This window comes from Actinomadura sp. NPDC000929, from assembly GCF_040492065.1.
GTDB lineage: Bacteria > Actinomycetota > Actinomycetes > Streptosporangiales > Streptosporangiaceae > Spirillospora > Spirillospora verrucosospora.
On record NZ_JBEUPA010000041.1, the window covers coordinates 1 to 53956 of the forward strand.

A 53956-nucleotide genomic window follows, 5' to 3' on the forward strand; every position below is an offset into this window, starting at 1 on the left:
GTCGTGGTGTCGGCGCGCTGCGAGGTGTCCGCGCCGCCCGCGACGCTCCGCGTGCGCGGGCGCCCCGCCGCCGTGACCGGCTGGACGGGCCCGTGGCCCGCCGACGAGCGCTGGTGGGACCCGGCCGCCGCCCGCCGCCGCGCCCGGTTCCAGGTCACCACCGACGACGGCGCCGCCTACCTGCTCGCCGTCGAGGGCGGGCGCTGGCACGTCGAGGCCGTCTATGACTGAGCCGCCGTTGACGACCGAGCCGCCGTTCATGACAGAGCCGCCGTTCATGACAGAGCCGCCGTTCATGACAGAGCCGCCGTTCATGACAGAGGGGCTCTCCGGCTGATGGGATGGCACAATCCGCCGATCCCGTGGCGGGAGTTCGAGGAGCGGCTGTCGTGGCGGCCCGGCGGGCGGGCCCCCGAGCCGCCGCCGGAGCCGCCCGGCGTCCCCCGCCGCGCCGAGGCCCGCGTGCCGTGGGCGGAGCTGCACGTCCACTCCTCGTTCAGCTTCCTGGACGGGGCGAGCGACCCCGCCTCGCTGGTCGCCGAGGCGGCGCGGCTCGGCGTGCAGGCGATGGCCGTCACCGACCACGACGGCATGTACGGGGCGGTGCAGTTCGCGCAGGCCGCGGGCGAGGCCGGGATCGGCACGGTGTTCGGCGCGGAGCTGGGCCTCGGCATGCCCGGGCCGCGGACCGGCGAGCCCGACCCGGCCGGCCGGCACCTGCTGGTCCTCGCCCGGGGCGCCCCCGGGTACGCGCGGCTCTGCTCGGCGATCACGTCCGCGCAGCTCGCGGGAGGACGGAAGGGCAGGCCCGTCTACGACGCGGGCGCGCTGGCCGAGGCGCACGGCGGCCACTGGGCCGTCCTCACCGGCTGCCGGAAGGGCCCGGTCCCGGCGGCGCTGGAGGCGGGCGGCCCGGACGCGGCGGAGCGGGAGCTGCGCGAGCTGGTCGGCGCCTACGGCCGCGACAACGTGTTCGTCGAGCTGGTCGACCACGACCAGCCCGACGACGACCTGCGCAACGACGCCCTGTTCGCGCTGGCGCGCCGGGTCGGGGTGGACGCGGTGGCGTCCAACAACGTGCACTTCGCCGCGCCCGGCGCCGACGCGCGGCTCGCGCAGGCCATGGCCGCCGTCCGGGCACGGCGCGGCCTGGACGACATGGCCGGCTGGCTTCCGGCGGGCGGCACCGCCCACGTCCGCAGCGGCGCGGAGATGGCGGGGCGGCTCGCGCGGTTCCCCGGCGTCCGCGAGCGGACGGTCGCGCTGGCGGAGGAGTGCCGGTTCGACTTCGACGTGGTCGCGCCCCGGCTGCCCGACTGGCCCGTCCCGGACGGGCACGACGAGGCGAGCTGGCTGCGGCGCCTGGTGAAGGAGGGCGCGCTCCGGCGGTACGGGCCGCCCGAGAGGGAGCGGGTCTCCGGCGCCTACGAGCAGATCGCCCGGGAGCTGGACGTCATCGAGCAGCTCCGCTTCCCCGGCTACTTCCTGATCGTGCACGACATCGTGGAGTTCTGCCGAAGCAGGGGGATCCTGTGCCAGGGCCGGGGATCGGCGGCCAACTCGGCGGTCTGCTACGCGCTCGGCATCACCGGGGTCGACGCCGTCCGCCACGGCCTGCTGTTCGAGCGGTTCCTGTCGCCGGGGCGGGACGGCCCGCCCGACATCGACCTGGACATCGAGCACCGGCGCCGGGAGGAGGCCATCCAGTACGTCTACGGGAAGTACGGGCGGGAGCGCACGGCGCAGGTGGCGAACGTCATCAGCTACCGCCCGCGCATGGCCGTCCGGGACGCGGCGCGCGCCCTCGGCTTCTCCCCCGGCCAGCAGGACGCGTGGTCGAAGAGCATCGACCCGCGCGACCCCGTCGGGACGGAGGCCGGCATCCCGGCGCCGGTGAAGGAGCTGGCGGACCGGATGCTGGCGCTCCCCCGCCACCTCGGCATCCACTCCGGCGGCATGGTGATCGCGGACCGGCCCGTCGGGGAGATCTGCCCGATCGAGTGGGCGACGATGCCGGGCCGCACCGTCCTGCAGTGGGACAAGGACGACTGCGCGGCGGCCGGGCTCGTCAAGTTCGACCTGCTCGGGCTCGGGATGCTCGCGGCGCTGCACGACTGCTTCGACCTGGTGGCCGAGCACCACGGGGTCCGGCACGACCTCCAGTCGATCCCGCCGGACGACCCGGAGGTCTACGACATGCTGTGCGACGCCGACACGGTCGGGGTGTTCCAGGTCGAGTCGCGGGCGCAGATGGCGACGCTGCCCCGGCTGAGGCCCCGCGAGTTCTACGACCTGGTGGTGGAGGTGGCGCTGATCAGGCCGGGGCCGATCCAGGGCGGATCCGTGCACCCCTACCTGCGGCGGCGCAAGGGCCTGGAGCCCGCCGACTGCCCGCACCCGCTGATGGAGCCGGCCCTGTCCCGCACGCTCGGCGTCCCGCTGTTCCAGGAGCAGATGATGCAGCTCGCCGTCGACTGCGCGGGATTCACCCCCGCCGAGGCCGACCAGCTCCGGCAGGCGATGGGCGCCAAGCGCGCCCCCGAGCGCGTCGAGCGGCTGAGGCGGCGGCTGCTCGACGGGATGGCCGAGCGCGGCATCCCGGCCCCCGTCGCGGAGAGCGTGTACGAGAAGATCCTCGGCTTCACCGGGTTCGGGTTCCCCGAGTCGCACGCGCAGAGCTTCGCGCATCTGGTGTACGCGAGCGCCTGGCTGAAGCGCCACCACCCCGCCGCGTTCACCGCGGCTCTGGTGCGCAACCAGCCGATGGGGTTCTACAGCCCGCAGAGCCTTCTCGCCGACGCCCGGCGGCACGGTGTCGTGGTCCGGGGCGTGGACATCAACGCCAGCGACGTCCATCCCACGCTGGAGGAGCCCGTCGAGGCCGACTCCGGCCATCCCCACGCGCCCGCGACGCCGCAGCCCGCGATCCGGCTGGGGTTGTCGGGCGTCCGCAACCTGGGGGACGACACCGCCGAGGCCGTCGCGGCGGGACGCCCCTACACGAGCATGGAGGACCTCGCCCGCCGCGTGCCGCTGTCGGCCGGCGCCCTGGAGGCGCTCGCCACCGCGGGCGCGTTCGACCGGTTCGGCCTGTCGCGGCGCGAGGCCCTCTGGGCGGCGGGCGCGCTGGCGGGCTCCGGCCCGGGGCGGATCGAGGGCGTCACGCCGGGCGCGTCCGCGCCCGCCCTGCCGGCCATGACACCGATCGAGGAGACCCTCGCCGACCTGTGGGCCACCGGCGTCTCCCACACCCATCCCGTCGCGCACGTCCGGGAGGCGCTGGACGAGCTGGGCGCGCTGCCGTCCGCGCGGCTCGCGGAGACGCCGGGCGAGACCAACGTCGTCGTCGCCGGGCTCGTCACCCACCGGCAGCGCCCGCCGACGGCCGGCGGCATCGTGTTCATGACCCTGGAGGACGAGACCGGCATCATCAACGTGGTGTGCCCGCCGCAGGTGTTCCAGCGGTTCCGCGGCCTGGCCGTCGACTCCCAGGCGCTGCTGGTCGGCGGCCGTCTGGAACGCGTGGACGGGGTCACCAACGTCCGGGCCACCCGGCTGCGCCGCCTGCCGGTCCCCGGCCGCGTCCGGGCCCGGAACTTCCACTGAGACGAGATCGGGCGGCCCGCGCTAGAACCTCACCGCCTCCTCTGTCATCGTATGGAGGCGTTGGGGCCGCGTGCCGCCGTGGAGGCGGTCGCCAAGACGTGGCTCCGTGGGGCGGAAGGTGAGACTCCATGGACGCGACCTCCCTGGGTGAGCTGCGCCCGGACGATCCCTCCCGAATCGGCCGGTACCGCATCGAGGCCAAGATCGGTGAGGGCGGGATGGGCGCCGTCTACCTCGGCCGCGACACCGACGGGCGGGCCGTGGCCGTGAAGGTGGTCCGGGCGGAGCTGGCGGGCGACAGGACGTTCCTCGCGCGGTTCCACGACGAGGCCGCCAACGCCCAGCGCGTGGCGTCGTTCTGCACGGCGCAGGTCCTGGAGCACGGCGAGGACCTCGGCCTGGCCTACATGGTGACCGAGTACATCGACGGGCCGTCGCTGCTCCAGCACGTCAGCGCGAACGGGGCCCTTTCGCCGGGGATGCTGCACGGCGTCGCGGTCGGCGTGGCCGCCGCGCTCGTCGCCATCCACAGCGCGGGCCTGGTGCACCGCGACCTGAAGCCGAGCAACGTGCTGCTGTCCATCTCCGGACCGCGCGTGATCGACTTCGGGATCGCCCGCGCGCTGGACATGGCCTCCTCCCACACCCGGACCGGGCAGGTCGTCGGCACGCCCGGCTGGATCGCGCCCGAGCAGATCACCACGCAGCAGGTCACCCCGGCCGTGGACGTGTTCGCCTGGGGCTGCCTGGTGGCGTTCGCCGCCAGCGGGCGCAACCCGTTCGGGCAGGGCTCGTTCCAGATCATGGCGGCCCGCGCCGTGCACGCCGATCCCGAGATCGGCGACCTGCCGCCGTCGCTGACCGGGCTCGTCCAGGCGTCGCTGCGCAAGGACCCCGCGCAGCGGCCGAGCGCCCGGGAGCTGCTCCTGGCGCTGGTCGGCGGATCCGGCGAGGCGGCCGTGACGACCGAGCTGGGCGAGATGTGGACGGCCCCGCCCGGGGCCCCCGCGGCGGCCCCGGAAGCGACGCGCGCCGCCGACCCGTCGGCCACCTCCCAGGACGTCCCGGCCCCGGTCCCGGCCCCGCGACCCCAGCCGCAGCCCCAGCCCCAGCCCCAGCCGGAGCCGCGGACCGAACCCGCCTACGAGCGCCGCACCGACCCGCCCACCGCGCGGGAGTTCCCGGCGCCCGCCGTCCGGGGGCGGTCGCGGCGCGGCGTATTCGCCGCGTCGGGCGCGGCGGTGCTGCTGGTCGCGGGGGTCGTGGCGGGCGCCGTCTACCTCAACGGCCGCGATTCCCACGGCGCGCGGAACGCCGCGGCGGGTGCGGCGGCGTTCCCGACCGCGCCGATGTTCGTCCGGGTCGACACCGCGCCCGGGTGGCCGACGACGTGCAACGCCGACATCGGCGTCTACAGGCCCGGCGAGGCGTCTCCGAGGACGCTGGTGGGCGGGCCGGGCTGCGACGTCCTCCCCGAGCGGTCGCCGGACGGCAGGCGCGTCGCGTTCACCCGGATGGGCCAGCGGAGCGGCGAGGCCTGGGTGGTGAACGCCGACGGGTCAGGCGCGCGGAAGGTGACCGGCATCGTGCGCGGCACCCGCGTGGCGTGGTCGCCCGACGGCGCCCGCCTGGCCTACGTGGGCGAGAAGGACGGCGTCCGGCAGATCTTCGCCATGGCCGTCGGGGGCGGCCAGGTCACCCAGCTGACCACCGACGACTCCCTCAAGGACGACCCGATGTGGTCGTCCAAGGGCAAGCTCGTGTTCTGGAGCAAGCGCGACGCCGACGTGGAGCAGATCTACACCATGGACGCGGACCGGCCGGGCGGCGCCTGGACGCGGATCAGCAGGGACGGCGTGCGCGCGGTCGACCCGGAGTGGTCGCCCGACGGCTCCAAGATCGCCTACGTCCGGGGACCGGCCACCGCGAGCGACATCTGGATCATGAACGCCGACGGGTCCGGCGCGCACGCGCTGACGTCCGGGGCGGCGCGCGACATGGACCCGGCGTGGTCGGGCGACGGCCGCTGGCTCGCCTACGTGCGCGGCGAGGTCACCGACCCGGTGATCCGCGCCGTCCGCGCGGACGGCACCGGCGACCGCGCCGTCACGCCCGAGGGCCGGGTCCTCGGCCACCCGAACTGGTCGTGAGGGCCGGACCGCTCCCCGCGCTCAGCCGGTGATCATGTCGAGGCGACGCAGGATGACGCCCTCGCGCAGCGCCCACGGGCAGACCTCCAGTTCCGGCAGCTCGAACAGGTCCATCGCCGCGTCGGCGACGATCGCGCCCGCGAGCAGCTGCGGGGCGCGCCGCTCGGACACCCCGGGCAGCTCGGCGCGCTCGGCGGAGGGCATCGCGGCGAGCTTGTCGGTCCACTCGGTGAGGGCCTCGCCCGCCAGGACGCGCCGCTGGTAGGGGCCGTCGGCCGTCGGGGCGGCGCCGCCGATCCGGGCGAGCTGCTTGAACGTCTTGGACGTGGCGACCGCGTGGTCGGCCGCCCCGTACCGGGCGACGTCCCCGACCCGCCGCGCGATCTCCGCGCGGACGTGCCGGCGCAGTTTGCGGACCTCCTCGGCGGGCGGCGGGTCGGCGGTGAACCAGTCGCGGGTGAGGCGCCCGGCGCCGAGCGGCAGGGAGAACGCCGCGTCCGGCTCCTCGTCGATGCCGGAGGCGACCTCCAGCGAGCCGCCGCCGATGTCCACCACGAGCAGGCGCCCCGAGGACCAGCCGAACCAGCGCCGGACGGCGAGGAAGGTCAGCCGCGCCTCCTCCTCGCCGGACAGCGCCCGGATGTCGATCCGCTTGTCCGCGCGGATGCGCGCCAGGACGTCGTCGCCGTTGGAGGCGTCGCGGACGGCGGAGGTGGCGAACGCGACCAGGTCCTCCACGCCCTTGTCCTCGGCGACCTGGAGCGCCTCGTCGACGAAGTCGCGCAGCAGCGTCTCGCCCTCTTCGGAGAGCCGCTCGCCGTCCGCCAGATGGTCGGCGAGTCTCAGGTCCGCCTTGTGGGAGTACGCGGGGAGGGGCCGCGCGCCCTGGTGGGCGTCCACCACCAGGAGATGCACCGTGTTCGAGCCCACGTCCAGCACACCGAGTCGCATGGCCCCGACGCTATCGGACCGATCCATGGCGCGGGCAGGGCCCGGCGGGGGCTATGGTCGGCGGCATGGAGGCGGCTCACGAGCGGCGGTGGCGCGTACCGCCAGGTCATGTGGTGGTCAAGTGCGCGGCGGCGGCGGCCGTCACGGCGCTGCTCGTGCTGTACTCCCACGACCCCCAGTTCCGGTTCCTGGCGGGCGCGGCGGCGATCGGCCTGAACGTGCTCGCGCTGCGCGACCTGATCGCCCCGGTCCGGCTCGCCGCAGACCGCGAGGGCCTCACCGTCGTGACCGGCTACGCCCGGCGCCGCCGGCTGCGCTGGGACGAGGTGGTCTCCATCCGGGTGGACGAGCGGCGCCGGCTGCTGCTGCACACGCGGATCCTGGAGATCGAGACCGCCGACGACCTGTACCTGCTCAGCGCGTTCGACCTGGGCTCGGACGTCCACGACGCCGCCGACGAGCTGTACCGGCTGCGCCCGCACCGGCCCGTGAACTAGAGGGCGGGCACCTCGTCCGGCGTGGGGAACGAGCTCTGCGCGCCGGGGCGGCGGACAGCCGCGGCGCCGACCCGGGCGGCGTAGCGGGCCGCCTCCCGCAGGGAGTCGCCGCGCGCGAGCCGCAGGCACAGCGCAGCGGTGAAGGCGTCCCCGGCGCCCGTGGTGTCGACGGCCTCCGACCGCGGGGACGGGACGGCGGAGGTGCCCTGGCCGTCGGCGACGACAACGCCGTCGGCGCCGACCGTGACCGCGACCGAGCGGGGTCCGGACCCGGCGAGCGCCGCCGCCATCCGGCCGGGGTCGCCGGCCCCGCCGAGCAGGAAGGCGGCCTCGTGCTCGTTGACGACGAGGGGGTCGCAGAGGGCGAGCAGCCCGTCCGGGACGGGCGCGGACGGCGAGAGGTTCAGCACGACCCGGCGGCCCGCGCGGGCGGCGAGCCCGGCGGCGGCCTCCACCGCGGGCAGCGGCACCTCCATCTGCAGCGACACGACCGGGGCGCTCTCGATCAGCGCGCGGGCCGCCTCGACGTCGGCGGGGCCGAGCCTGGCGTTGGCGCCGGGCGAGACGATGATGCTGTTGTCGCCGTCCGGCCCGACCGTGATCAGCGCGACGCCCGTCGGGACGCCCGGCGTGGCCGCCAGGTGCGCGAGGTCCACGCCGGCCGCGGCCAGGGCGTCGCGCAGCAGGGCGCCGTGCCCGTCGTCGCCGACCCGGCCGACGATCGCGGCCCGGCCGCCGAGCCGCGCCGCCGCGACCGCCTGGTTGGCCCCCTTGCCGCCCGGATGCGTGGCCAGGTCGGACCCGAGCACGGTCTCCCCCGGCGCGGGCCGCCGCTCCACCCCCACCACCAGGTCGGCGTTGAGCGATCCGACCACGGCGACGTCACACCTGCGCTGTCCCACCAGTAACCGACTACACGCGCGGGGGGCGTCCGCGCAACCGCTATCCCGAGCGCAGCTCCGCCAGGTCGACGATCTCGGCGAGATCATCGACCGTCGGGTAGTAGCCGCGGCCGACGGGCACCCCGTCCCGCGTCACCAGCAGCGCCGTGGCCCCCCGCACTCCGGCGAAGTCCGCCCACACCCCGTGCGCGCCGGTCAGCCGCACCGCCGTCACCCGTAACCCGCCGGGCCCCGTCCAGCTCCCCCGCTCCTCCCCCATGCACGGAACGTTACGCTCGACCACCCAAGGTCACGATCTTGGGGTCTCCCGGCGGCGACCGAGCGCGTGGTGACGGTCCCCGAGGGGCGCGTCGTGCCGGGGGGCTAGTCCGTCTCGAACGTCGCCGGGTCGGGCCCGAAGCGCAGGCCCTTGTCCATCTCGCCGAGCGTCTTCATGTCGTCCGGCGTCAGCTCGAAGCCGAACACGTCGATGTTCTCCGCGATCCGGGACGGCGTCGCCGACTTCGGGATGACCACGTTCCCGATCTGCAGGTGCCAGCGCAGCGCGACCTGGGCGGGGGTGCGGCCGTGGGCCCGGGCGATGCGGTCGAGCGCGGGGTCGTCCAGGAGCCCGTGCCCCTGGCCGAGCGGCGCCCACGCCTCGGTGCGGATGCCGTGGTCGCGGTGGAAGGCGCGCATCCCGTCCTGCTGGAAGTACGGGTGCAGCTCGATCTGGTTGACGGCGGGGACCACGTCGGCCTCGTCGATGACGCGCCGCAGCGTCTCCACGGTGAAGTTGGAGACGCCGATCGAGCGGACCCGCCCGTCGTGCTTCAGCCGTTCCAGCGCCCGCCAGGTCTCCAGGTACAGGTCGCGGCCCGGCATCGGCCAGTGGATCAGGTAGAGGTCCAGGTATTCCAGGCCGAGGCGGCGCAGGCTCGCCTCGTAGGCGCGCATCGTGGCGTCGTAGCCCTGGTCGCTGTTCCACACCTTGCTGGTGACGAACAGCTCGTCGCGCGGCAGCTCCGACGCGCGCAGGGCGCGCCCCACGCCTTCCTCGTTGCCGTAGGCGCTGGCGGTGTCGATGCTGCGGTAGCCGTTCCGCAGGGCGATCGTCACGGCGCTCTCGGCCTCGTCGTTCCCCACCTGGAAGACCCCGAAGCCGAGCTGCGGCATCGCGGTCCCGTCGATGAGGTCCACGTTCGGTACGGTCACGGTGTCCCTCCTCCCTCGACTGTGTACCGTGCGCTCTCCTGCCCTGAGACGTGCCGTCAAACATGGCGGGCCCGCCGTTCGCCCGGCCCGCGGGCGGTCTAGGCGCCCCGGTCTCGGTCGCGCTGGGAGCGGGCGATCTCGGCGAGCGCGTCCCTGAAGACGGTGAAGCGCTCGTCGCCGAGGGCCCGCCGGTGGCGGTCCTCGATGGAGGCGAGGATCGCGCGGGCCTTGGCGATCTCGTCGAGGCCGCGCCCGGTGGGCACGACGCGCTTGGCGCGGCGGTCGCCCGGATCGGGTTCGCGGCGGACGTACCCGAGCTCCACCAGCTCGTCCACGATCGTGCCGACGATCTGCTTGTGCTGCCCGGACCGGGCCGACAGCTCGGTCGCGCGCAGGCCCTCCGGTTCGAGGAAGGCCAGGACGGTGCCGTGCCGCGGCCGGACGTCGGGGTGCCCCTGCTCGGCGAGCCGGCGGAACAGCTCCTCCTGGAGCGCCCGCGCCAACCGGCCCGCCAGCACGCCCAGGTCGGGCCCCCGTCGTTCCGCGTCCACGCGATCCCCGCCCTCTGAAGCCCTGCCATCACGGATCCTGACTGTCAACAACCGTGACTTTAGCGCCCCGGAGGGCGGGGACCCGACCGCTCATCCGGCCGTCACGCCACCCCCTGGAAGGTCCAGTCGCCGGAGCCGACCTCGAAGACGGCGCGGCCGTTCTGGACGCCGATCCACCCGGCCCCCTCCGGCGCCTTCGGCCGCGCGGACCCGCCGAGGAGCGGGTACTCCACGCGGGCCCGCGTGCCCGGCGGGACGGTGACGTCCAGCCGGAGCCTCTTCCCGGCGCGGCGCCACGAGGACGCGGCGCGCCCGCGCGGCGTCTCGTAGGTCGCGGCCGCGTAGGTGACGTCCCCGACGACCGCCGGCCGGACGAGGAGGGTCGCGTACCCGATCGAGTCGTCGGCCTGGCCGAGGCCCGCGAGGCCGGCGTGGAACCACTCGTCGATCGCGCCGAGCATGAAGTGGTTCTGCGAGTTCCCCGAGGTGGGCCCGTCCCAGTTCTCGGTCAGCGAGGTCGCGCCGTGCACGACCTGGTAGCCGTAGCTGGGGTTGCCGGTCTGCGTGGCGACGGCGTGGATGACGTCGTCGCGCCCGGCGGCGGACAGCACGTGGAACACCGACGGCAGCGCGATCTCGCCGACCGTCAGGTGGTAGCCCTTGGCCTCGATGCTCTTCACCAGGTGGGCCAGGACGGCTTCTCTCCTGTCCGCCGGCACGACCCCCATGTCGAGAGCGAGGGCGTCGCACGCCTGGCTCCCGGACCCGTAGGTGTCGCCGGTGGCGTACTTCGCGTTGAACGCCGAGCCGATCTCGCCCGCGAGCGCCCCGTACCGCGCGGCGTCGGCGTCCTTCCCGACGACCTCGGCGATCCGCGCGAGGGCGGTGACGGCCCGGTGGTAGCCGAAGGTCGCGGTCACCCCCTTCGGGGTGCTGTCGTCGAAGGTGATCCAGTCGCCGAGGCCGTAGTCGAGCAGATGCCCCTTCGCCTTCGCGGACAGGTAGTCCACGTAGCGGACCATGTTCGGGTAGTAGGCCCGCAGCGTCGCCTCGTCGCCGTACGCGCGGTACATCTGCCAGGGCGCGAACACGATGACGTTGCCCCAGTTGGGGTCGTCCCTGAACCCGCCGGAGAACACCGTGAACTCGGGCGCGATGTCCGGGACGAGGCCGTCCTCGGTCTGGGCCTCGGCGATGTCGCGGACGAGCTCGCCGTAGTAGGCCGTGACGTCGTAGTTGCGGGCGACGGCGGGGAACACGAGGTTGGCCTGCTCCAGCCAGCCGAGCTTCTCGCGGTGCGGGCAGTCGGTGAGGACGGAGTACATGTTGCTCTGCACGGCCCGGTCGATGATCTTGTGAATGTCGTTGAGGAGGCCGTGCGAGCTGGTGAACGAGCCCGCCCTGGCGTTGCCCGCGCGCAGGACGATCCCGGTGACGGTGCCGTCGTCCGGCTCCCCCGGCAGCCCTTCGAGCTGGAGGTAGCGGAAGCCGTGGTAGCAGAACCGGGGATGCCACGTCTCGGTGCCGTCGCCGGAGAGGGTGTAGGTGTCCCAGATGGGCGAGCCGGTGGTGTGCTGGCTGACGGTCCCGTCGGCGTTGAGCAGCTCGCCGGGGCGCATCGTCACCTTCGTCCCGGCCGGGCCGCTGACGCTCAGCAGCGGCCAGCCCGCGAAGTTGACGCCGAGGTCGACGACGTGGACGCCGGCCTTCGGGCTGGTGATCTTCTTGGCGCGGAGGGTCTCGACGGGGACGATCGGCGGCGCCATGCGGGCCGCGAGCCGGGCGGTGGGCGCGGCGACGCGCACCGCGGCCGTCCAGTCCCGCCGGGTGCGGCGCGCGTCGTGGTCCTCGCCGCCGTACCAGTTGGTGAACGTGGTCGCGCCGAGCGCCGTGCGCCAGGACGCGTCGGACGCCACGACCTCGCGCGACCCGTCGGTGTAGGTGATCTCCAGCTGGCCGATGAACGCGGGCTTGCCGTCCGAGCGGGTGAGCTTCTCGTAGCGGCCGGGCGTCGGAGGCACGTGAGCCATGCCGGTGCCCAGCTCCACCTCGACGGTGTTGCCGCCGCGGTGGAGCAGCCTGGTCACGTCGTAGGTGGAGTAGACGATCCGCTCCTTGTACTTGCTGTAGGGCGGTTCGAGGACGGCGTCGCTGACGGGACGGCCGTTCACGGTGACGTCGAGGACGCCGAGGGCGGTGGCGTACAGGCGGGCCGTGCGGACGCGCCTGTCGATCGTGAACTCGCGCCTGAAGACGGGAAGGGCCTCGGGCTGGCGGCGCAGCGGCGGCGGCGCCTCCTGGCCCCTGACCGTGGCGGCCGTGTCGAACGCCGTGCCGTCGCCGGAGGTCTGGACGGTGAAGTCCTCCGGGAAGTTGGGGGTCCTGCCGTCGTCGGTCGTCTCGTCCGTGCGCGGGTAGAGCAGGATCCGGTCGAACCGCTGTTCCCTGCCGAGGTCGATCTGCACCCAGATGGGCGCGGCGAGGTCCTGGTCCTTGCGCTCCAGGCTCGTGTAGCCGAAGGGCGCGGCGTCGCTGGTGAGGTTGCCGTCCGTGACGGCCTTCGGCTCCCACTGGCCCCCGACGGTGTAGCTCTCCGACGCGGTGACCGGCGCCCTCGCCGCGAGGTTCGGGCCCGACGCCCCGTCCTGCACCTGGATCTCGGCGAGCTGGAGCCGCGACACCTTGTAGGGCCAGCCCTCCTTGATCGGCAGACCGAGCCGGGTCACGTTCACCCGGACGTACCGGGCGGTGCGGGCGGCGAACGCGACCGTCGCGGGCGCGGGCGCCGGGTCGGCCGACCACACCGGGTTCCCGATCCACGCGGCCGTCCAGTCGGCGGGGGCGAGCAGGCCCATCTCGAAGTGGGACGGCTCGCTCCACGCGGACGCGCGGCCCTGCCCGTCCCACACGCGGACCTGCCACGACGCGCGCTGCCGGGACTTCAGCGCACGTCCCGCGTACACGGCCGAGACGGCGCCTCCGGCGACCTTGCCGGAGTCCCACAGGTCGGGGTGGGCGAGGCGGGCGTCCGTGGTCGCCACGCGCACCTGGTAGGCGCTCTGCACGGCGTCGCGCGGCCCGGCGGCGAACCGCCAGCCGAGCGTCGGCGCCGTGTCGTCGATGCCGAGCGGGGCCGGCAGGTGGTCGACCCTCAGGCCGGTGGGGTGCAGCGTCCGGTGGGGGGCGGCCGCCGGCGCCGCCAGGGCGGGCGCCGCTACCGCGCCGCTCGCCGTGACCGCGGCGGCGGCGACCCCGCCTGCCTGGACGAACCTTCTCCGCGACAACTCGTTCATGCTGGGCTCCTCGGGGGGGTGGGTGGAGCGGTAGGGGGAAAGGCGGGGCGCCGGTCCGGTGGGTGCCGGTCCGCGCCCACCGGACGGTGCGTCAGGGGGCGGTGCCGTGGAAGGTGTGGGTGCCGGAGCCGACCACGGCGGGCTCGGCGGTACCGGGGACGTGCACCCGCGCGGTCGTGCCCGCCGGGACCGTGACCTGGAGGGTGACCTTGCCGTCCTCCAGCGTCCAGGAGGAGCGGACCTCGCCGAACGGCGTCCGCCGGGTGGCGGAGGCGCTGGTGAGGTCGCCCACCACGGCCGGGGCGATGACCAGGTCTCGGTACCCGGCGGAGCCGGGCGCCTGCCCGATGCCGGCGAGCCGGCCGGAGAACCAGGAGTCGATCGCGCCGAGCATGAAGTGGTTCTGCGACTGACCGGCGCCGCCGTCCCACGACTCGCCCAGGGCGGTGTTGCCGTGGGCGACCTGGTACCCGTAGCTCGGGCTGTCCGTCTGCGTCGCGACCTTGTAGATGACGTCGTCGGGCAGGACGCGGAACGCCGACGGCAGCGAGATCTCGCCGAGCAGCAGGTGGTATCCGGCGTTCCGGACACTGGCCACCAGGTGGTCCAGCAGCCGCCGGCGCTGGTCGGCGGGCACGGCGCCCATGTCCAGCGCGATGGCCTCGGCGCCCTGGCCGCCGCCCCCGAAGGTGCCGGTCGCGGGGTCGTAGAGCTTGTCCGACAGGGCCTTGGCGCTCCTGTCGGCCTTGGCCCGGTAGGCGGCGGCGCCGGCCTCGTCGCCGAGCGCGCCGGCGATCCGGGACATGGTGTCGGCGATCCGCCACCACCCGTACGTCCCCGAGACGACCTTCGGGAACGTGCGGTCGGGGGTGAACCAGTCGCCCAGGGTGTAGTCGGTCAGCCCGTCGGAGACGCGGCCCTCGATGTACGCGGCGTACCGCTTCATCGCGCCGTAGTACGTCCGCATGGTCTCGGTGTCGCCGTAGTTCAGGTAGAGCTGCCAGGGGACGGCGACGAACGCGCCGCCCCAGTTGGAGTCGTCCCTGTAGGTGCCCGGCAGGACCGTGTAGTCCGGGACCGTGGACGGGACGAGCCCGGCCTCGGTCTGCGCGTCCGCCATGTCCTGGACGATCTTGCGGAGCTGGGCGTGCACGTCGTAGTTGGCGGCGAGCGCGTCGCCGACGAGGTGGTCCTGCTCCAGCCAGCCGAGCTTCTCCCGGCTCGGGCAGTCGGTGAGGACGCTCATCATGTTCCCCTCGATGGCCCGGCGGATCAGCCCGTGGATGCCGTTGAGGAGGTCGTTGGACGAGCTGAACGAGCCCGCGGAGTCGTTGTCGGCGCGCAGCACCTGGCCCCGGACGGAGATCGTCGCGCCTTCCGGCAGGCCGCGCACCTCCAGGTAGCGGAAGCCGTGGTAGGAGAACCGCGGATGCCACGTCTCGGAATCCGCGGTGCGCGTCGTGTACTCGTCCCACAGCGGCGCCCCGACGTTGCTGGCCGACTGGAACGCGCGGCCGTCCTTGAGGCTCTCGGACGGCAGGATCCGCACGGACGTCCCTGCCGGGGCCTGGACGGTGATCTCCGGACGGCCCGCGATGTTGCGGCCGACGTCGAAGACCCGGTAGCCGTCGCCCGCCCCGATCTGCCGTCCCTCCAGCGTCTCGGCGACACGGACGGGTTCGGCGACCCGCCCGCTCAGCGCGCCGGGCGCCGTGACGGGCACGGCCGCCTCCCAGCCGGAGCGGGACGCGCCCGGCCTGTCCCAGCCGGGCCGCTCGCGGCGGGCGTCGTGGTCCTCGCCTCCGTACCAGTTGGAGAACGTGACGGGTCCGAGGACGGTCTTCCACGTGCCGTCGCTGGCCACCCGCACGACGCGGCCGTCGGCGAGGGTGACCTCCAGCTGGGCCATCAGCTTGGGGTCGCTGATCGTCCCGCTGAACTTGCGGTAGCGGTCGGGCGTGGAGATCACGTTGGCGATGCCGTTGCCCAGCTCGACGCCGAGCGTGTTTCCGCCGGAGCGCAGCATCCTCGTGACGTCGTACGTCGCGTACTGGACGCGCTCGGCGTACGCGGTGTTGGCCGGCTCCAGTTCGGCGTCGCCGACGCGGTGCCCGTTCAGCCGGGCCTCGTAGACGCCGAGGCCGGCCACGTAGAGGCGGGCCCGGCGGACGCCGCCGGGCAGCCCGAAGTCCTTCGCGAAGATCGGCAGCGCCTCGGGGACGAGGGACTCGGGCGGCTCCTGGCCGGTGACCGCCGCCTTCGCCGCGAAGGGCCCCTCGGCCGAGTCGGAGGCGGCGACCGAGAAGTCGACGGGGGCGTACGGGACCTTGCCGCCCTCGACGCCCTGGTCCGTGCGCGGGTAGAGGAGGACCTCGTCGAAGTCCTTGGCCGCCTGGAGGTCCACGGTGAGGGTGAGCGGCTTGTCGGAGACGTCCGCCTTGCCGTAGGCGGAGCTGGACCAGCCGGCGAACTCCTGGTTCGTGGTCTGCGTGCCGTCGGTGAGGTAGCGGGTCCCCCACTTGCGGTTGACGTTGCCGCCGTTGTCGGACGCGGTGACGGTCCTGCCCTTGGCGAGGTTGGTGTCCGGGTCGCCGGAACTGCGCACCTCCAGTTCGGCGAGCTGGAGCCGCCAGGTCCGGTCCGGCAGCTGCTCGACCTTGGGCAGGCCGAGCCTCGTCACGTCCAGCCGAACGTAGCGCGCGGTGGTCTTCGGCAGCTTCACCACGATGGGGGCGGGCTTCTTGCCGGTGACCTGCCAGTCCTTCTGGCCGATCCAGCCGCCCCGCCAGTCGCTCTGGGACGTCAGGCCCGTCTCGAACCAGGACGGCGACGACCAGCCGGAGGGCCGGGGGCCCGTCCAGACGCGGACGCGCCAGTACACCCGGGTCCGGCTGCCGATCGGCTTGCCCGCGTAGTCGGCGCGCTGGCCGGCGGACGCCACCCGGCCGGAGTCCCAGAGGTCGGGGCTTCCCTCCCGCAGGGCCTTCTCGCTCGTGGCGGCCTGGATCCGGTACGCGGTCTGGGTGACGTTCCGCCCGCCCTGGAGCTGCCAGGTCAGCGGCGGCGTCGTGTCGTCGATGCCGAGGGCCTGGCCGAGGTCGGCGGCCTTCAAGCGGGTGACGTGGGCCTCCGCGTCCGCGTGAACCGGGGCGGCCAGGAAGGTCAACGGGAGGGCGACGGTGACCGCGGCGGCCGCCAGGCCGCGCAGTGGCCTGCGCGAGGCGGTGGTCATGCGCGGTCGCTCTGGAGCCGGTGGGACCCGCGCAGCCCCTCGATGTAGACGTACTCGCCGTCGCTGTGGACGCCCTTGGCTCGTGCGCGGGCGCCGTCCCAGACGAGGCGTCCGTCGACGCGGACCTCGACCCGGGCGCCGAACGTCGGCACGCCGGCGCGGCCGACGGTGGTGCCCGGAGCCTTCAGGTGCGCGGAGTAGGTCCCGCCGGAGACCTTCCAGGAGGCGTCGACCGCGCCGACCGGCGTGGTGATCCGGCCTTGCGCGAACGTGAGGTCGGCCGGGTGCGGGACGAAGTCGAACGACCGCCCGCCCGTGCCGGTGGGGTTCAGGCCGAGGACGGAGAACGTGAGGGCCGGGGTCGGGCCCGTCGCCCAGGCGTGCGCGAGGCTGACGTAGGAGCTGCAGAAGACGCACCCGTCCCCCGGGTTGCGGAACGACTCCCAGAAGGTGCTGCCGGTCCCCTCCGGGTGGTTGAGCATGTAGCCCCACTGGCGCCGGATGATGTCCACGCCGGCCTGGTCGGCGGCCTGGCCGCCGGCGGCGAAGTGGGCGTTCACCTCCATGGAGCCGGAGAAGACGCCGGGGTTGCCCTTGTTCTCGGGGGCGGTCGAGGTGATCTCGTTCCAGTTGCCCTTGAGGGACTCGCTGATGCGGCGCGCCTGCCGCCGGTCCGCGAGGCCGTACCAGACGGCGAGGGAGTTGTCCGCCTGCGGGTGGATCGTCGAGTTCGGATAGAACTTGTACGCGCCGGCGGCCTCGTCCCAGAAGTTCGCGTTGATGGCGGTCCGGAGCGCGGCGGCCCGCTCGGCGTAGGACGCGGCCAGGGAGTCGTCGCCCTGCGCCTTGGCGAGCTGCGAGCCGGTGTCGAGGACGCGCCACATCAGCACGTTCGCGATGAGGTTCTCGCCCTTGGCCAGGATCCGGACGGAGTCGGACGTCCCGGTGATGGACACCAGGCCCTTGTCGTCCATCTTCCGGGTGATGAAGTCGACGCCCTTCCGGTACCGGTCCCACACGCCGGACACCCAGCCCGTGTCGCCGGTGTAGCGGTAGTAGTCCCAGCTCGCGGCGAGCGTCCACAGGTGGTAGGTGTCCGAGCCGTACTTGTTCAGCTCGGGCCCGGCGTAGGGGAGCTCGCCGGTGTCGCGCTGGTGCTGGTACACGGTGGTGAGCGCGTTGCGGGCGGACTCGGTGTCGTTGAACGCCGCGTAGGCGCTCGGGATCTCGATGCCGAGGTCGCCGGGCCAGACCGTCCGGTCGCGCTTGGCGCCGTCCACCAGGATCGTGTCGCCGACGCCGATGTCGCCGGTGCTGTCCCACAGCGCCGCCGGGGGCTCCCAGACCCGGCCCGTCTTCGGGGAGATCGTGTTGAGCTGGACGGTGTAGGCGCCCGCGTACCAGATGCGGTTGAGCAGGTCGTCGCTCGAATAGAAGTAGTTCGCGTACTTCGACGGGTCCTTCATCGCCGGCGCGGGGGTGAAGGACAGCGACACCCTGTCCAGGTCGACCCGGCCGCCGGAGGACAGGAAGATCGTCAGGTAGCGGAAGCCGCCCCGGAGCAGTTCGGGGGGCGTGGTGTAGGACGTGGCGCCGTCGACGTCAACGGAGAGGGCGCCGTCGCGGCTGCGGGGGCCTCCGGTCGACGCGTCGCTCGTCGTGTCCACGTAGGTGGACGACTCGGAGAACGCGACGCCGACCTTCTGCGGGCCGTCCGACCCGGCGAAGTGCAGCGTGGTGAGTCCGCTGACCTCCTTGCCGAAGTCGAGCGTGACGGACGATCCGGCCCCGGTCAGGCTGGTCGTGCCGCCCTTCAGGACGGCGGCCGGGTCCGCCACGGTGCCGCTGGTCCTGAAGACCGACACCGGGTGGAGCGTCCGCGACGAGGGAGACAGGTTGTAGCGCTGCCACGGGGCCGCGTCGCGGCCCGGCTCGGCGTAGGCGGTGCCGAGCGGGGCCGCCTGGGCGGCGGTGAGGGCGGACAGTCCGAGAGCGACGGCGGCTACGCCGCGACGGCGCCTGGATACGCTGGTGTGCATGGGTTCCTCGCGAATGTGTTCTTAGCGGGACATGGGGTGAGGGGTCCACCGTGCGGGAGGGCGGGCCAACGCCCTCCCGCACGTTCGGCGGTTCAGCGGGCGGGGACCACCGCCTCGCCGTAGGGAACGAGCCTGACCGGCCCGACCAGCCCGTACCTCTGGCGGGACGCGCCGCCGTACACGCCGGGGTCGGAGACGCGGAGCCGGTTGTTCAGCGTCGTGGCGACCTCGACCTCGATCGTGTTGGCGCCCCGGCGCAGCCAGGGGCCGATGTCCACGACCGGGACGATCACGCTGACCGGGAGCCGGTGGCCGTTGACGGTCACGCGGCAGGTGTCGAAGACCTCGCCGAGCTCCAGCACCGCGCCGCCGCCCGTCCAGTCCACGGTGGTGCTGTAGGTGCCGATGCCGGAGACGTCCGCGAGTTCGGGGATGTCCGGCCACGCCTTGAGCCCGTCGAGCTCCAGGTCGTGCCGCTTCACTCCGTCCGGCGTCATGTCCTCCACCTGGAGCCGCCAGGCGGTGAGGGTCCGCGCCTCGGGCACGGCGCCGATCACGGTCTGCACGGTGCGGCCGCCGCGCAGCGTGGTGGAGTAGGTGCCCGCGGCCCTCGCGCGGGCGACCAGGCGCTGCCGGTCGACGCGGAGCTCGGCCTGCGAGGCGGTGGCGGACGGGGCCTCACCGCCGCGCGCCAGAATGATCACGGTGGCCTCGGACGGCTGCAGCGCCACCCGCAGCGTGATCGTGTCGCCCTCCTCGCGGTAGACGGCGACCCGCTCGGTCTCGCCCGTCCACAGGTCCAGCCGGTACGGGACGGCCTCGCGGTCGGACCGGGTGAAGGTGACCTCGTGGTCGATCGCCGCGACCGGCGGCTTGACGGTCTCGGCGTGCTTGCCGTTGCAGAGGTAGAAGTAGTCGGCGCGGCCGTCCCGCCGGTGGGCGGTGAGGAGCGTGGACGCCTCCGCGTAGGCGACCGCCGGGCGCAGGCCGAGGTCGGCCAGCGCCCCGGGCACGTCGGCCTCGGCGGCGACGACGCGGACGCGCGGCTGCGCGAACACCTGCGTGAGGACGGCGCGCAGCTGCTCGTTCTCGCCGTGGCGCGCCAGGCCGGGGACGGTCGCGGCCGACCAGTCGCCGAGGAACACCAGCGGCAGGCCCGCCTTCGTCAGCCTGAGCATGGTGCGGGCGGTGCCGAGCGGCAGCGTGCACTCGTTGCCGCCGAAGCGGTCGCCCTCGACGAACACGACCTTGTAGGCGGGGCCGTCGGGGGCGAGCCGCCCGCCGGACACGGTCGCGGACGGCAGGTCGAGCAGCGGCGCGCTGATGAGCTGGTGCGTCCAGCCCAGCGGAACGCCGCTCTTGGTGAACCACCCGGCGCCGATGCCGGTCTTGGTGTAGCCCTTCTGGCGGAACACGGCCACGTCGATGCGGCTCTTGCCGGCCTGCATGGCCAGGTGGACGCGCGCCAGGTAGCCGGCCACGTCGGGGACGTGCCGCCAGGTCGGCTGGCGCGGTCCCCACGACTCGGAGAACCCGATGCCGCCGTTGTAGGGGGTGAAGGCCGCGAAGCCCGGCCACGCCGCCCCCGGCGCGGCGGCGTAGGAGAAGCCGTGCAGGACGGTCTGGTTGAGCCCGGCCGCGTAGGCGCCGCCCATCGTGCGGAGGAACTTGCCCCAGGTGGTGTTGTAGGCGCCGCCCTGGTAGGCCCCCGCCTCGCAGGAGAGGACCTTCCGTCCCCCCATGTCGCGGCCGCCGGCGAGGGCGCGGTAGTCGTCCAGGTTCTTGAACCCGAGCGACTCGCCCTCCGGGACGTCCAGGATCGCGGCGGTGTGGATGGCGTCGGTCTCCAGCCCGTACGGCTGCGCGCGGTACTCCAGCCCGATCGAGTGCGCCCACTTCGCGAGCGCCGCGAAGTGGAACTCGTTGAACAGGTCGGAGACCGTCTGCCAGAAGTCGTGGCGGACGTGGGCGGTGGTCGCCGCGTCGTAGGCGAACTTGGTGTTCTCCTTGAGGCGGACGATCACCGGCAGGTACGGCATGAGGTCGTAGCCGCGGCGGCGCCGGAACTCGGCGGGCAGGTCGGGCGTCCAGTTCAGCGCCGCCGTCTCCAGCTCGATCGAGTCCTCGAACAGCGTCCCGCCCGCCCGCTTGATCAGCTTGCGGATGTCGCGGGTGAGCAGGCGCGCCTCCCAGAACGCGGTGACGGCGCGGGTCCCGGCGCGGCTGAAGTGGTCGACGACGCAGCTGTCCGGGGACGAGTGCGGGCCGGACTCCGGCCGCTGCCCGCTGCCGCGCCGCCAGTAGGAGAACAGCAGCCAGTCGCCGCCCTCCGGGGCCGTCCAGGTGATCCGCTCCCCCGCGACCTTCGAGGTCAGGTCGGTGAACGACGCGGGGTCGAGGCCGGTCTCCTTGCGGGTGGTGTTCGCGGCGGCGGTCCGCACGGCGTGCACGGCGACGAGGTGCCGCCTCGTCACGCCGTCCTCGGGCGCGGTGACCGGCTCGGGGACCGGGCCGTCATGGGTGGCGCCGCCCGCGACGGGCACCGTCCCGTACGCGAGTTCCTGGACGGCGGCCTCGTCGTCCGGCGTGATCGTCGGGACGGCGGCGGGCCAGGCCGGGCCGATCGTCAGGTCGACGGTCACGCCGCGCCGTTCCGCCTGGTCGAGCGCTGCCTCCACGCCGGCGTTCCAGGCCGGGGTGCCCCAGCCGTGGCCCGCCGGGTCCAGGACGGACTTGTCGCGGATGCTGTGGTGCACCGCGACGATCTCCGCGCCGCCGAACCCGGCGTCCGCGATCTGGTCGATCTCGCGCCGGATCTCCGCCGGGTCGACCAGGCCGTCCGGCCACCACCAGCGGAACCGGGGCCGCACCGCCGCGCCGGGGCGGGCGAACCCGCCCGCCGCCGGCCCCGCGGGGAGACCGGGCGCGGCCTGGGCGGCGGCCTCGCCCCCGAGGACCGGGCGCGGCCTGGGCGGCGGCCTCGCCCCCGAGGACCGGGCCCGCGCCCGCCACGACGGCGGCCGCGGCGCCGATCTGGAGGGCGCGCCTGCGGGTGAACCCCTGCCCCGTGCGTTCGTCGTTCACTGTCTTCTCCTGATCACTGTGATGCGGCCGGAGCCGACCGGGCCGATGGTGAGGAGCCGGCCGGTGGCGTCCCGGCTCGTGGCGCGGGGGGCGCGGGCATGGGGGCCGGCGACGCCGTACGCGCGCGGGTCGTCGTCGCCGGTCTCGACGACGACGCGGGCGGACGCGCCGGGCGGCACGTCCACGTCCAGGCGGTACCGCTCGGCGCGGTCGAGCGCGACGGAGACGGGGCCGCGGATCGTCGGGACCCGCCCGGAGATCCGGGTCAGGTCGCCGGGGCGCGGCCGGACCTCGATCTCGGCGGCTCCCGGCGCGGTGATCCGCACGCCGAGGACATGGCGCGGGATGACGTTCGCGGGCGCCGAACCCCAGGCGTGCGAGAACGTCATGTTGGGCTTGAGGGACGGGTCCCAGGCCTCGGCCACGATGGTCGCGCCGAGGTCGTCCAGCATGTGCAGCCAGGAGCTCATGCCGCCGGCCGTCATCAGCCCGATCGCGGCTTTGGCCTGGCCGGTGGCGAACAGGGCGTCCAGCAGGAACTGCGCGCCGTAGACGCTGACCTTCATGCCGCCGTCCGCGAGGGTCTGCCCCAAGGCGCGGACGACGGGGTCGGGAACCGTTCCGGGCCCGGCCACGCCGAGCGCGACCGGGAACACGGTGGCGTGCTGCGCGCTGTGGGTGGTGCCAGCTCCATCGACGAACCGTCCGTTGGACGCGTCGAGCAGCTTCTCCCGCATCGCCTTGGCCAGCGTGTCGGCGCGCTCCCGCCAGCTCTTCGCGTCGGCGGTCCTCCCCAGGGCGTCCGCGATGTCGGCCATGGCGGTGAACGCGGCGTACTGGCAGGCGTTCACGACGGTGTTGACGTCGGTGAACACGTAGCCGTCCCGATTGGACGCGGGCCAGTCGACCAGGTCCTGGGTGGGCGAGGCGGGCTTCTTGTGGACGAGCCCGTCCTCGCCGAGGTGGGGCGTCAGATGCTTGGACGCGAGGATGTCGTAGTCCGCGGCGAGCTGCTCCGGGTCACCGGTGTGCAGGTAGTCCTGCCAGGCCGACATGACGCTCATCAGCCGGTACTCGGTCGGCCAGGTGGGGTTGCGGGCCAGGTAGGCGTCGGAGGCGCGGGCCAGCGCGAACGAGCGCTGCACCGCGTACTCGGACGCCTGGTTGATGAGCGCGTCGCCCTCGTAGGGGCCGCGTTCGCGCGTCGGCGTGTCGGTGTAGAGGTCGCCGCGGGTCGCCTCGATCGAGTAGCGGCACAGCTCGTACACGCGGTCGAGGTCGGGGCTGGAGCTGGAGAACGACGCGTCGGAGTCGCGCCAGGCGGCCCGCCAGGCGCGTCCGGTGACGGCCTGCGACAGGTCGAGGTCGTCGTCGCAGACGAGCTGCGCGTAGCGGAACCCTCGGTAGCCCCAGTGCTCGATGGTCTGCTCGCCGTCGCGGAGCGTCCACACCTCCCGGTAGGTGACGCCGGCGCGGAGCGCGTGCCTGACCGTCCCGTCGGCGTTCAGCTCCTCGCCGAGCCGGACCTCGACGGTCTGCCCGGCCTTGCCGCGCACGGACAGGCGCAGACCGCCCGCGATCTCCCGTCCGAGGTCCACGAGCCAGGTGCCGGACGAGACCTTCCGCACGGACGCGGGCCCGGCGTCGTACAGCCCGACCGGTTCGACGAGCGCGGGCTCCAGCCCGCCGATGGCCGCCTTCGCCACCGCCGGCTCCCAGCCGGAGTCGTCGAAGCCGGGGCTCGTCCATCCGGCCGGCTCCTGCCGCATGTCCCAGTACTCCTGGGGGCCGGTGTAGAAGCCGGAGCCGATCGTCCCGGCGTCGCGCAGCAGCCCCGCCTGGCGGCGCGCCTTCCACGCCGGGCCGCTCCCGACGGTGGTGGACGTCCCGTCGGCGTAGGTGACGACGAGCTCGGCGAGGAAGCGCTTGTCCTCCGGGGTGAACGCCAGGGCGGCGAGCGCGTTGCGCCGGCCCGGCTCCAGCGCCTCGGTCACGTCGAAGGAGTGGTACTTCGGCGCTCCGGCCCCGCCCCGCATGGAGGCGAAACCGGCCACCTCGCCGTTGACCCAGATCTTCGCCGGGTACTGGCGGATCGACGCCGGAGACTGGGCGGCGACGTGGAGCACGGCGGCCGCGATCGGCTTGCCCTCCGGGACGAACTCGGTGCGCAGCAGCGCCCAGGAGTCGTCGGGCGACCCGGCCGAGGACAGCGTCGACTGCCCCTTGGCCAGGGTCAGGGCGCCGCCGGCGACCGTGCCGGCGCCGAAGGTGCCGCGGCCGTCGGAGAAGTCCTCGTCGATGATCGCTTCACCGTCCGGGCCGGTGAAGGTGACGCGGTCCCACACGTTGGCCTCGGTGGAGCCGTTGCGCATCCCGACCGTGCCCGTCCGGTACGTGGCGTCGGTCGTGGTGTCGACCTCGGCCCCGTCGACGGACGTCCGGAAGGTGGAGCCCTCCATCTCGACCGCCACGTCGTACCAGCGGCCCGTCTCGACGGGGAACGGCAGGCGCTTCTCCTCCAGCACCTGGTAGGCGCCGTTCACGCAGACGTGCTTCTTCAGGACGCCGGGAGAACCGGCGCGCAGCTGCCACAGGTAGTTGGCGCTCGTCCCGGACGCCCGGAACCAGATGCTCGCCGCGACCGAGGTGATCTGGAGCCGAGCCTTGAGGACGCCGTCGCCGGGCGCCCGCGCGGCCGCCGTCCAGATCGGCTCGGCGGACCACTCGCCGACGCCCGTGGCCAGCAGTGCGGGCTCGGACCAGCGGGACGCCCTGGGCCCGTCGAACGTCCGGACCCGCCACCAGTACGGCGTGCGCGGCGCCAGCGCCGGACCGCCGTACGGCACGGCGACGGACGCCGCCGACGCGGCCTTCCCGCTGTCCCACACGTGCGGGCCGCGCTCCAGGCGGGCCGGCGTGGTGGCGAACTGCACCTGGTAGTGCGTCTGCTTCGTCCCCGGGCCGAGGTCGGCGACCTGCCAGCTCAGCCTCGGCCGGGCGGCCGTGACGCCGAGCCCGTCCGGCAGCAGGGAGGTCAGCAGCCCGGACGGCGTCCGGGCCGCCGGGGCGGCCGGGGACGCCGACGCGGCGCCCCCGGCGGAGCCGAGCACGACCGCGCCCGCCACCCCGGCCGCCGACGCGCCGAGGAAGTCCCGGCGGCTCATCCCGATCCTTGGTCGTTCGGTCATCGCCGGGCTCCTCAGAGGTGGTCGGAACGGAAGGTGAGGTGCCCGGAGCCGGCTTCGAAGACGGCGTAGCCGTCCTTCATGCCGGTGAAGCGGGCGCCGCCCGGCCCGGAGACGTGCACGTCGCCCGCGGCGCGGGCCGGGACGTGGATCTCGGCGCGGACGTTGACGGGGATGTCCGCGTCGAGCGAGAAGCCGCCGCCGGCCCGCTTCCACGTGACGCCGACGTCTCCGCGCTGCAGCGGGACGGTCCCGGACGCGCGGTCCAGCCCGGTCAGCGGCGGCCTGATCCGCACGGCGGCCGAGGCCGGGGCGGTCACGGCGACGCCGAGGAGGGTCCGCTGCACCTCGACCAGCGACGTCGCGCCCCACGGGTGGGAGTGGCTCTGCCCGGTCTCCGGGGCGTCCCACGACTCCCACGTGAAGGTGCCGCCGCGCGCGAGGATGTTGCCCCAGCCCGGTCCCCGCGAGTCGGTGAGGCGGGTGACGACGTCCGCGGGACGGCCGCCGAGCGCCTCCAGCAGCCGGTGCGCGGTCATCGGCCCCATCTGCATGCCGAGCCCGGCGACGTACGACTCGACCTCGGCCCGGCCGTCGGCGGGGGCGACGCCGTAGGCGAGCGCGTAGGCGTTGGCGATCTGCGAGGCGTGCGCGCTCTGGGAGCCGTCGCTCCTCAGTCCGTCGATGTAGACGCCGTCCGGGCGGCGGAGCCTGGCGTTGATGTTGCCGGTGAGCGCGGCGGCGTCCTTGCGCAGCGCCTCCGCGTCGCCGGTCCTGCCGAGCGCGGCGGCGGCGCGGGCGGTGGCGTTCAGGACGTCCACGCCGAGCACGTTGATGACCGTGCGCGCGGCGGTGTCCATGTCGTGGCCGTACCGCATGGTCGCCGGCCAGTCGATGATGCCGTACTTGTAGGCCCCGGAGCCGCCCTCCAGGTTGGTGACCAGGCCCGTCCCCTCCGCGACGTAGCGGCGGACGTAGCCGGCGACCGCGCTCATCACGGGGTACGCGTCCGCGAGCGTGGCCGCGTCGCCGGACTGCTGGTAGTAGTCCCAGACCCAGCCGGGGAACATCTCGGTGTAGTCGGGGATGTCGCGCTTGCCGTCGCCGTTCGGGTAGACGGCGTTGAGGCGCCCGTCCGGCCAGTACCGCGCCTGCGACGCCATGAACTCGCGGATCGCCTGCCGGGTGAGGCGCCGCTCCCCGTAGGCGCCCATCATGGCGATCGAGGTGTCGACCGAGTCGCCGAGGAACTGCCCCTTCTCCCGGGTCGGCGTGTCGAGGAACTGGGACTGCGATCCGTACAGCGCCGACCGCGCCATCAGGTCGTACGCCGCGTTCACTCCCGCGTCCGACGTGCGGAGGCCGCCCTCGCGGGTCACCTCGTTGTGCTGGACGACGGCGGAGACGTCGTCCGCCTCGGCCCCGGAGCCCGGCGCGATCTCCAGGTAGCGGAAGCCGACGTAGGTGAGCGGCCGGAAGGTCTGGTCGCCGTCGCGCTGGGTGTAGCCGTAGCCGAGGTTGGTGTCCTGGTTGTCGCTCTTGGAGCGGGAGACCGTCCCGTCGTCCTTGAGGACGTAGGAGGCGTACATGTCGACGTGCCGGCCGGCGACGCCCTCCCGGAACCGCACCACCGGCACGGCCGGGATCACCTTCCCGAAGTCGGCGACCAGCGCGCCCGAGTCCAGCCGCGTGACCTTCACCGGCCGGACGGTCCGGTACGCGAGCGCGGTCTCCTGGCCGTGCAGGTGCTTGAACCCCGACGCGGGGTGGGCGCCGACGACCACCGGGTCCTGCCACGAGGACGCGTCGAAGCCGGGCTGGTCCCAGCCGGCCTGCACGGCGGTACCGTCGATGTCCTCGACGTAGTCGCCGCCGTCCCCGTTGCGCTTCGGCGCCGTCTTCCAGGGGGCGCGCGTCACCTTCCACGTCCCGTCGGTGACGACGACCTGCCGCGTCCCGTCGGCGTGGTCGATGACCAGCCGGACGAGCAGGCCGGGCTCGCCCTTCGGCCGCCCCTGCCCCGACCCGTACCAGTGGTAGAGCGCGCCGATCGTGGCGGGCCGCCCGGCCTTCACCTTCGAGGTGACGTCGACGGTCTTGTAGAAGCCGTCGTCGGCGTACTCGAAGGCGGGGCCGCGGTCGACGGTCTCGCCGTTCAGGTGCAGCGCGTACTGCTGACCGGCCGCGATGTGCACGCGAGCGCGCACGACCTTCGACTCGCCGACCGTGAAGTCCTTGCGGGCGAGGGTGTAGTCGTCGGCCTCCGCGGTGGTGCGCCGGATCCAGGTGGCCTGCCAGTCCCGGTCGGCGAGCCCGGTGTCGAACGCGGCGGGCCGCGCCCACGGAGAGCGCTTTCCGGAGCCGTCCCAGGTCCGGACGGTCCACGTGTACGACGTCTCCGGCGCGAGGGACGGGCCGGCGTACCTCACGTACTCCTGGCTCCCCGACCGGACGCGGCCGCTGTCCCAGACCGCCGTGCCGGACGGCCCCCGCACGATGATCTCGTAGGCGCTCTGCACCTCCCCGGGGTCGCGGTCGCGGGGCGTCCACCCGAACAGCGGCGCCCCCTCCACGCTCAGCGGGCGCGCCTGGTCACCCACGGTCAGCGCCACGGGGGACTGCGGCGCGTGCCCTGCTCTCAGCGCGGCCTGCGCGGTCCCGGGGAGACCGGCGGCGAGGGTCGCCGCCACGGTGGCGACGGCGAGGGCGACGGCACGGCGTTCGGCATGGCGGGTCTTGTCACGGCGAATCATCTGAAGCAACCTCCACGTCGTTGCTGCGGCTTGCGGTGATCTGCCGGAAGGAGCCGGGGCGGACCGCGCCCGCGGGGGGGCGTCCCGCCCCGGCCCCTCTCCGGCTACGGCCGTACGGAGAACCCGCTCATCTGCACGTTCGCGCCGACGCCGTCCCAGCTCCTGGTGATGTCCAGGCGCACGTAGCGGGCGCTGACCTTGGCGAAGGCCGTCGTCCCGCCCTCCTTCGGCGTGTCCGTCGCGGTCGCCACGGTGCGCCAGTTCCGGCCGTCCGAGGAGACCTGGACGCCGTAGTCGCGGGGCCCGTAGTTGGAGCGCCCTCCCACGACGACCGAGCCGAACTCGACCGGCGCGCCGAAGTCGACGCCGTAGCGCACCGGGTCGGCGGGGGTCGGTCCCTGGCCGGCGGCGCGTCCCCACGACACCCAGAACGTGCTGGGCGAGCCGTCCACGGCGAGCTTGGCCGGGTACCGGTCCTGGCCGGCGTCGGCGACCACCCGCGGGAACGGCGTGCCGCCCGGGTTGAGGGCGAGGTCGCCGGAGTGCCGCAGGGTCACCGCCGCGGCGGCGGACGGCCCGGCGTCGCTGCGCGCGGTCACCTTCAGGGTGCTCGTGCCGGACGCGACGCCCTTGTCCCGCAGCGCGACGGGCACCGTCACCGAGCCGCCCGCCGGAACCGTGACGCGGCCCCGCTCCGGCTCGGCGCCGATCCCCTCGGCGGCGGACGCGGAGACCGTCACGTTCGCCGCGCGCCCGGAGGCGTTGGTGACCAGCACGGTCGCGCGGTTGTAGCCGCCGTCCGCCAGCGGCAGCTCCGGTTCGAGGGCCTCGACGGCCAGCACCGGGCGGTCGCCGCCGGACGGGGTGAGGGCGACGGGGCCGAACAGCCCGTAGTCCATCGGCGCCCGCGACGAGGCCCCGGTGCCGGGCGCGGCGCGGACCGCGTTGAGCAGCGTGGAGGCGACCCGCACGGTGATCGTGTTGGCCCCGGGCCGCAGGTACCGCCCGACCTCGACGTGCCGCAGGTCCGCCTGGTTCAGCGGTGGCAGGTCGTGCCCGTTGACGTTCACGCGGACGGTGTCCACCGGCGTCCCGAGGTCGAGCGCGACGCGGTCGATGCCCTTCCAGCCGTCGTCCAGGGTGACGTTCGCGGTGTAGGTGCCCACGCCCGAGACGTCCGCGAGGTCGACGGGATGGCCGTTGGCCTTGGTGATCGCCGACCAGGCGGGCAGCGCGCCGCCCTCCCCGGCCTTCACCGCGACCGGGCCGAGCGTCTTGTGCGCGGTGTCGCCGGGCCTGCCGGACGGGCCGGGGCCCCAGGAGTCGACCGACAGCGACCACTCGTCCAGCCTCACCGGTTGGGGGACGGCCGCCGCGCCCTGCGCTCCCGGCGGGCGTGAGCCGCCCGCGGGCCCGGTGAAGGCGGCGTCGCGCCGCGGCGTGACCGCGATGACCGCGGCGTCGTTCCCGGCCAGCCGGACCGGGACGGTGACGGTGCCGTGGCCGGACGTGTAGTCGGCGATCGGGGTGATCTTTCCGGTCCAGGTGTCCAGCCGGTAGGGCACGCCCTCGCCGGTCAGGGTGATCTTCTGCGCGGTCGCGGTGTTCGTCTGGTTGTACAGGTAGTAGTAGTCGGTGGAGCCCGCCTGGCGGCGCACGTCGAGGATGGCGCCCGAGCCGTCGTGCGGCGCGGCGGCCGGCGTGACGCGCAGGCGCCGCAGCGCGTCCGGCGCGTCCGCCTCGCTCGCCACCCGCACCACGCCGCGCTGCCGGAGGAGTTCGGAGACCACCGACCGCAGCCGCGCGTCCTGCCGCGCCGCGTCGCCGTTGCCGGGCACCGCGCTCGGCACGTCCCCGACGATGACGACGGGAAGCCCCTGCCGCGCCAGCCGCAGCAGCTTCTCAGCGGCGTCCACCGGCATCGTCTTCTGGTCGTTCAGCAGCACCGCGTGGTAGGCGGAGCGGTCGCCGAACAGGGCGCCGCGGGAGAAGGAGGCGTCCTTGCGGCGCAGCAGCGCCGGGCTGAGGTACTCGTAGGTGTACCCGGCCGCCGCCAGCGCCGAGGAGCTCTGGATCAGCTTGTTCGACCCGCTGCCGGTGGTGCCGGTGCCGTTCATGCCGAAGTCCTGCCAGTACACGGCCAGGTCGAAGCGGGGCTTGCCCTGCCGCAGCACCAGCTGCATCCGGGCCAGGTTGTCGTTGACCGCGCGGTAGTCGGCCCAGTTCGGGCCGCCCTTGTCGCCGAACGCCTCCGAGTAGGAGGCGTTGCCGCCGTAGGTCATGCCGGGCCAGGCCGACTGCGGCCCGGCGCCCGCGGGGCCCCTGCTCAGGTACGGGAAGCCGTGCCAGACGACCTGGTTCACGCCGCCCGCGAGGCCCCGGTAGACGGCCTGGAGGTTGGAGGCGTCCGATCCGGCGCCGGCCGTCGAGCCCCACACCGAGGAGGAGAAGGCGCAGCACTCGTCGGACACCACCGGCCGCCCGGACACGTGCGCGCCCGTCGCGACGACCCGGTAGTCCTGGACGTTGCTGTAGGCCCCGACCGACTGCCCGAACGCCAGGGACTCTCCCTCGGGCACGTCGACGTGCGAGGCGGCCTCCGCGACGTCCACCGGGATGCCGTAGGGCTGGATGCGGGTGCTGATGTGGTGCTTGTGGGCCCACTCGCGCAGGACGTCGAGCCGGTTGCTGATGTAGAGGTCGCTGAGGGTCTGCCGGTAGTCGGTGCGGACCCGGGCGCCGACGCCGCCGCCGAAGTCGAAGAACGGCCGGTCGGTGATGCCCTGGTCGCCGGCGCCGGCCAGGGCGGGGAGCACCTCGACCGGGGAGTAGCCGCGCCGCTTCGTCCACTGGTCGACCAGCTCGGACGTCCACTTCTGGGTGGTGCCCAGTTCGAGCGAGTCCTCGAACAGGTCGCTCTCGCCCATCTGGGCGAGCAGCTTCCGCACGTCGGGGGTGAGGATGTGCTCGTCGTAGAAGTCCGTGGTCGCCTTGGCCCCGGCCTCGCCGAACGGGTCGAGGGCGTAGTTGGTGCCGGTCGCGGTGTAGCCGGACAGGGACTGCCCGCTGGGCGTCTGGTAGAAGGCGATCAGCGCGTAGGTGCTCTCGCCGTCGCTGGGGAAGTCGACCGCGAGGCCGCCCTGCGCGTCCACCTTCGAGGTGACGTCGGTGACGCCCTCGCGTTCCAGCATCCGCGGGCCGCTCGACGTGGCGCATCCCGCGTCGGAGCACTTGGCGACGAGCGCGGCGACGAGCGTCCTCTTCGCCCCGGCGGGCGGCGCGACGTTGAAGTTGGTGGGCAGCGCCCCCGACCTGCCGGTCCCGCCCTTGTGGAACTCGTGGGAGAAGACGATCTGCTGCTGCGCGCTCGGATCGTTGACGTCGTCGACGGTGGGGACGGTCGCGGGCCAGCGCGGGCCGATGGTGAAGTCGAGGCCGAGCCCGTTGGCCTTGGCCGCGGCCAGCATCGTCCGGGTCTTCTGCGCCCAGAGCGGGGTGCCCCAGCCGTAGGTCTTCAGGAACTCCGGGGAGTTGTTGCCGGCGCCCTCCACGCTGAACGGCGCGACCTCGGCTCCGCCGCCGCCCGCCTTCCTGATCTGTTCGAGCTCCGCGGCCAGTTCCTTGTCGTCGGTGTGGGCCAGCGGCTGCCACCAGCGGTACTTGGGCCGCACGGACGCCGGGGGGTCGGCGAAGGTTCCGCGGGTCAGGGCCGGGACGTCCGGCCCGAACGGCGGAGCGGTCTCGGCCGCCCCGGCGGCGGCGAGCCCGGACACGGCCAGGAGCGCGGCCGCCGGCACCGCCAGGAGCCGAGCTTTGGAATGAGTCACGAGGAGTAGCCCTCCAGCTCGATGACGCGGCTGTAGTTGTGGTCGTTGGAGTCGCGGACGAGGAGCCGGAGCGCCGACGCCCGGACGGGCGCGAAGGTCCTCTCGACCGTGCCGGCGGTGCTGCCGGCGACCGTCGCGACCGTCGTCCACGTCCCGTCCACGCGGGCCTGGACGTCGAAGTCGCGGATTCCGGTCTTGGCGGCCGGGTGCGCCGGGTCGTCGAGCGTGAAGACCTTCACGCGGCCGACGCGGCGCGGCTCGTCCCAGGAGGCGGTCAGGGTGTCGGGGAAGTCTCCGGCGGTGTCGTCGTTCCAGCCGCCGACGCCGTTCAGCCACACGCCGGAGTCGGTGCCGCCGTCGTTGGTCCAGGCGGGCGACGAGCCGCTGTGGGTGCTGGACGCCGACATCTCGGCGACGCGCACGAGGTTGCCGGTGACGCGCACCGGGGCCCGCACGCTCTCGTCGTCGACGGTGACGGTGACCGTTCCCTCGGTCGCCTCGCCGGTGCGCCTGATCGCGACCGGGACCTCCGTGGAGCCGCCGGCCGGGATCGTGACCCGTCCCGCGGCCCCGGCGGTGAAGCCGTCCGTCGCGGCGGCCTTCACCGGGACGGTGACGGCGTGCCGCTCGAGGTTGGTGACGCGGAACCGGGCCGTCGAGGACTCTCCGTCGATGACGGGGACGTCGGCGCCGAACGGGGGTTCGACGGCGAGCTGGGTGCGGTCCTGGTGCACGGCCTCGGGCGTGCGGACGTTGAACGTCCAGGACCCGGATCCGACCTCGTACACGGCCCGCCCGTCCTGGACGCCCAGGGACCGGGCACCCGCCGGGGCGGTGGCGCCGGACGCGCCGAGCAGCGGCACCTCCACGCGGGCGGGGGCGCCCGGCGGGACGGTCACGTCGAGCCGCAGGTCGTGCCCGGAGCGGCGCCACGCGCTGGAGACCGCGCCGCGGGGTGTGCGGTAGGTGGAGGCGGCGCGGGTCAGGTCGCCGACGACGGCGGGCCGGACCACGAGCTTGCCGAAGGCGACCGAGTCGCCCGCCTGGCCGATCCCGGCGAGCCCGGCGCCGAACCACTCGTCGATCGCGCCGAGCATGAAGTGGTTCTGGGAGCCGTAGCCGGTCGGGCCGTCCCAGTACTCGGTGAGCGCGGTCGCGCCGTGCACGACCTGGTAGCCGTAGCTGGGGTCGGTGACCTGCTGGGCGACGGCCAGGATGACGTCGTCGCGTCCGGCCGCCGACAGCACCCGGAACAGGGCCGGCAGGGCGATCTCGCCGACGGTGAGGTGGTGGCCCTTGCCCTTGACCGAGGCGACGAGGTGGTCGAGGACGGCCTGGCGCTGCGCCTCGGGGACGATGCCGAGGTCGAGCGCGAACGCGTCCCCGGCCTGGCTGCCCGAGCCGTAGGTGTGCCCGGCCTCGTCCAGGTACTTGGCGTTGAAGGCGGCGGCGATGTCGCCCGCGAGCTTGCGGTAGCGGGCGGCGTCGTCGTCCTCGCCGAGCAGGCCCGCGACAGAGGCGAGCGCGGCGGCGCTGCGCTGGTAGCCGTAGGTGGCGGCGATCCCGCGCGGCGTGGTCTTGTCGACGGCGGCCCAGTCGCCGAGGCCGTAGTCGAGCAGGTTCCCCTTCGCCTTGGAGGTCAGGTAGTCCAGGTAGCGCTGCATGTTCGGGTAGAAGTCGCGCAGCGGGCGGGCGTCGCCGTAGGTGCGGTAGTGCTGCCAGGCGGCCAGGATGATGGCGCTGCCCCAGTTGGGGTCGTCGCGGACGCCGCCGGAGAACTGGACGTACTCGGGCGCGATGTCGGGGACGAGCCCGTCGGACGTCTGCGCCTCGGCCATGTTGCGCAGCAGCGCCGGGTAGTAGGCCGCGACGTCGTAGTTGCGGGTGACCGACCCCTGGACGAGCTGGGTCTCCTCCAGCCAGCCGAGCTTCTCCCGGTCGGGGCAGTCGGTGAGGATGCTGAACATGTTGCCCTGGATCGACCGGTCGATGATCTTGTGGATGCCGTTCAGCAGCAGGTCGGAGCTCTCGAACGAGCCGGCGGAGGCGTTGCCCGCGCGCAGCACGACCGCCGACACGGCGTCCGCGTCCGGGGCGGACGGCAGGCCCGTCACCTGGAGGTAGCGGAAGCCGTGGTAGACGAAGCGGGGGTGCCAGGTCTCGGTGCCCTCCCCGGCGAGGGTGTAGTGGTCCTCGATCGGGGGGCGCCGCGCCCCGCCGGCGATCATCGTGCCCTGCTCGACGAGGCCGTCCGCGCCGAGCCGCTCCCCCGGCGTGAGCGCCAGCTCCGTCCCGCGCGGGCCGCCGACCCGGATCTCCGGCCAGCCCGCGACGTTCTCACCGAGGTCGAAGACGTAGGTGCCCTTCTCCGGCTGCGTGACCTTCACGGTCCGGCGGCGCCCGACGGGCACGATCGCCGGCGACATGCGCGCGGTGAGCGCGATGCCGGGGTCGGGCGCCTCGGCGGCCGGGCGCCAGGCCGCCAGGTCCGCCGACGGCTCGTCCCAGCCCGCGCGGGCGAGGCGGGCGTCCTCGTCCTCACCGCCGTACCAGTGGGTGAAGGTGGTCGGGCCGAGGTCGGTGCGCCAGGACGAGTCGGTCGCGACCCGCGCGGTCGTCCCGTCCGCGAGCGTGACCTCCAGCTGGGCGAGCAGCTTCGGCGCGCCCTGCGCCCCGACGTACTTGGTGTACCGGTCGCTGGTGGAGGTGACGTTGTAGGTGCCGTTGCCGAGCCGGACGCCGATCGCGTTGCCGCCGCGCCGCAGCAGCTTCGTGACGTCGTAGGCCGCGTACTCGGCCCGCTTGCGGTAGTCGGTGTTCGGCGGTTCCAGGACGGCGTCGCTCACCGGGCGGCCGTTGACGGTGGCGTCGTAGATGCCGAGCGCGGTGATGTAGAGCCGCGCCGACCGCACCTCGCCCTTCAGGGAGAACTGCCGGGCGAGCAGGGGCAGGCGGGGAAGGTCGGTCTGGTACGCGGGCGGCGGCTCCTGCCCGGTGACGCTCTTGGCCGTGGCGAACGGGCCGTCCGCCGAGTCGGAGGTCTGCAGCGTGTAGTCGACGGGGAAGTTCGGCGTCCTGCCGTCGCTCGTCATCAGGTCGGTGCGCGGGTAGAGCTTGACCGAGGCGAGGTCCTTGACGGCGCCGAGGTCGAGCTGCAGCCAGATGTGGTGGCCGGGGTCCTGCGAGCCGTAGGCGGGGCTGGTGTAACCGAACGGCGCCGTCTGCGTGGTGAGGGACCCGTCGGTGACGAACTCCGGCATCCACTTGCCGGGGTACTCGCGGACCTCGGACGCGGTGACCTTCGCGCCCTTCGCCACGTTCGTCCCGGACGGGTCGAGCGCCTCGATCTCGGCCAGCTGGAGCCGCGACAGCAGCGAGCTGCCCTCCTTGACGGGGAGGCCGAGCTTCGTCACGTCCAGCCGCAGGTGGCGGGCCCTGGTTCCGGCGGGCAGCGCGACGGTGGCGGGAGTCGGCGCCCGGTTCAGCCAGCGCTCGTCGCCGATCCACTTGCCGGACCAGTCGTCCTTGGCGAGGAGGCCCGTCTCGAACCGGGCGGGGCTGCTCCAGCCCGACGCGCGCCCGGAGCCGTCCCAGACCCGGACCCGCCACCACACCTGGCGGCGGGAGGTGAGCGCCGTGCCCCGGTAGACGGCGCCGGCGGCGGCGGAGGACACCCTGCCGGAGTCCCACAGGTCGGCGCGGCCGAGGCGGTCCCGGGACGTCGCCGCGACCACCTGGTAGGCGGTCTGGGCCGAGCCGCGGCCCGGAGCCGCCAGGCGCCAGCTCAGGGCGGGCGTCGTGTCGTCGATTCCGATGGGGTCGTCGAGCGCGTCGGTCCGCAGCCCGGTGGCGTGCAGCCCGGGGGCGTCCGCGCGGGCGGGCAGGGCGGTGACGGCGGTGAGCGCTAGGCAGAGGGCGACACCGCATACGGCACCGCGTGGTGGGGGGATTTTGGGCATGACGGAACATCCTTCGGACCTGCGCGGGGGTGGGGGGTGACGGCGTCGCGCCGTAAGGGTGTCGTCAGGGGTTCACATGGACCAGTTCGATCTCCAGGAGGTCGGCGAGGGCCTTCAGGTCGGCGACGCGGTGGCCCGTCCCGAGGGCCCAGTGGTGGGAGATGCCGGTGGCCGACCACGCGTCGGTCCACTCGCCGGGGTCGCAGCCGAAGTCGACGCGGGAGGTGGTGTTGCCGATCTGCAGCAGCGGCCCGTCCACGGTCTCGCCCTCGGACGCGACGAACGCGAACCTGCCGTCGCGGCGCTGGATGATCCCGAACGCGGTGACCGGGCCGTGCTTGACGTCGAACTCGACGGACACGCCGTAGCCGCGCTTGCCGTGGTAGACGCCGAGGCCGCGCAGCAGCGGGCGGCGGGCGCTGATCGCCAGGTGCGCGGGCCCGTCGTGGCCCATCTCGACGTGGCCGCGGTGGAAGTCGAGCGCCTGCAGCTCGGTGAAGGAGCCGCCCGCGCCGAGCCGGTCGGCGACCAGCATCGCCAGGGAGGTGCGCAGCTCGTACTCCCCGGCGGCCGGGATCCCGCGCGCGGTGAGCAGCGACGCGCCGAGGATCATCCCGGCGCCGAGCCGCTCGTGGATCTCGCCGTCCAGGCCGCGGTGGTAGTAGGCCAGGCTGTCGAGTTCGAAGTCCTCGACGAGGCGGTCGAGGCCGACCGAGACGCGGGCCGCCCAGGTCAGGTCGTCGTCGTTGACGGACGCGTCCAGCTCGAAGATCTTCTCCGCCTCGGCCTTCTTGGCGGCCGTCTCGGCGTCGGTGACCTTCTCCACCCGGACGCGCAGGTCGTCGAACTCCAGCACCTCGACGTGCCCGCCGAAGTTGGCGCTGACGAGCGTGAGGTCGGTGGAGACGTCGAGCATGCCCGGGTACAGGTGGCCCATCAGCCCGTGCCGGCCCCGCCGCAGCGCCGCGCGGACCCCGGCGGCGCGCACCCAGCGGCCGATCTTCGCCCAGGCGCGCTCGTCCTCCAGGTAGCCCGACACCGAGCGGAACGGGACGCCGCAGCGCGCGAACGCGTTCGCCATCTCCGGCAGCGGGCAGGCGCCGCAGTAGGCGAGCCACTGCCCGGTGTCGAAGGTCGCGTGGTCCATCGACTCGGTCGGCTGCAGGTTGATCAGCAGGACGGGCGCGTCCGCCCGCTGCGCCACCGGGACCAGCATCGTCGCGGTCATGTAGGTGGTGAGGAAGCCGACGATGATGTCGCAGCCCGCGGCGCGCAGCCGCTCGGCCGCGGCCGCGCCCTCCTGCGCGTCGGAGATGAACCCCACGTCGACGACCTCGGCGCCGAGCCCGCGCATCCGCTCCGAGACGCGCTCGGCGGACCGCTTGAGCTGCGGCAGCAGGTCGGGGAACTGCGGCCAGTAGGCGCCGAGCCCGCCGGCGACGAGGCCGACCTTGACCGGCGGCGGCGCTGTGGTGTCTGCCATTGCTTGTCCTCTCCTAACGGGCCGTGAGGGTGCGGCGCCCGGCGGACGCCCTCTTCATGGGGACATGCCCACCGGACGCGGCCCCCCGGGTCCGGGAGGTGACGGCGGACACAGAAGAGGGTGCGAACTTCCCGGCCGGCGGCATCGTTGTCCCTTCGGGTTCACTTGGTCGAGCGGGCCCAGCAGGCACGGCCGGCGGCCCGGGTGGGGACGGCGCGGCCGCGGCGGGGTGAGCGCCGCGGCCGCGCGGTCCGGGCCGCCGGCCGGCCTCGTTCCGTCTGGGATCCTCCTCAGCGCAGGAACGCGGCGGCGACGCCGGCGTCCACGGGGACGTGCAGTCCGGTGGTGTGGGTCAGGTCCCCGCCGGTGAGGGCGAAGACGGCGGCGGCGACGTGCTCGGGCAGCACCTCGCGCTTGAGCAGCGTCCGCTGGGCGTAGAACTCGCCGAGCCTCTCCTCCTCGACGCCGTACACGGCGGCGCGCTTGGCGCCCCACCCGCCGGCGAAGATCCCCGAACCGCGCACGACCCCGTCCGGGTTGACCCCGTTGACGCGGATGCCGTGCTCGCCGAGCTCGGCGGCCAGCAGCCGCACCTGGTGCGCCTGGTCGGCCTTGGTCGCGCCGTAGGCGATGTTGTTCGGCCCGGCGAACACCCCGTTCTTGGACGAGATGTAGACGATGTCGCCGCCCATCCCCTGCTCGACCATGACGCGGGCGGTCTCGCGGGACACCAGGAACGAGCCGCGCGCCATGACGTCGTGCTGGAGGTCCCAGTCGGCGACGGTCGTCTCCAGCAGCGGCTTGGAGATGGAGAGCCCGGCGTTGTTGACGACGAGGTCCACGCCGCCGAAGGCCAGGACCGCCTCCCGGACGGCCGCGGCGATCTCGTCCTCCGAGGTCACGTCCGCGCCGGCGGCGACGGCGACGTCGGAGGCGCGCAGCGCGCCGGCGCCGATCCCGGCGGCGACCTTCTCGGCGGCCGCGAGGTCGCGGTCGGCGACGACGACGCAGGCGCCCTCGTCGGCGAGGCGGCGGGCGGTGGCCGCGCCGATCCCCGAGCCGCCGCCGGTGACGAGGGCGACGCGGGACGCGAGGGGCTTCGGCGCCGGCATCCGGCGCAGCTTGGCCTCCTCCAGCTCCCAGTACTCGATGCGGAACTTCTCCGCCTCGTCGATCGGCGCGTACGACGACAGCGCCTCCGCGCCGCGCATCACGTTGATCGCGTTGACGTAGAACTCGCCGGCGACCCGCGCGGTCTGCTTGTTCGCCCCGAAGGAGAACATCCCGACGCCCGGCACCAGCACGATCGCCGGGTCCGCGCCGCGCATCGGCGGCGAGTCCGGGCCGGCGTGCCGGTCGTAGTAGGCGGCGTACTCCTCGCGGTAGGCGGCGTGCAGCTCCCTCAGCCGCGCCTTGGCCTCGTCGAGCGGCGCGTCCGGCGGCAGGTCCAGCACCATCGGCGCGACCTTGGTGCGCAGGAAGTGGTCCGGGCACGACGTGCCGAGCGCGGCGAGCCGGGGGTGCTCGGCGCGCGACACGAAGTCCAGGACGGCCTCACTGTCGGTGTAGTGCCCGACCTGCGGACGGTCCGTGGACGCCAGGCCCCGGACGAGCGGGAACAGCGCGGCGGCGCGCGCGTGCCGCTCTTCCTCGGGCAGCACCGGGTGGACGACCTCGCCGAACGGGTCCGCCTTGCCGTGCTCGGCGATGTAGGCCTCGGCGGTGCGGATGATGTCGAGCGAGTTGGCCTTGCACTCCTCGCTCGTCTCGCCCCAGGCGGTGATGCCGTGCCCGCCGAGGATCACCCCGATGGCGCCGGGGTTGGCGCGCTTGATCTCGGCGATGTCCAGGCCGAGCTGGAAGCCGGGGCGCCGCCACGGCACCCACGCCACCCGGTCGCCGAAGATCCGGCGCGTCAGCTCCTCGCCGTCGACGGCCGTCGCGATCGCGATGCCGGAGTCGGGGTGCAGGTGGTCGACGTGCGCGGCCTCCACGAGGCCGTGCATCGCGGTGTCGATCGACGGGGCGGCGCCGCCCTTGCCGTGCAGGCAGTAGTCGAACGCCGCGACCATCTCGTCCTCGCGCTCGACGCCCGGGTAGACGTCCACGAGGGCGCGCATCCGGTCCAGCCGCAGGACGGCCAGGCCCTTCTCGGTGAGGGTGCCGAGGTCGCCGCCCGAGCCCTTCACCCACATCAGCTCGATGTCGCGGGCCGTCACCGGGTCGGTGACGGTGCCCTTCGCGGACGCGTTGCCGCCCGCGTAGTTGGTGTTGCGCGGGTCCGAGCCGAGGGTGTTGGCGCGTTCCAGCAGATGCTCCACCTCGGGTGGAGTGGCGGTCATCGGATATCTCCTCATGTGCGTGCGTGGCCTCGTGTGCGAGCGTGGAAGGACGCTCAGGCGCCCCAGCCGGCCGCCTGGCCGTCCTTGCGCTCCTCGACGATCCGCTGGTGGTAGCCGGACACCTTGTAGGCGGCGACCGGGTCCGGGTGCAGGCCCATCTCCTCGCGCAGCTCGGCGAGCAGCGGCCGGACGTCGGTGTTGTAGGCGTCCATGAACACGGCGTTCGCCTCCAGGACGTCACCGGACCGCTGCGCCGACCGCAGGGCGTCGACGTCCACCAGCAGCGCCTTCGCCGTGGCCTCCTGGACGTTCATCACCGAGCGGATCTGGCCCTGGATCTTCGGCTCGATGTTGTGGCACTGGTCGAGCATGAACGCCACGCCCGTCTCGACGTCGTAGCCGCCGCCGCGCACCACCTCGTACATGATCCGGAACAGCTGGAACGGGTCGGCGGCGCCCACCATCAGGTCGTCGTCGGCGTAGAAGCGGGAGTTGAAGTCGAACCCGCCGAGCTTCCCCTCGCGCAGCAGGAACGCCACGATGAACTCGATGTTGGTGCCGGGCGCGTGGTGGCCGGTGTCGACCACGACCTGCGCCTTCGGGCCGAGCTTCAGGCAGTGCGCGTAGGAGGTGCCCCAGTCCGGCAGGTCGGTCGCGTAGAACGCCGGCTCGAACAGCTTGTACTCCAGCAGGAACCGCTGGTCGTCGCCGAGCCGCTCGTACACGGCGGCGAGGGCCTCGGCCATCCGGTCCTGCCGGTCGCGGATGTCGTCCTGCCCCGGGTAGTTCGTCCCGTCGGAGAACCACAGCTTCAGGTCGCGGGACCCGGTCGCGTCCATGATGTCGACCGCTTCGAGCAGCTGGTCGAGGGCCTTGCGGCGGACGGCGGGGTCGGGGTTGGTGACGCTGCCGAGCATGTAGTCGTCATCCTGGAAGACGTTGGTGTTCACCGCCCCGATCCGCACGCCCCGCTCCTTGGCGTGGGCGGCCAGCGCGGCGTAGTCGTCCACCCGGTCCCAGGGGATGTGGACCGCCACGCTGGGGGCGACGCCGGTGAACCGGTGCACCTGCGCGGCATCGTCGATCTTCTCCTGCGGGGTGCGCGGCACGCCCGGCTGGGCGAAGACCTTGAACCGGGTCCCCGAGTTCCCGTACGCCCACGAGGGGGTCTCGATCTGCTGGCGGCGCAGGGCGTCCTTCACCGCGCTGGTGTCGTTCACGCTTGCCTCTCTCTTCTCTCCGGTCCTCGTCAGTCGAGGTGGAAGACCTCGGGGAGCGTCCGCATCCCCTCGTCGGGGCGGCCGTCGAGGTCCTCGAAAAACGGCGCCATCTCCGCCTGCCACCGCGCGTTCACCTCGGTGCGGGCCATCGCCTCCTGGGCGGCCTCGAAGTCGTCGGTCTCCAGGTAGCCGACGAGAAGGCCGTCCTCGCGTAGGAACAGCGAGTAGTTGTGCCAGCCGGTGTCGCGCAGAGCGCTGAGCATGTCGGGCCAGACCGCCTGGTGGCGCAGCTTGTACTCCTCCAGGCGGTCCTGCCTGACCTTCAGCAGGAAGCAGACGCGCTTCGTGCTTCCGGACATCTGTTCGTCTCCTCGTGGGGGGCGGCCCCCACGCCTAGCGGTTCGCTTCGCTCAGGCTCAGAAGTGGTACTGGTCGATGTTCTTGGCGTCGAACACGGTCGGCGGGCCGAGGATCACCTCGCCGTTGGCGCCGATCGTGCGCTCGCCGAGCTTGCCCGCCGTGAACTTCTCGCCCTCCGCGCCGGTGATCTGGCCGGACGACAGCGCCGCCGCCGCGAACGCGGCGAGGTAGCCGAGGTTCTTCGGGTCCCAGAGCTCGAAGCCCTTGACCGTGCCGTCCTTGACGAACTTGCGCATCTGGTCGGGGGTGCCGAGGCCGGTCAGCGCGACCTTGCCCTTGTACTTGGAGCCGGAGATGTAGCGGGCGGCGGCGGCGATGCCGACCGTGGTCGGCGAGATGATGCCCTTCAGGTTCGGGTACGCCTGCAGCAGGCCCTGGGTCTGCTGGAACGACTTCTGGTCGTCGTCGTCGCCGTAGGCCACCTTGACGAGCTTCATCTTGGAGTACTCGGGCTTCTTCAGCTCGTCCTGCATGAACTTGATCCAGGTGTTCTGGTTCGTGGCGTTCGCGGTCGCCGACAGGATCGCGATCTCGCCCTCGCCGCCGATCTGCTCGGACAGCAGCTTGACCTCGCTGCGGCCGATCTCCTCGGAGCTGGCCTGGTTGATGAACACGTCCCGGCATTCGGGGTTGGTGTCGGAGTCGTAGGCGACGATCTTGATGTTCTTGGACATCGCCTGCTTGAGCGGACCGCACACCGCGTTCTCGTCGTTGGCGGCGATGAGGATCGCGTCGTGCCGCTGCTGGATCAGCGTGTTGATGTAGGAGACCTGCGAGGACGCTGAGGCGTCGGACGGGCCGACCTCCTTGGCCTCACCGCCGAACTCCTTGGCCGCCGCGATGCCGGCGTTGTCGACGATCGTCTCGTAGGGGTTGTTGACCTGCTTGGGCAGGAAGGCCAGCTTCAGGCCCTTCTTCAGCGGCGCGTTCGGGTTCGCGGAGGCCTTGCCCCCGGCCTTGGCGTCCCCCGAGCCGGACGCGGAGTCCTTGGTGGTCCCGCCGCAGGCGGCCAGGCTGAGGGCCAGAGCGCCCGCCGTGGCGGCGGCCGCCAGCCGGCGCGGGGCGCGCATACGAATGCTCATCAGGGTGCCTTTCACAGTTCCGGGTCGTGCTACGGGGTGGGTGGACATGCGGCGGGGGGCGGGGGTCGTGCGGTCGGGTTCGAGGTGCGGTGGGATCACGGTGCGGCGACGGGGACCGCGGGTCTCGCGCCCCGCCGCCGGCCTCGGGCCTCGCGCGCCACGGCGATCAGCCGCGGCGTGAGGACGCTGATGATGAGCAGCAGGCCCGTGACGATCGACTGGACCTCGGTGGAGACGTCGTTGAGCATCAGCAGGTTGCGGAGCAGGCCGATGAGCAGCACGGCCGCGATGACGCCGCCGAGGGTGCCCTTGCCGCCGTCGAAGTCGACGCCGCCGAGCAGCACCGCCGCGATGACGGCGAGCTCCAGGCCGATGCCGTTGTCGGCGCGGGCGCTGCCGTAGCGGAGCGTGTAGACGACGCCGGCGAACCCGGCGACGAGGCCGGACACCGCGAACAGGATCAGCTTGATGCGCTTGACCCGGATGCCGGCGAAGTAGGCGGCGTCCTCCTGCGCGCCGATCGCGAACAGCGACCGCCCGACGCCGGTGGCGTGCAGGACGACGCCGGTGGCGGCGGCGAGCACGGCGAACAGCGCGACCGGGTACGGGATCGGCGTGCCCGGGATGGAGGACGTCGCGAGATCGGTGTAGGCGGCGGGGAACTCCGAGATCGCCCCGGTGCCGAGCGTCACGTACGCCAGACCCCGGTAGAGGGTCAGCGTGCCGATCGTCACGGCGAGGGACGGCAGCCCGAGCCGGGTCACCAGCAGGCCGTTCACCAGACCGCAGACCACGCCGACGACCAGCACCAGCGGGATGATCGCCTCGATGGACATGCCGCCGTCCCACAGCTTGCCGGTGAGGGCGCTGCACAGCCCGAGGATGGAGGCGACCGACAGGTCCACCTGCCCGCACACGACCAGCAGCGTCATCGGCAGCGCGATCAGCGCGATCTCGCTGAGGTCGTCCAGCGCGAACGACAGGTTGTCGTTGTTCGCGAAGTCCGGGGAGAACCCGGCGCCGCTCGCGAACACCACCACCAGCAGGGCGGTGACGGCGGTCTCCCACCGCATCAGGCGGCTCATGACCGTCCCTCCTTGCTCTCCGGGGCGGCGGCGCGGTGCGCGGCCGAGGCCAGGGACCGCTGTTTCAGCGCCCGGGTGACGCGCAGCGCCAGCAGCCGGTCGACGCTGATGGCCAGCAGCAGCAGGACGCCGGTGATCGCGTCCTGCCAGAACGAGTTGACCTTGAGCACCACCAGCACGCTGCCGATGGTGGTGAGCAGCAGCGCGCCGAGCGCCGCCCCGTACACGGTGCCGACGCCGCCGGTGATGGCGACGCCGCCGACGACGACGGCGCTGACGACCTTCAGCTCCCAGCCGTTGGCGGCGTCGGCGACGACGGTGCCGAACCGGGCGAGCCACAGCACCCCGGCGAGGCCGGCGAGGGCGCCGCTGACCAGGTAGGCGGTGAGGACGCGGCGGCGGATCGGCACGCCGGCGAGCATCGCGGCCTCCGGGCTGGAGCCGATCGCGTAGTACTCGCGCCCGGAGGAGTAGGAGCGCAGGTAGTAGCCGACCGCCGCCATCACGACCACGGTGATGATCGGAAGGTAGGGGATGCCGAGGATCCCGTCGTTGCCGAGGCTCAGCAGCGACGCCGGAAGGTCCGCGGCGCCGATCTGGTCGCCGTGCGCGATGCGGTAGTCCAGCCCCTGGATGACGTACAGGGTGCCGAGGGTCACGACGAGGGCGGGGACGCGGCAGAAGCTGACCAGCAGCCCGTTCACGAGCCCGCAGACCAGGCCGATCCCGACGCCCACCAGGACGACCATCACGACGTTGCGGTCCCCGCCGGAGGCGTACTTGCCGGCGCTGAACGCGACGAGCCCGACGACGGACCCGACCGACAGGTCGATGTTGCGGGTGACGACGACCATGCTCTGCCCGACGGCGAGCAGCACCAGGATCGAGGCGTTGAGGAAGATGTCCTTGAGGCCCTGGCCGGACAGGAACCGCGGGTTCGCGATCGTCGTGCCGAGCACGAGCAGGACCAGCGCGCCGAGGATGCTCAGCTCGCGGGCGCGCAGCACCATCTCGACCAGGCGGCGCCCGCCGCCCGGCGAGCCGCCCGACTCCGGCCTGGCCGGGGACTGGGTGAGGACGGTCATCGGCTCAGGCCGCCTTTCCGGTGCCGGGGCGGCCGGTCGCCGCGGCCATCACGCTCTCCTCGGTCGCGTCCGCGCGGGCGATCTGCGCGGTCAGCCGCCCCTCGTGCATGACGAGGATCCGGTCGGCCATGCCGAGCACCTCCGGCAGGTCGGAGGAGATCATCAGCACCGCCAGGTCCTGCGCGGCCAGCTCCGACAGCAGCCGGTGCACCTCGGCCTTGGTGCCGACGTCGATGCCGCGGGTCGGCTCGTCCACGATCAGCACGGCCGGCTCGGTGGCCAGCCACTTGGCGAGCACGACCTTCTGCTGGTTGCCGCCCGACAGGACGCCGACGGCGTCGCTGAGCCGGGAGTACTTCAGCTGGAGGCGCAGGCCCCAGTCGGCGGCGCGGTCCCGCTCCACCTTCCGGGAGATCAGGCCCCCGCGCCCGGTCTCGCGGCGCAGCGTCTTCAGCTGGGTCAGGCCCATGTTCCGCTCGATCGACATGTCCATGACGAGGCCCTGCTGGCGGCGGTCCTCGGGGACGAGCGCCAGCCCGGCCGACATCGCGGCCGTGGGGCTGCCCGCGGGGAGCGGGCGCCCGCCGACCTCGACGGTCCCGGCGTCCCAGCGGTCCACGCCGAAGACGGCGCGGGCGACCTCGCTGCGGCCGGCGCCGACGAGCCCGGCCAGCGCGACGATCTCGCCGCGGCGGACCTCGAAGGAGACGTCGGTGAAGGCGCCCTCGCGGGTCAGCCGGCTCACCTTCAGCGCGACCTCGCCGGGCGTGACGTCCTGCTTGGGGTAGAGCGCGTCGAGGTCGCGGCCGACCATCCGGCGGACGAGGTCGTCGGGGGTGATGTCGGCGACCATGTCGGTGCCGACGTAGGTGCCGTCGCGCAGCGTCGTGACCCGGCGGCAGATCTCGAAGATCTCCTCCAGCCGGTGCGAGATGAACAGCACCGCGCAGCCGCTCTCCTGCAGGCTGCGGGTGACCGCGAACAGGCGAGCGACCTCCTGGCCGGTGAGCGCCGCGGTCGGCTCGTCCATGATGAGCACCCGCGCGTCCCGGGAGATGGCCTTGGCGATCTCGACGACCTGCTGGTCGGCGATCGACAGGCCGCGGGCGGGCTGCTGCGGGTCCAGCGCGACGCCGAGCCGCTCGAACAGCCGCGCCGTCTCGGCGTGCATGGCGCGGCGGTCGATGCGGCCGAGCGCGCCGCGCGGCTGGCGGCCCATGAAGATGTTCTCCGCGACAGACAGGTCGGGGAACAGCGTGGGCTCCTGGTAGATGACCGCGACACCGGCGGCCTGCGCGTCGGCGGGGCTGTTGAAGGCCACCGGCTCGCCGTCCACCCGCACCTCGCCCGCGTCGGGGCGGTGGACCCCTGCGAACGTTTTTACGACGGTGGACTTGCCGGCGCCGTTCTCCCCCGCAAGGGCGTGCACCTCGCCCGCGTGGAGCTCCAGGGTGACCCCCTGCAGCGCGCGGACCGCGCCGAACGACTTACTCACGTTGACCAGTGCCAATGTCGGCGGCGCCGAGCGGCCCGGTGCACTCATCGCGGCCCTCCTCGCGGGGGTCGTCTGTGACGTACAGATGAAAAACGTTTTAACGGGATGTTGCGGAGGACGCTAGATGTGACCCGGAGCACCCGTCAAGAGGGAACCTTGCCGCCAACCCCGCCCGACGCTGCGAGAAGCCCGTGCTCGCAAGGGCCCGCGACGTTCAGAAGTCGTACGCGGCCAGGACCGGCCGCCGAGGTTTCGCGACCCGTGGACCCCCACCACGGGTTGACACGTTTTAATCGAATGACCAAAGTGAGCGGCGACACAGCAGCGGACGACTCGGGGGCACACAGATTGGGCGCAGACGAGACCGGCCGCTCCGCGCCGCCGGGCAGGACGGTCGGCATCAAGCAGGTCGCGGCGCACGCAGGCGTCTCGCCCGGCACCGTGTCCAACGTGCTCAACCGGCCCGAGCGCGTCGCCGAGACCACCCGCGTCCGCGTCGAGCAGGCGATCCGCGATCTCGGCTTCGTCCGCAACGGCTCGGCGTCCACCCTGCGCGCCGGGCACAGCAGCACGATCGGGCTGATGGTCCTCGACCTGGCCAACCCGTTCTTCACCGACGTGGCGCGCGGCGTGGAGGACACCGCCAGCGAGCGCGGCTACGCGGTGATCCTGTCCTCCTCGGGCGAGTCCGACGAGCGGGAGCTGCGCAACCTGCGGGTGTTCGCCGAGCAGCGCGTCCGCGGCGTCCTGCTGACCCCGGTCGGCGACGACGGCGAGGCCGCCGACCGGCTGAGCGAGCGGGGCGTCCCGGTGGTGCTGCTCGACCACCCGACGCCGCGCGCCAACCAGTGCTCGGTCGCCGTGGACGACGTCGCCGGCGGCGAGCTCGCGGTCCGCGAACTGCTGGACGCGGGGGCCCGGACGCTGGCGCTGGTGACCGGGCCGGCCGTGCTGCGCCAGTGCGTCGACCGGCGCAGGGGCGCGCTGCGGGCGCTGCGCGCCGCCGGGCTCCCCGGGAAGGTGATGCGCGAGGTCGCGGTGGGGGCGATGAACGCCCGGTCCGGGCAGGAGGCGGCCCGGCGGCTGCTGGAGGCCGGCCCGCCGCTGCCCGAGGCGATCTTCTGCGCGAACGACCTGCTCGCGCTCGGCGTGCTGCGCGTCCTGCTGCAGGCCGGGATCAAGGTGCCGGATGACGTCGCGCTGATCGGGTACGACGACATCGAGTTCTCGGCCGCCGCCGCCGTCCCGCTCAGCTCGGTGCGGCAGCCCACCTACCAGCTCGGCCGGATCGCGACCGAGCTGCTGCTGGAGGAGTGCGACGACTCGGGCGGGCACGCCCACCAGCAGGTGATGTTCCAGCCCGAGCTGGTCGTCCGCGAGTCCAGCCGCTCCGCCCTGGGCGGCCCCGCCCTCGGGAGGCAGGCACTGTGAAGGTCGCGCTGTTCCTCACCTGCGTCAACGACACGATGTACCCGGGGACGGGCAGGGCCGTGGTGCGGCTGCTGCGGCGCCTCGGCCACGACGTCGAGTTCCCCGAGTCGCAGACCTGCTGCGGGCAGATGCACCTCAACACCGGCTACCGGAAGCAGGCGCTGCCCCTGGTGAAGGGGTTCGCGGAGACGTTCGAGCCCTACGACGCGATCGTGACGCCGTCCGCGTCCTGCGGGGCGATGATCCGCGACTGGCACCCGCGGCTCGCGCCGCGCGCCGCCGGGGTCGCCTCCCGCGTGTACGAGCTGACGGAGTTCCTGGTGGACGTCCTCGGCGTCACCGACGTCGGCGCGTACTACCCGCACCGCGTCACCTACCACCCCACGTGCCACTCGCTGCGGATGCTGCACGTCGGCGACCGCCCGCTGCGGCTGCTGCGCGAGGTCGGCGGCATCGACCTGGTCGAGCTCCCGGACGCGGCCGAGTGCTGCGGGTTCGGCGGGACGTTCGCGCTGAAGAACGCCGAGGTGTCGGCCGCGATGTGCGCCGACAAGGTCACCGCCGTCCGGGAGACCGGCGCCGAGACGCTGTGCGCGGCGGACAACTCCTGCCTGATGCACATCGGCGGCGCCCTCACCCGCACCCGCGCCGGGGTGCGGACCGTCCACCTGGCCGAGATCCTCGCCTCGACGCGGGAGGAGCCCGCATGACCTCACCCGCGCGTACACCGTGGGGGGACGACCCCCCACACCCCCCGGTACGCTCCGCTCAGGCGATGCCGACCTACCTCGGAATGCCGTCGTTCCCGGACGCGGCCCGCCGCGCGGTGGCGGACCCGCGGCTGCGCGCGAACCTCGCGCACGCCACCACCACGATCCGCGGGCGCCGCGCCGCCGCGGTGGCCGAACTGGACGACTGGGCCGCGCTCCGCGAGGCGGGCAAGCAGATCAAGGACCACGTCCTGGCGGACCTCGGGCACTACCTGCGGCTGCTGGAGGAGAAGGTCACCGAGGCCGGCGGGACGGTGCACTGGGCCCGCGACGCGGCCGAGGCCAACCGGATCGTCGCGGACCTGGTGAAGGCCACCGGCGAGACCGAGGTCGTCAAGGTCAAGTCGATGGCGACGCAGGAGATCGGCCTCAACGAGTTCCTCGCCGAGGAGGGGATCACCGCCTACGAGACCGACCTGGCGGAGCTGATCGTCCAGCTCGGCGACGACCGGCCGTCGCACATCCTCGTCCCGGCGATCCACCGCAACCGCTCCGACATCCGCGACATCTTCCTGCGCGCGATGGAGGACGCTCCGGAGGACCTGACCGACGCGCCCGCCGAGCTGGCCGAGGCGGCCCGCCGGCACCTGCGCGCCAAGTTCCTGTCGGCGAAGGTCGGGGTGTCGGGCGTGAACTTCGCCGTCGCCGACACCGGCACGCTCGTCGTGCTGGAGTCGGAGGGCAACGGCCGGATGTGCCTGACGCTCCCCGAGACGCTCATCTCGGTGATGGGCGTGGAGAAGATCGTGCCGAGCTGGCGGGACCTGGAGGTATTCCTCCAGCTGCTGCCCCGCTCGTCCACCGCCGAGCGGATGAACCCCTACACCTCGACCTGGACGGGCGTGTCCCCCGGCGACGGCCCGCGCGACTTCCACCTCGTCCTGCTGGACAACGGCCGCACCGCCACCCTGGCCGACGAGGTGGGCCGGCAGGCGCTGCGCTGCATCCGCTGCTCGGCGTGCCTGAACGTGTGCCCGGTCTACCAGCGCGCGGGCGGCCACGCCTACGGCTCGCCCTACCCCGGCCCGATCGGCGCGATCCTGTCCCCGCAGATCAGGGGCATCGGGTCGGAGGTGGACGCGTCGCTGCCGTACGCGTCGACGCTGTGCGGGGCCTGCTTCGAGGCGTGCCCGGTCGCCATCGACATCCCGGAGGTGCTGGTGCACCTGCGGGCCCGCGCCGTCGAGAAGGGGCCCCGGCATCCGCTGGAGCGGGTGGCGATGGCCGCGGCCGGGTGGACGCTGCGCTCCCCCACCCGGCTCGGGCTCGCGCAGCGCGCCGCGTCCGCGAGCCGCCGCGCCGTGGCGCGCGGGGGCCCGATGCGGCGGCTGCCCGGGCCGCTCGGCGCCTGGACCGAGACGCGGGACGCGCCCGCGCCGCCGCCCGAGTCGTTCCGCGCCTGGTGGGCCCGGACCGGCGGCGGGCGCGAGGAGGGGGAACGGTGAACGCGCGCGAGGAGATCCTGCGCCGGATCGAGCGGGCGGCGCCCGCCCGGCCCGCCGCCGAGGTCGCCGCCGCCTACGGGCGGATCGACCGCGGCTACCTGCGCCGCCACCACGAGGACGCGATCCTCGACCTGTTCGCGGAGCGGGTCGCCGACTACCGCGCGACCGTCCTGCGCGTCGCCGCGGCCGACGTCGCCTCGACCGTCGCCGAACGGCTCGCGGCCCGTCCCGGCGCCTACGGCGTCCCCTCCGGCCTGCCGGAGGAGTGGACGTCCGCGACGGGGGCGGAGCTCGTGCGCGACCCGTCGGTCGCCTCCCTCGACGGCCTCGCCGGGGCGGTCACCGGCTGCGCGGCGGCGGTCGCGGAGACCGGCACGATCGTGCTGGACCACGGCGCCGGCCAGGGGCCGCGCGCCCTGTCCCTCGTCCCCGACTACCACCTGATCGTCGTCCTCGCCGGCCAGGTCGCCGCCGATGTGCCGGAGGCGCTCGAACGGCTCGACCCGCGGCGCCCGCTGACGTTCGTGTCGGGCCCGTCCGCGACGAGCGACATCGAACTGTCCCGGGTGGAGGGCGTGCACGGCCCGCGGACTCTGGAGGTTGTGGTCGTCCAATGAGCGAAGCGATGTTCGCGGCCGTCGATCTCGGGGCGTCCAGCGGGCGGGTGATGGCCGGGCGCGTCGGGCCGGGCACCCTCGCCCTGGAGGAGATCCGCCGCTTCCCGAACCGCCCCGTGCGGGTCAACGGAACCCTGCACTGGGACATCCTCGGCCTCTACGGCAACGTCCTGGACGGGCTCCGCTCCGCCCCGCGCGGCCTGTCCTCGGTCGGCATCGACTCCTGGGCCGTCGACTACGGGCTCCTCGACGCGGAGGGCCGGCTGCTCGGCAACCCCGTCCACTACCGCGACGCCCGCACCGACGGCGTGATGGAGCGGGTGCGCGCCGAGCTGGGCGAGGACCTGCTCTACCGGACCTCGGGCCTGCAGTTCCTCCCGTTCAACACGATCTACCAGCTCGCGGCCGAGGACCTGTCCCGGGCCGCCACGCTGCTGCTCGTCCCCGACCTGCTGGCCCACTGGCTCACCGGGGAGATCGGCGCCGAGCGCACGAACGCCTCCACCACCGGGCTGCTGGACGTCCGGAGCGGCGCCTGGTCGGCGGACCTCATCGACCGGCTCGGCCTGCCCGCGCGGATCTTCCCGCCGCTGCACGACCCCGGCGCCGGCATCGGCACCCTGCGCGCGGACGTGGCGGCCGAGACCGGCCACGGCGCGCTGCGCGTCACGGCCGTCGGGTCCCACGACACGGCCTCCGCCGTCGCCGCCGTCCCCGCCGCCACCGACCGGTTCGCCTACATCTCGTGCGGCACCTGGTCGCTGGTCGGCGTGGAACTGGACGCCCCCGTGCTGACCGACGAGAGCCGCAAGGCCAACTTCACCAACGAGGGCGGCGTCGACGGGACCGTCCGCTACCTGCGCAACGTGATGGGCCTGTGGCTCCTCCAGGAGTCGCAGCGGACCTGGGGCGAGGCGGACCTGCCGGGCCTGCTCGCCGCGGCCCGGGACGTGCCCGGCCTGCGCAGCCTCATCGACCCCGACGACCCCGAGTTCCTGCCGCCCGGCGACATGCCGGCCCGCATCGCCGCGCACTGCCGCCGCCGCGGGTTCCCCGAGCCGTCCACCCCCGCCGAGACCGTGCGCTGCATCCTCGACAGCCTCGCCCTCGCGCACCGCGCCACGCTCCGCCAGGCGGCGCGCCTGTCGGGGCGGGAGATCGACGTCGTCCACCTGGTGGGCGGCGGCAGCCGCAACGACCTGCTGTGCCGGCTGACCGCCGACGCGAGCGGGCTGCCGGTGGTGGCCGGACCCGTCGAGGCGACCGCCCTCGGCAACGTCCTGGCGCAGGCCCGCGCGCACGGCGCCGTCGCGGACCTCGCCGGGTCACGCGCCCTGGTCGCCGCCACCCAGGACCTGCGCCGCTACGAGCCGTCGGGCGACGAGGCCCGCTGGAGCGAGGCCGCCTCCCGCCTCGGCCTGGAGGACTGACCGGCCGCGGATGTCACGGTCCCGGGACGGTTTACCCTCCCGAGGTTGACATGGGACGCCCGAGGGCCGTTCATAGCTATGTACATACGGTCCAAGGCCGCCGTCGCGGGCGGGCAAGGCGCAGGCAGGGCGTGTTGTCCTGCCTTATTGACGTTCCACCCGATAAGGTGAATCCCGCTCGTTCAGAGGTACCGCAACAAGAAGCATGGCCACGGCGTATCGGCCGCCTGTCGCTGTTGGGGTGTGGACATGGAGGGTCGTGCGGCCCATGCCGCCGGGGGTCCCGGCAACGCTCCGCTCGTGGGGCGCCGGGACGCGCTGCACCGGATCGACCGCGCTCTCGACGCGGTCGAGAGCGGCTACGGCCTCGTCGCGCTGGTCGGCGAGCCCGGCGCCGGCAAGACGCGGCTGCTGAACGAGCTCGCGGACTGCGCGACCGCCCGCAAGCTGCCGTTCGTCGCGGGGCGCGCGGCCGAGTTCGAGCAGGAGATGCCGTTCGGCGCCGTGGTCGACGCGCTCGACGACCGCCTCGAGGAGCACTCCCTCGACCTGCCGCCCGGCGCGCTGCGCCTGCTCGGCACCGTGTTCCCCGCGCTCGCCGACCTGTCCGGCGACCCGCCCGCCGCCTCGCCGGAGTCGCGGGTGGCGCGCTACCAGCTGCACCGCACCGTCCGGCACCTGCTGGAGGCGCTCGCCGAGCCGTCCGGGCTGGTGCTGATCCTCGACGACCTGCACTGGGCCGACGACGCGACGATCGAGCTGCTGGACCACCTGGTCCGCCACCCGCCCCGGGCGCGGGTGCTGCTGGCGGTCGCCTACCGTCCGGCGCAGGCGTCGCCGCGGCTGGCGGCGCTGGTGGACGCGGCGGGCCCGCAGGGCGCGCGGGTGGCGGTCGATCCGCTCACCCAGAGCGAGGTCCGCGAGTTCCTCGGCCCGGACGTGGGCCGCGCGCGGTGCGAGGCCCTGTTCAAGGCCAGCGGCGGCAACCCGTTCTACCTCGAGGCGCTGGCCAGGATGGCGGGCGGGACCGCGCCCGCGTCCGGCGCCGGCCTCGACCGGCACTGGGAGAAGGGCGTCGCGAACCTGACCGAGGTGCCGCCGGCGGTGCGGGCGGCGCTGCAGGTCGAGCTGAGCGCGCTGCCGCCGAGGGCGCTGCTGATGGCGCAGGGCGCCGCGGTGGCCGCGGACGTGTTCGAGCCCGCGCTCGCGTCGGTCGCGGCGGAGATGGACCAGAACGCCGCGCTCACCGCCCTGGACGTGCTGACCGGCCACGACGTGGTGCGTCCCGCGCCGGGCGGCCGGTTCCGGTTCCGCCATCCCCTGGTGCGGCACGTCGCCTACGCCTCGACGGCGGCCGGCTGGCGGATCGCCGCGCACTCGCGGGTGTCGGAGCGGCTGGCCGAGCTCGGCGCCCCGGCGGCCGTGCGCGCCCACCACGTGGTGCGGTCGGCGCGCTTCGGCGACGCCGAGGCGATCCGGACGCTGCTGGAGGCCGCCCGCGCCGTCGCGCCGCAGGCGCCCGCGACCGCCGCGTACTGGCTGCAGGCCGCGCTGGACCTGATGCCCGGCACCGGCGCCGGTGCCTATCCCGACCGGGTGGAGCTGCTGGTCGAGCTGGCCCAGGTGCAGGCCGTCAGCGGCCATGCCGAGGAGGGCCGCGAGACCGCCCGCACGCTGCTGGGGCTGCTGCCGCCGGACGACACCGTCCGCCGCGCCCGCACCGTGCACATGTGCGCGATCATGGAGCGCCAGCTCGGCCGGATCCACGAGGCCCGCGCCCTGGTCCTGGACGAGCTGCGCCGCAGCACCGACCGGCAGACCCCCGAGGCGGTGCTGCTGCGGATCCGGCTCGTCGCCGACCGGATCCAGCGGATCGACACCCGGGGCTCGCACGCCATCCTGGAGACCATCCCCGACAGCGCGCCCGGGTGGGGCCCAGGCCTGACGGCGGCGGTCGCGGCGATGCGCCCGATGGTCGCCTACGGGCGCGGCGAGGTCGCGGAGGCGATCGACCGCGCCCAGACCGCCGACCGGCTGTTCTCCGCGGCGTCCGACAACGACTTCGCCGACTGCCTCGACTGCTTCGCCTGGCTGGTGTTCGCCGAGTCGTTCCTCGGCATGTACGACGAGGCGCTGCGGCACGCCGAGCGGCTGGTGTCGATCACCCGCACGACCGGGCAGACGTTCGTGCTCGGCTACATGCTGTCCGGGCAGTCGCGCGTCCTCGCCCAGACGGGGCGGCTGGAGGAGGCCGCGGCCGTCGCCGACGAGGCCACCGCGGTCGGCCGCGACCTGCGCTCGCAGGAGGTGCTGGCCTACGGGCTGATCCAGCAGTGCCTGACCGCGTCCTGGATGGGCGACCACGAGCGGGCGCTGCGGGCCGGGGACGAGGCCGTCGCCAACGACACCGGGTCGGGCGAGTGGTGGACCCACATGGCGCACGTGGCCCGCGCCATCGCGGTGATCAACGAGGGCCGGCTGGAGGAGGGCGCCACCGCGCTGATCGCCGCCTGCGGCGACGGCACCCTCGGCCTGGACTTCAGCACCCTGGTGATCTGCGCGGAGGCGCTGGCGTCGGTCCGCGCCGCGCAGGAGAACGGCGCCGACGCGGCGCACTGGGCCGACATCGCCGAGGCGATCGCCGACCCGCTGCTGACCGGCGACGCCGGCCTGGCCCGGCTGACCCGGGCGCACGCGCTCCGCTCCGCCGACCCCGCCGCGTCCGCGGCGGTGGCGGCGGAGGCCGCCGACCTGCTCGCCAAGGCGGGGCGGCGGCCCGAGGCCGGCCGCGCCGAACTGGCCGCCGGGCTCGCGCACGCCGCCGCGGG

The 53956-nt window shown here is 73.8% G+C and carries 30 protein-coding genes and 1 pseudogene; 10 read left to right on the plus strand and 21 right to left on the minus strand.

The features are described 5' to 3' along the window. The 3 genes and pseudogenes from ABWI04_RS17255 to ABWI04_RS17265 all read left to right on the plus strand — a co-directional run. Positions 1-231, plus strand: a pseudogene (locus ABWI04_RS17255) (DNA polymerase Y family protein); the annotation flags it as partial. A gap of 105 nt (positions 232-336) precedes the next feature. Further along, complete coding sequence (locus tag ABWI04_RS17260) at positions 337-3606, plus strand: error-prone DNA polymerase (protein ID WP_353833025.1); 3270 nt, start codon at positions 337-339, stop codon at positions 3604-3606. 128 nt (positions 3607-3734) lie between these two features. Then, complete coding sequence (locus ABWI04_RS17265) at positions 3735-5756, plus strand: protein kinase domain-containing protein (RefSeq protein ID WP_353833026.1); 2022 nt, start codon at positions 3735-3737, stop codon at positions 5754-5756. Between the two features lie 21 nt (positions 5757-5777). On the opposite strand, the gene ABWI04_RS17270 is transcribed toward ABWI04_RS17265, so the two are convergent. After that, on the minus strand, positions 5778-6707 hold the full coding sequence (locus ABWI04_RS17270; protein ID WP_353833027.1) for a Ppx/GppA family phosphatase: 930 nt from the start codon (positions 6705-6707) through the stop codon (positions 5778-5780). 65 nt (positions 6708-6772) lie between these two features. On the opposite strand from ABWI04_RS17270, the gene ABWI04_RS17275 reads away from it, so the two are divergent. Further along, positions 6773-7204, plus strand: coding sequence for a PH domain-containing protein (locus tag ABWI04_RS17275; protein WP_345182452.1), 432 nt, complete (start codon positions 6773-6775; stop codon positions 7202-7204). Here ABWI04_RS17275 and ABWI04_RS17280 read toward each other — a convergent pair. The 20 genes from ABWI04_RS17280 to ABWI04_RS17380 all read right to left on the minus strand — a co-directional run bounded on the left by ABWI04_RS17280 (position 7201) and on the right by ABWI04_RS17380 (position 45483). Next, on the minus strand, positions 7201-8079 hold the full coding sequence (locus ABWI04_RS17280; RefSeq protein WP_353833028.1) for a ribokinase: 879 nt from the start codon (positions 8077-8079) through the stop codon (positions 7201-7203). The genes ABWI04_RS17275 and ABWI04_RS17280 overlap by 4 nt on opposite strands. A 67-nt stretch (positions 8080-8146) precedes the next feature. Next, positions 8147-8365, minus strand: a complete 219-nt coding sequence (locus tag ABWI04_RS17285; protein ID WP_345182447.1) for a hypothetical protein — start codon at positions 8363-8365, stop codon at positions 8147-8149. A gap of 104 nt (positions 8366-8469) precedes the next feature. Continuing rightward, the gene (locus tag ABWI04_RS17290) at positions 8470-9261 is read right to left on the minus strand and encodes an aldo/keto reductase (RefSeq protein ID WP_353833045.1); all 792 of its coding nucleotides are present in this window, start codon (positions 9259-9261) and stop codon (positions 8470-8472) included. A 137-nt stretch (positions 9262-9398) separates the two neighbouring features. Further along, positions 9399-9851 carry a MarR family winged helix-turn-helix transcriptional regulator gene (locus ABWI04_RS17295; protein ID WP_353833029.1) on the minus strand — a complete coding sequence of 151 codons (453 nt, stop codon included), beginning with the start codon at positions 9849-9851 and terminating at the stop codon, positions 9399-9401. Between the two features lie 101 nt (positions 9852-9952). Beyond that, on the minus strand, positions 9953-13144 hold the full coding sequence (locus ABWI04_RS17300) for a family 78 glycoside hydrolase catalytic domain (RefSeq protein WP_353833030.1): 3192 nt from the start codon (positions 13142-13144) through the stop codon (positions 9953-9955). Positions 13145-13235: 91 nt separating this feature from the next. Further along, entirely contained in the window at positions 13236-16376 is a 3141-nt protein-coding gene (locus ABWI04_RS17305; protein WP_353833031.1) for a family 78 glycoside hydrolase catalytic domain, read from the minus strand. After that, positions 16373-18415, minus strand: a complete 2043-nt coding sequence (locus ABWI04_RS17310; RefSeq protein WP_353833032.1) for an alpha-L-rhamnosidase-related protein — start codon at positions 18413-18415, stop codon at positions 16373-16375. The genes ABWI04_RS17305 and ABWI04_RS17310 overlap by 4 nt, the downstream gene beginning before the upstream one ends. Positions 18416-18507: 92 nt before the next feature. Beyond that, positions 18508-21285, minus strand: coding sequence for a glycosyl hydrolase (locus ABWI04_RS17315; RefSeq protein ID WP_502913133.1), 2778 nt, complete (start codon positions 21283-21285; stop codon positions 18508-18510). A 210-nt stretch (positions 21286-21495) separates the two neighbouring features. Further along, positions 21496-24687, minus strand: coding sequence for a family 78 glycoside hydrolase catalytic domain (locus ABWI04_RS17325; protein WP_353833033.1), 3192 nt, complete (start codon positions 24685-24687; stop codon positions 21496-21498). Positions 24688-24698: 11 nt separating this feature from the next. Then, on the minus strand, positions 24699-27437 hold the full coding sequence (locus ABWI04_RS17330) for a family 78 glycoside hydrolase catalytic domain (protein WP_353833034.1): 2739 nt from the start codon (positions 27435-27437) through the stop codon (positions 24699-24701). Positions 27438-27541: 104 nt separating this feature from the next. After that, entirely contained in the window at positions 27542-31264 is a 3723-nt protein-coding gene (locus tag ABWI04_RS17335; protein WP_353833035.1) for a glycosyl hydrolase, read from the minus strand. After that, positions 31261-35223 (minus strand): family 78 glycoside hydrolase catalytic domain, encoded by a 3963-nt coding sequence (locus tag ABWI04_RS17340; protein ID WP_353833036.1) that lies wholly within the window; start codon positions 35221-35223, stop codon positions 31261-31263. The genes ABWI04_RS17335 and ABWI04_RS17340 overlap by 4 nt, the downstream gene beginning before the upstream one ends. A 64-nt stretch (positions 35224-35287) precedes the next feature. Beyond that, the gene (locus tag ABWI04_RS17345) at positions 35288-36706 is read right to left on the minus strand and encodes an L-fucose/L-arabinose isomerase family protein (RefSeq protein ID WP_345182427.1); all 1419 of its coding nucleotides are present in this window, start codon (positions 36704-36706) and stop codon (positions 35288-35290) included. Between the two features lie 290 nt (positions 36707-36996). Further along, positions 36997-39048: a bifunctional aldolase/short-chain dehydrogenase gene (locus ABWI04_RS17350; RefSeq protein WP_353833037.1), complete on the minus strand. Its 2052-nt coding sequence runs from the start codon at positions 39046-39048 to the stop codon at positions 36997-36999. Between the two features lie 53 nt (positions 39049-39101). After that, the gene (gene rhaI, locus ABWI04_RS17355; RefSeq protein ID WP_353833038.1) at positions 39102-40268 is read right to left on the minus strand and encodes an L-rhamnose isomerase; all 1167 of its coding nucleotides are present in this window, start codon (positions 40266-40268) and stop codon (positions 39102-39104) included. Positions 40269-40297: 29 nt separating this feature from the next. Beyond that, positions 40298-40627 carry an L-rhamnose mutarotase gene (locus ABWI04_RS17360; protein WP_179847793.1) on the minus strand — a complete coding sequence of 110 codons (330 nt, stop codon included), beginning with the start codon at positions 40625-40627 and terminating at the stop codon, positions 40298-40300. A gap of 57 nt (positions 40628-40684) precedes the next feature. Beyond that, positions 40685-41770 (minus strand): rhamnose ABC transporter substrate-binding protein, encoded by a 1086-nt coding sequence (gene rhaS / locus ABWI04_RS17365; protein ID WP_345182420.1) that lies wholly within the window; start codon positions 41768-41770, stop codon positions 40685-40687. 95 nt (positions 41771-41865) lie between these two features. Further along, positions 41866-42855, minus strand: coding sequence for an ABC transporter permease (locus tag ABWI04_RS17370; protein ID WP_353833039.1), 990 nt, complete (start codon positions 42853-42855; stop codon positions 41866-41868). Further along, a complete protein-coding gene (locus tag ABWI04_RS17375; protein WP_353833040.1) occupies positions 42852-43940 on the minus strand; it encodes an ABC transporter permease in 1089 nt (362 codons plus the stop codon). The genes ABWI04_RS17370 and ABWI04_RS17375 overlap by 4 nt, the downstream gene beginning before the upstream one ends. Positions 43941-43944: 4 nt before the next feature. After that, on the minus strand, positions 43945-45483 hold the full coding sequence (locus tag ABWI04_RS17380) for a sugar ABC transporter ATP-binding protein (RefSeq protein ID WP_345182414.1): 1539 nt from the start codon (positions 45481-45483) through the stop codon (positions 43945-43947). Positions 45484-45783: 300 nt separating this feature from the next. Between ABWI04_RS17380 and ABWI04_RS17385 the strand changes: the two genes are divergently transcribed. The 6 genes from ABWI04_RS17385 to ABWI04_RS17410 form a co-directional block, all read left to right on the plus strand. Then, positions 45784-46866 carry a LacI family DNA-binding transcriptional regulator gene (locus tag ABWI04_RS17385; protein WP_353833041.1) on the plus strand — a complete coding sequence of 361 codons (1083 nt, stop codon included), beginning with the start codon at positions 45784-45786 and terminating at the stop codon, positions 46864-46866. Then, positions 46863-47576, plus strand: coding sequence for a (Fe-S)-binding protein (locus ABWI04_RS17390; RefSeq protein ID WP_353833042.1), 714 nt, complete (start codon positions 46863-46865; stop codon positions 47574-47576). The genes ABWI04_RS17385 and ABWI04_RS17390 overlap by 4 nt, the downstream gene beginning before the upstream one ends. Positions 47577-47659: 83 nt before the next feature. Next, complete coding sequence (locus ABWI04_RS17395; RefSeq protein WP_353833047.1) at positions 47660-49081, plus strand: LutB/LldF family L-lactate oxidation iron-sulfur protein; 1422 nt, start codon at positions 47660-47662, stop codon at positions 49079-49081. Beyond that, a complete protein-coding gene (locus ABWI04_RS17400) occupies positions 49078-49698 on the plus strand; it encodes a LutC/YkgG family protein (protein ID WP_345187803.1) in 621 nt (206 codons plus the stop codon). The genes ABWI04_RS17395 and ABWI04_RS17400 overlap by 4 nt, the downstream gene beginning before the upstream one ends. After that, the gene (locus ABWI04_RS17405; protein ID WP_353833043.1) at positions 49695-51128 is read left to right on the plus strand and encodes a rhamnulokinase; all 1434 of its coding nucleotides are present in this window, start codon (positions 49695-49697) and stop codon (positions 51126-51128) included. Before ABWI04_RS17400 ends, ABWI04_RS17405 begins: the two co-directional genes overlap by 4 nt. A 249-nt stretch (positions 51129-51377) precedes the next feature. Beyond that, the coding region (locus ABWI04_RS17410) for an ATP-binding protein (protein WP_353833044.1) at positions 51378-53956 on the plus strand (2579 nt) is incomplete at its 3' end.

Excerpts from the sequence above, each read along its gene's own strand:
- ABWI04_RS17285 (WP_345182447.1), bottom strand. The coding sequence starts at position 8,365 with ATGGGGGAGGAGCGGGGGAGCTGGACGGGGCCCGGCGGGTTACGGGTG.
- ABWI04_RS17265 (WP_353833026.1), top strand. The coding sequence starts at position 3,735 with ATGGACGCGACCTCCCTGGGTGAGCTGCGCCCGGACGATCCCTCCCGA.
- rhaS (WP_345182420.1), bottom strand. The coding sequence starts at position 41,770 with ATGAGCATTCGTATGCGCGCCCCGCGCCGGCTGGCGGCCGCCGCCACG.
- ABWI04_RS17370 (WP_353833039.1), bottom strand. The coding sequence starts at position 42,855 with ATGAGCCGCCTGATGCGGTGGGAGACCGCCGTCACCGCCCTGCTGGTG.
- ABWI04_RS17260 (WP_353833025.1), top strand. The coding sequence starts at position 337 with ATGGGATGGCACAATCCGCCGATCCCGTGGCGGGAGTTCGAGGAGCGG.
- ABWI04_RS17325 (WP_353833033.1), bottom strand. The coding sequence starts at position 24,687 with ATGACCGAACGACCAAGGATCGGGATGAGCCGCCGGGACTTCCTCGGC.
- ABWI04_RS17360 (WP_179847793.1), bottom strand. The coding sequence starts at position 40,627 with ATGTCCGGAAGCACGAAGCGCGTCTGCTTCCTGCTGAAGGTCAGGCAG.
- ABWI04_RS17275 (WP_345182452.1), top strand. The coding sequence starts at position 6,773 with ATGGAGGCGGCTCACGAGCGGCGGTGGCGCGTACCGCCAGGTCATGTG.
- ABWI04_RS17380 (WP_345182414.1), bottom strand. The coding sequence starts at position 45,483 with ATGAGTGCACCGGGCCGCTCGGCGCCGCCGACATTGGCACTGGTCAAC.
- ABWI04_RS17340 (WP_353833036.1), bottom strand. The coding sequence starts at position 35,223 with ATGCCCAAAATCCCCCCACCACGCGGTGCCGTATGCGGTGTCGCCCTC.
- ABWI04_RS17300 (WP_353833030.1), bottom strand. The coding sequence starts at position 13,144 with ATGAACGAGTTGTCGCGGAGAAGGTTCGTCCAGGCAGGCGGGGTCGCC.
- ABWI04_RS17345 (WP_345182427.1), bottom strand. The coding sequence starts at position 36,706 with ATGGCAGACACCACAGCGCCGCCGCCGGTCAAGGTCGGCCTCGTCGCC.
- ABWI04_RS17350 (WP_353833037.1), bottom strand. The coding sequence starts at position 39,048 with ATGACCGCCACTCCACCCGAGGTGGAGCATCTGCTGGAACGCGCCAAC.
- ABWI04_RS17310 (WP_353833032.1), bottom strand. The coding sequence starts at position 18,415 with ATGCACACCAGCGTATCCAGGCGCCGTCGCGGCGTAGCCGCCGTCGCT.
- ABWI04_RS17290 (WP_353833045.1), bottom strand. The coding sequence starts at position 9,261 with ATGCCGCAGCTCGGCTTCGGGGTCTTCCAGGTGGGGAACGACGAGGCC.
- ABWI04_RS17375 (WP_353833040.1), bottom strand. The coding sequence starts at position 43,940 with ATGACCGTCCTCACCCAGTCCCCGGCCAGGCCGGAGTCGGGCGGCTCG.
- ABWI04_RS17330 (WP_353833034.1), bottom strand. The coding sequence starts at position 27,437 with ATGATTCGCCGTGACAAGACCCGCCATGCCGAACGCCGTGCCGTCGCC.
- ABWI04_RS17405 (WP_353833043.1), top strand. The coding sequence starts at position 49,695 with ATGAGCGAAGCGATGTTCGCGGCCGTCGATCTCGGGGCGTCCAGCGGG.
- ABWI04_RS17305 (WP_353833031.1), bottom strand. The coding sequence starts at position 16,376 with ATGACCACCGCCTCGCGCAGGCCACTGCGCGGCCTGGCGGCCGCCGCG.
- ABWI04_RS17270 (WP_353833027.1), bottom strand. The coding sequence starts at position 6,707 with ATGCGACTCGGTGTGCTGGACGTGGGCTCGAACACGGTGCATCTCCTG.
- ABWI04_RS17395 (WP_353833047.1), top strand. The coding sequence starts at position 47,660 with ATGCCGTCGTTCCCGGACGCGGCCCGCCGCGCGGTGGCGGACCCGCGG.